We start from the raw sequence: 57,671 nt of genomic DNA, 5'->3' as shown, positions 1-57,671 counted from the left end.
AATATTGCATTAAAGCATCAAAACCTATTGCATATTCACTAGCAAGAATGGTCCCTATCGCAATATTGCCTTGAATCGACCCTGATGTACCGATGCGAATAATGTCAAGGAATTTCAGTTCAGGTTTTAGCGCCTTCGTCGTGAAATCGATATTAGCCAGTGCATCAATTTCGTTAATAACAATATCAATATTATCCGTTCCAATACCTGTAGAGATAACAGAAATACGCTTGCCCCGCAATGTCCCTGTATGCGTAATAAACTCTCGCTTACCTTTTTTCACATCTAGCGTATCAAAGTGCTGAGAAACGATAGATACGCGATCAGGATCGCCAACAAAAATTACTGTGTCTGCTAAATCATCCGGTTTTAGATTTAAATGATAAATACTCCCGTCCCCATTTAATATCAACTCTGAATCAGGTATCATATCGTATACAAATAATTGGTTTTAACATGCTGTAAATTATCCATTTTCTTAATCACAATATCTACCTGTAATTTACGGATTTCAATCTTTAAAACACAATGATTGTCAAAATGCTGACTCACAATCTCCACTTGTTCTTCTTTTAAAATACGCATCACCTCATTCATCTGCAGATATTCGAACGCCACTTCATACACATCATTAATCGTCTTCTCCACGAATTGGGCGTTAGTCAAAGCTTCTAATGCAGCTGTTTTATATGCATGTATAAGCCCCGGCACGCCCAACAACGTACCACCAAAATAGCGCACCACTACCACCAAAATATTTGTGATATCCTTAGACAGCAATACGTTCAATATCGGTCGTCCAGCTGTCCCAGAAGGTTCGCCATCATCATTTATACGGAATACATTCCGGTCGGATGTAAGCCGATAGGCCCAGCAGTAGTGGCGGGCTTTTGGATGCAATGTTTTGAGTCTAGCTATAACGTCTTTCAACTTAGATTCCTCCTTAAATGGATAAGCATACGCAATAAATTTACTCCCCTTATCTCTAAATATGCCTTCCGTCCCAGATTCGATTGTCCGATAGGTATCTTCAAATGAACTCACAAGTATGCAATTAATAAAACAGATATGATCGCTAAAAATAATCCAATTTGATTGATTCGGCTTAACTTTTCTTTAAAAATTAAAACGCCTACTATACCGCCTAATACAATAACACCAATATTCATAGCTGTAAATACGATTGAAGGATTATCCGGCAGCGCACGATGTGCCTTCATGTAAAGATAAATATTCCCAAAATTGAATATGCCTAATAACAGCCCCCAACCTATGGCTTTTTTATCAAGACTTTTCTTTAGAACCCCTATCTGGTAACCCAAAATACCAAAAGCGACCAACATCGAAAGCACGAACACGATAAACATAGACGTGAGGTAAGTCACCAGCGTATGCTGTGCTATTTGCTTAAATAACACATCTATAATTCCCATTCCCACAAATACGATAAAAGGATAAATCCAGGCATTCTTCTGAAAATTTTCCGCGTGCTTATTCCAACTAATTGAAAACGTAATTGCGATTAACCCCACTACTATTCCAATCATTTTACTCCATATTACCTCCTCTCCAAACACGGCAAAAGATGCGATCAGAGGTATAAATAGCGACAGTCGCTGGGCGATATCGGTCTTAACTATACCACTGGTTCGAATGGCTAAAGCGATGAAAATAAACAAGGTCGGCAGTAGTATGGCCAACGGAATATAGATCATTAAAGGCCATTTTTGCACAAAACTATTCGATAAATCTGGTTTAAGGAGGAAGTAGGTCATCAATACAGCAATGGGATAATTCCATAATACCAATTGTTGGGTATCCACTAGTCTGGATCGGGCTAGTTTTATGATTATGGAAACGGTTACGCTAAATAGTACACTGAAAAATACGTATATCATTTAAAAAATTAATAAGCTTCAATAGTACAAAAATTTTGCAATTACGCGATTATTAATTTTTTATTTTATTCATAATTAACCAGAACATGGATTCTGAACATCTTTTTTTCGAATAAAAACTGCAATAAAAAAACTATAAAATACAACAAAAAAAAATAGTAAATTTACATCATTTTAATCAATAAAAACAGCACAAAAAAACCTAAAAAAAACGTCTGAAAAATAAAAAAAATAACATTATACACTCTAAATCAATTATTAAACATTAAACCTATCGAATAAAACTATAAAAATTTAACACTAAAAATCATTCTTTATATTACTCTTTTTTACAACATATAACAACAAAAAAAACCAATAAATACACTTTAAAATTTTAAAAAAATTTGCTTTATAAAAATATTGATATTATCTTTGTGTTATCAAATAAGAAACATGCACCACAGCACAACATATACATTTTATTTCTTTTATTATCCAAGATAAAAACTGGGATCTGTAGACTGTTGTAAAGCGCAAAATATAGAAAGTCCCGAGATAAAGCGGGACTTTTCTCTTTTAAAGAACACATCAAAAAAAATGAGCATTAGAATTGCAATCCAAGGAGTAAAAGCATCTTTTCACGAAGAAGCCGCATTTAAATATTTCGGAAAAGATATCGAAGTGATAGAATGTGAGTCATTCAAAAAAACCTGTGAAATGCTTAAACAGGGAAAAGCAGATTATGTAGTGATGGCTATTGAAAATTCAATTGCTGGAAGTATCCTCCCAAATTATAATTTATTAAGAGATTATAGATTTCATATTATCGGAGAGGTGCACCTCAATATTCAACAGAATCTACTTGCTTTACCAGGAGTAAAACTTAGCGACATTAAAACCATTGAATCTCACCCTATTGCTATCCGCCAATGTGATGAATTCATAAGTGATCATCCAGATTGGGCAGTTCGTGAAGGTATGGACACTGCAGGTTGTGCAAAGCGGATCAAAGAAGAGAAACTAACCACAACTGCAGCAATTGCGAGTGAATTTGCCGCTAAAATATACGGATTGAACATCTTAGAAAAACGCATAGAGACCCACAAGAAAAATGCGACCCGCTTCCTTATCTTATCCAACGAAGTTGTAGAGCAAAAGAATGCAAACAAAGCATCATTGTCTTTCCAAACAGGAAATTCTGTGGGCTCCTTAGCCAGTGTATTACAATGCTTTGCAGAGCAGAATGTAAATTTAAGTAAGATTCAATCGATGCCCGTTGTTGGGCGCCGAAATGAATACGACTTCTATGTTGATGTAGAATGGAAAAAACAAGCTGATTATGATGCCGCCATCCGTAAAGTACTTAAACACACCGTCAATTTTAGTATCATGGGCGAGTACATCAAAAACGAAAAAGTATAAGTAATTCAACATATTGTAAACAAGAAAATTCCAAATAAGATGAAACATTCATTAGACATCCTTCCGCTAAAATCATGGATCGATACCGGCGACAAGCCTTTAATTATTGCAGGACCTTGTAGCGCAGAAACTGAAGAACAATTGGTTTCCACAGCACATCTATTAGCAAATACCGGCAAAGTACATGTATTACGTGCAGGTATTTGGAAACCGCGTACACGTCCTGGAGAATTCGAAGGTATAGGAAGCATCGGTTTAGAATGGTTAAAAAGAGCAAAGGAAGAGACGGGCTTATTAACGGCTACAGAAGTTGCTACTGCAAAACATGTGGAAGAAGCTTTAGCAGCAGGTGTTGACATTTTGTGGGTTGGAGCTCGTTCTACAGCCAACCCGTTCACTGTTCAAGAAATTGCGGATGCGTTACAAGGGGTTGACGTTCCGGTATTGATCAAAAATCCTGTTAATCCAGATTTATCGTTGTGGGTAGGTGCGCTAGAACGTGTAAACCGTGCGGGTATTAAAAAGATCGGCGCGATCCACAGAGGGTTTTCTTCTTATGAAAAAACAGCTTTCCGCAATGAGCCTATGTGGGATTTAGCTATTCAACTAAAAACCATTGCACCGGATTTACCTATCATCAATGACCCAAGCCATATCTGTGGCAACCGCGAACTTATTCCTTATATCACGCAAAAAGCGTTAGATATGGATATGCAAGGACTGATCATTGAGTCACATATCGATCCATCAGTTGCATGGACAGATGCAAAACAACAAGTTACTCCTGCCGCATTAGCAGATTTATTAGATCATGTTGCTGTACGTCATGCTGAATCCAATAATCCAGCTTTTGAAGATAAATTAGCAGAACTACGTCAACAAATTGACAAACTGGATGACCAAATTATCAAACAGATCGGTGATCGCATGAAAATCGCAGAAAAAATTGGTGAATTCAAACGAGACAATAATGTCACTATCCTACAGGTAACTCGGTGGGATGAAATTGTTCAAAAACGTGTTCAATTGGCTAAAGCACTAAGTATAAGTGAAGATTTTGCAGTTAAGTATTTAGAATTACTCCATAACGAATCTATTCGTAAGCAAAATGAAATTATGAACGCTAATTCACCAGCAGAGGCATAATGAATGAGATAAGCATAACGCTATCACATCAAACAAAACAAATAGGCGGCACGGTTCAACTCACTGGCTCTAAATCAGAGAGCAACCGTGCTCTTATTATACGTGCGTTGAGTGACAGCAAAGTAAAAGTTGAAAATCTCTCTGAAGCTGCCGATACCGTTATTTTGGAAAAAGTATTAATGCAAGTTCACGCAGATGGCTCTGAACGAAAAGTTATTGACATCGGGCCAGCAGGTACAGCTATGCGTTTTTTAACCTCATACCTCAATTTACTCGACGGAAATTTCATTCTTACGGGTACAGAGCGTATGCAACAACGCCCTATCGGGATCCTAGTAGATGCGCTAAAAAATATCGGAGCCCAAATACAGTATATCAGCAAATCAGGCTTCCCTCCTCTTCAGATTGAAGGTAAAATATCTCAGAGCAGTGATAAAGTACACATCAAGGGCAATGTAAGTAGCCAATACATCTCCTCGCTTCTTTTGATTGCCTCCGCATTAAAAACGGGATTAACCATTGAAATTGAAGGTGAACTAACTTCTCGGCCTTATGTGACAATGACCTTGAATATGTTAAAAGAAGCTGGAATAACGTACGAATGGGAAGGTAATACAATTCACGTTGCTCCTCAAAAACATCAGGAATCTGTGCTTTATGTCGAACCAGATTGGAGTGCAGCCTCCTATTGGTACGCCATGGTGGCGCTTTCCGAAAAGGGAGAAATTTTTCTACCTGGTCTAAAGAAAAACAGTTTACAGGGTGATATTTCAATTGCAGGAATCATGAAGCATTTCGGCGTCCAAACGACATTCACCACAAAAGGAATACACATTAAGAAAGTAGCAATTGATTCGAATCAGCAGTTATTTGACTTTAAAGAGTGTCCAGATTTGGCGCAGACCGTGGTCGTAGTAGCCGCTGCATTAAAAAGAAATGTCTCTTTCACAGGACTGGAAACCTTAAAAATTAAAGAAACAGACCGCATTGCAGCACTTCAAAACGAAATTTCAAAGTTTGGAGCTAAGCTAACCGCGGAAGACGAAATTTATCACTTGACCACAGCGAATGTCAAAGATCCAGGTGCCGTATCTTTCGCAACCTATGAAGACCATCGTATGGCAATGGCATTTGCTCCCCTTGCGTTAGTGTTTGACGAAATTACTATAGTAGAGCCTAAAGTTGTAGAAAAATCGTATCCCGCCTACTGGGAGCATCTTGCGCGGCAGGGGTTCCATATTACGAACTAACAAAAATCGGTAATAGTTTATCAATAATTATTACCGATTTGATATATTTACGCAATATTTAAATTATGGCAGGAAATTCATTTGGCGATATCTTTAAAATCACAACATTTGGCGAATCACATGGAGCAGCTATTGGTGTTATTTTGGATGGCTGCCCTCCAAATATTGAGATTGACGAAGAATTCATTCAGTCGGAGCTGGATAAAAGAAAACCAGGTCAATCCAAAATAACAACACAACGAAAAGAGAGCGATACCGCCCAAATCCTATCAGGGATTTTCGAAAGAAAATCTACCGGCACCCCCATCGCTATTGTTATTCCAAACGAAGACCAGCGTTCAAAAGATTACTCGCATATCATGGATAAGTTTCGTCCGTCACATGCAGATTACACCTATCAAATGAAATATGGTATCCGCGATTATCGCGGAGGAGGCCGCTCTTCCGCCCGCGAAACCGCCGCGAGGGTAGCTGCTGGAGCGATTGCAAAGCTGTTCTTAAAACAATACGGAATTGAAATCTTTGCTCACGTCTCCGGGGTGGGAACGATAGAAGCACCCAACCTTGATAGTACAGACCTCAACAGCTTATTCGAATTACGCGAAAGTAATATCGTCCGCTGCGCCGATCCCGGTACTGCAATTGAAATGATCGACTTTATTGATGGAGTTCGCAAAGATGGAGACACAGTAGGTGGCCGGATTTCAACCATTATTCGCCATGTGCCTGTGGGGTTGGGAGAACCTGTTTTCGATAAGTTACATGCCGACCTTGCCAAAGCAATGATGGGCATCAACGCTGTACATGGATTTGAATATGGATCAGGATTTGAGGGGTCCCAGCTTAAAGGCTCTGCTCACAATGATATTTTTGGTTTCGAAAACGAGCGAACTATTACACACACCAATTATTCCGGCGGTATACAGGGGGGGATCTCAAATGGCATGGATATTACGTTTAAAGTAGCGTTTAAGCCTGTGGCAACCATCATGCGCGATCAACCTACGTTAAATCTCTCGCAAGAAGAAACGACTATTTCGGGAAAAGGCAGACACGATCCCTGTGTCGTTCCACGTGCCGTCATTATCGTTGAAGCAATGGCAGCCTTAGTTATTGCAGATCATTTACTAAAGCAAAGAACATATAAGAATGTCTGATAATAAAAATTTTATATTAGCATGCGATATCGGAGGTACACATATTACCTCCGCTATTGTAGTGAAGGATACTTGGAAAATCTTATCTAATACAATCAAACGTGTGTCCTTTAATTCGCAAGAAAATGCTAAATCGATTTTTCAATATTGGACAGATAATATACAGAACTGCCTCAACGAATTTAATCAGGAAATAAAGCAAATAGGTATTGCAATGCCTGGTCCTTTCGATTATGAAAATGGGATCGCGTTGATGAAGGGGCAAAACAAGTACGATAATATTTATAAACTGAGTACAACAGCGGGAATTTTAAGCGGTTTGAAAGATCAACATACCGAAATTCGTTATATCAATGATGCGGCCGCCTTTCTTCAAGGAGAAATATTTGCCTCAAAAAGAGATCATGAAGACCGAATTTTAGGGATTACATTGGGAACAGGATTAGGCAGTGCGGTATGGTCTAATAAGGCTAAAGCTTTCGACGCGGGTCTTTGGAATAGCACTTATAAAAGTGCGTTTTTTGAAGAGTATTTAGTCACCCGATGGTTTGTTAATCGATTTTCAGCACTTTCAGGATTTGAAGAAAAAGGATTTAAGGAAATCGCTCGCACTCATAGGAACACCGAAGAATTCGAGCAACTGTTATCCGAATATAGGACACATTTGAGGGACTTTCTTCATTTTTTCAGCAGAAAACATGCCAGTAAAAAGTTTATTATTGGGGGAAATATTGCAAAGGCATGGGATTTAATCGATAAAGATGATTACTTCAGCGATTTTGAAATTAGTCTTGGCCAATATGAAGAAAAAGCAGCAATAATAGGTGCCGCTTCCTTATTTCAATAATACAAGCCCTCGTTTTTAGTATATTTTAGGATATTGTTCTGGATTTACTTCAGTCATGGTCTGGTAGGCTATTTCGACCACATCATCGACGGAAGGCTTAGTAAAATAATCGCCATCCGAACCGTATGGAGGCCTGTGTGCCTTTGCAGTCAACGTACGTGGTTGGCTATCCAGATGAAAGTATCCTTCTTGTGTCTCCAATATCTGTTGTAAAATAAATGCAGATGCTCCACCTGGCACATCTTCATCAACTACTAAAAGACGATTTGTTTTTTGAAGAGATTGCGCACAAATGTGCGTCCGATCAAAGGGCTGTAAGCACTGGACATCCACAATTTCAATAGAAATACCGACTTTTTCTAGTTCTAAAGCAGCTTCTTGCACGATACGCAAAGTCGACCCGTAGGAGACAACTGTAATATCTGATCCGGGGCGAATCACTTCTGCAACTCCCAACGGAACAGTAAACTCTCCAACATTACTCGGCATTTTTTCTTTTAAGCGATATCCGTTCAAACATTCGATTACTAGCGCCGGATCATCAGATTTTAAAAGCGTATTATACATTCCCGCTGCCTGGGTCATATTCCGAGGCACACAGATATGGAGGCCACGCAAACCTCCTAATAAAAGTGACATTGGAGACCCTGAATGCCATATTCCTTCAAGACGATGACCGCGTGTGCGAATAATGAGCGGTGCTTTTTGCTGGCCTTTCGAACGATAACTTAAAGACGCTAAATCATCACTTAAAACCGGCATCGCGTAGATCAAATAATCCAAATATTGTATTTCGGCGATAGGTTTGAGACCACGAAGAGCTAGACCAAGACCTTTGCCGATAATCGCGGATTCGCGAATTCCTGTATCAAAAATGCGCAAGTCCCCAAATTTTTCCTGCAAACCAGCAAATCCTTGGTTTACATCTCCTATTTTCCCCACGTCCTCTCCAAATGCAATCAAACGATCATCCTTTAAAAAATTTGCTTCGAAGCAAGCATTCAGTACTTCACGTCCATCGACTATTTTTGCGTTCTCCTCATATTCCGGCAAAGATCCAGAGATATGGAAAGCCGAATTTTGGTTCTCTATAAATAGGTTATCATTATATCGCTGTCGATTCAGTTCCTGTTGCTTTTCATACCATGTAATCAGCTCATCCTTTTCCGCAGAACTCGTAAAACGCAATTCACGTAATACAAGACGGACAGTAGAATAAATCTCCTTGAGAGAAGCTTCCGTTATGGATTGCAATGTTTTAAGTGGCAACTCTACTATTTCCTGATCCATTTTCGATAATAAAGCGATGGCTCCCTCGAAATCCTCTTGAATGGTTTTACGATAATCTGTCCACGCTTTTCTTTGCTCTTCGCGCACAAAATTTTTCGCTTCTATTTCTATCGCTTCCAACTCTTGAGAAGATGCAATTCCTGACTCAACCAACCAATCCCGCATCTTCGTATTACAATCATGTTCTTGTTCCCACTCCAACCGCTCCTTGGATTTATAGCGCTCGTGCGAACCTGAAGAAGAGTGTCCCAATGGTTGTGTAAGCTCTGTAACATGGACAAAACAAGGTATATGTTTGTCCCGGGCTATTTTCGCAGCAATTTCATATGTCTCACAAAGAGCCGGATAATCCCAACCTCTTACTTTAAAAATTTCAAACCCTTCTCCTTTGTGATCTCTTTGAAAACCTCTCAATGCTTCTGATATATCCGCCTTTGTCGTTTGGATTTCATTAGGAACAGATATCCCATACCCATCATCCCAAACCGAAACGACAACAGGAATCTGTTTGACTCCGGCAGCGTTCATGGTTTCCCAAAATACGCCTTCAGAGGTAGATGCGTTACCTACTGTACAAAAAACCACTTCGTTACCTTGGTTAGAAAAATAACTTAAATACGAAAGATTTGCATTTGTTCTATACAATTTAGAGGCCAACCCTAACCCCATTATACGAGACATCTGCCCACCCGTCGTTGAGATATCAGATACCGAATTTTTTTGTTGCGTCTGATTTAACCAGTTTCCCTGTTCATCAACTAAACTCTTGGAAAAATGAGCGACCATTTGTCGTCCGCCTGAAGAAATATCGGCTTCTAATGTTGGATTGGCGTAGAGCTGGGAAAAAAAATGATAGATTGAACTCATTCCAGATGCAAAAGCAAAAGTCTGGTCTCTATAGTACCCTGAGCGCCAATCACCATTTTTGAAAACCTTTGCCAAAGCGATCTGTGCCAATTCCTTTCCATCGCCAAAGATCCCAAACTTTGCCTTACCAGTAAGTACTTCTTTTCGTCCTAATAAGCTCACATACCTGCTCTGTACTGCTAATTTATAATCTTCTAAAATAATATACCGAAAATCATCAAAGCTTAATTTTGACGATGACAAGTCAGCTGGCACATTCAAATTCGTTTCTGACATTTCTTTTTTGGTTTTCCTACAAAAATACTAAAATTCCTTTTTACAATATAGTTAATAATCTATTAATATCCTTAAATAATACATCTTAATTATGTACTTTTAAGGCCTATACATCGTATTTATGAGTGCTAATATTATATCAACAATAGAAAAAGATGGCTCAGCTGGCTTAGGAGATTTAGAAAAAACCGTAATTCTCAACGCGTTAATGTCCATTCCCTTTTCCGAAAGAGATCAAAAATGGCGTAACGATTTTTTATATAGCATAGCCGAGGCAAATCTCAAATTAGGAAATCCTGAAGTCGTTATAGCAAATGATGGGTTTCCGTATGTCCAATTGGAAACCGTTAATCCGAACGAAAATTTTCACGCATATGTTATAAGTAAACAGTTACCGACCTTGCTTTCGCAAGGTTTCGGAGTTGCAATTAATCCACAACATGATCGGGTAGATTGGATTCTGTCGTATGGCGATATTGTCAACTATGAATTGAACGACTCATTTTATACGGATAAGAGCATTTTTTCGAATAACAAAGAAAATTTAGCGATTGGTAAAGATGAAAAAATCCTAATAGGTCAACCATCCGACAGTATTTTACCAAAATACTTGCGCGCACAGATAAAAGAGTATTTAGTTCACATGGGGGTTAAAACACCTAAAATCATGCTTATCGCACGAAATTATGAAGATGAAAATTTGGTTTCCCAAGATTTGGTATTTAATATTACACCTGCTCAGTTTAAAAGTGATAAAACATATAACGAGATAATGTCTGCCATATCGTGGTTTCTGCCTAAACATTATTCTTTTATGGGCGTAGACGAAATGGCGGTCGATAATGGTTTTCAAGCACTATAGACACACATGAAGATTAAAACAAAAATACTATATATCCTAGGACTGGGAGTTTTGACAAGTTCCTCCACGCTATTTAATCAAAAGCATGATGAGGAATGGAAATCCCTTTTTAATGGCAAAGATCTGGAAGGCTGGACAGCAAAAATTTACCCATACAAAGTAGGCGAAAACTATGCCGGGACGTTTAGGGTAAAGAATGATGTCATTCAAGTGAATTACGATGGATACGAAAAATCCTTTGACGATCGATTTGGACATCTCTATTACAATACCCCATACTCGCACTATCATCTAAAATTAGAATATAGATTTATAGGAGATCTATATCCAGGAGCACCAAGCTACACCCTACGAAATAGTGGTATAATGTTTCATGCCCAAGATCCGAAAACAATGCCCGCCAACCAAGATTGGCCAATATCAGTAGAAATGCAATTCCTCGGTGGGTTGAGTGATGGGAAAACGCGTACTACAGGTAACATGTGCTCCCCTGGCACACATATTTATTACAAAGGTGAACTGTTGGAAACGCACTGTATAAACTCCACTTCGAAAACGTATGACGGCGATCAATGGGTGAAAGCAGAACTTATTGTGTTAGGAGATTCCATTATTCACCATATTATCGAGGGTGATACGGTATTGAGTTATTCAAAACCGCATATAGGAGGCTCGGTAGTTAATAATTTTGACTCGCAAGTGAAGATAGACGGTAAGGCACTAAAAAGAGGGTTTATTGCATTGCAAAGTGAGGGACAACCTATTGAGTTTAGAAAAATTTTGTTAAAAGATCTTTCTAAGAGTACGAAAAACTAAAATTATGTTTTTATTTAACGTAAGAGTTTACGGAATACTGATTAACGAGAGACAACAAGTCCTTATAAGTGATGAGCGCACACAAAATGTTTCCTTTACCAAGTTTCCTGGTGGCGGTCTTGAATTTGGAGAAGGGCTTATAGATGCATTGAAAAGGGAGTATATGGAAGAATGCAATGTTCATATTGAAGTACTCAAACATATTTACACAACTGATTTTTTTGAAAAATCGAGCTTTAATGAAAGTCAAATAATTTCCGTTTATTATCAAGTAAAACCTTTGGAACCGATGGGGATCGTGATCAAGGAAAAAGCATTTGATTTTGACGGAGACAATATCATAGATAAAATTGAATCCTTTAGGTTTATCGATATCGATACCCTAAACTTAGCCGATTTGACTTTTAAAACTGATAAAGTGGCTTGGGAAAACTTTATCAGAATGAACAAATAGAGTTCTTCTGAGTGCGTATGTCCTCAATGGTCATCAAAGTCCTTCATCGCTTTTTTATGACTGTTGATTTTGTATCAGACAAGATAAAGGTTTTTAATTTATTATTTGGTAATTCAAAAAATGCTTCATAGTTTTACGTTGTAGTCTCATAAAGAGCTGATTAAACATTTCTAATTGGGACAACATTTTAAATTGAAAAACACCTAGTTCTATAGGGTTTTTATTAATAGTTAGTGTGATTTTAAGGCGATATTCCCCATATCGCCTTATTTTTTGAATTTACCCAAAAAAGTAAGCTAATATCGCAATAATAACGCCGACTGCAATAATAAGCCATTTAAATTTATCTCCATTATTTCCTTCATCGCTTTTGTACCTATAGTCCCGTTTATACTTATTCATGTCCATGTCTTGTCGCTTTGTAGTGTAAATTATATATTATGCTTTAAGTTATCCTTATTCATGATGGTAAGGCTCCCCTTTCATAATGGAAAATCCTCGATATATTTGCTCTATAAAAAACAACCTCACCATTTGGTGTGAAAAAGTCAATTTAGAAAGCGAAAGATTATAATTAGCTCGTTGCTTTACGAAGTCAGAAAATCCATAAGGGCCGCCAATAAGAAATACCAAATGTTGCACACCGGACACCATTTTTTGCTCCAGAAAGCGAGATAACTCGATTGATCGTAGTTCCTTGCCAAATTCATCCAATAATACAACAAAGTCTTGCGGATTAATGGTTTTAAAAAAAAGCTCAGCTTCCTTTTCCTTCTGCTGTACTTCAGATAAGTTCTTGACATTCTTAATGTCGGGTATGATAACGATTTGAAAAGATATGTAATGTTTTAATCGTTTTAAGTATTTATCTATACCTTCTTGAATATACTTATCATCTGTTTTTCCAACACAGAGTAAGGTGATTTTCATTGCTTTATTTTTTTTAAACAAAAAACTCTCCGCATCTTGGAGAGTTTTAAGCTGTATTGTTAAGAGATACTACTTTTTAGCAACGATAGTCACTTTGAAGTTGATTTCTTTAGAAATCAAATCATCCTCTTTACCAGAATAATTAACACCCCAATCTTCACGGGCAATATTAAAATCTGAGGTGGCTTTTATAACAGCATCTGTAGCTTCTTCCACTTTGGCATCAAAAGTGATGTTTTTAGAAATACCTTTAATCGTTAAGTTGCCTGATATAACTGCATCACTAGCTGTAGTGCCAGGTTTTACTTCTGTTATTACGAATGAAGCATCTGGATGCGCAGCGACGGCGAAAAAATCATCAGCTTTCAAGTGTCCATCTAATTTTTCTTTATATTCCCCATCCAAATCAGTACTATTGATAGAAGTCATATCCAACGCAAAACTTCCGCCGGTGATAGCACCCTTATCTACATTAATTGAACCAGACTTTACATTTACCGTACCTGTATGAGCCCCAGTGACCTTAGTTCCTGTCCAAATCACTTTAGATTCCGTAGTATCCACGTTATACGCTTCACCGACTACTTGATCAACAGTTTCGACCGAATCAGTTGTATCTGCCTTTTTACCTTCTGGATTGCCGGCGCATGATGCTAAAACCATAGCAGCTACTGCCGAGAATAAAACGATTTTTTTCATTTTCAATATTTGGATTATATGTTTAAACTTTTATCTACACAAAATTAAAATTCTTGTCGAACTTATCTCTATCGAATTAATTTATTAACATTTAAAAGACATTTTATTTTAATGCCCCGAAGGTTGTGTATCCACTCTTCTAATATCCGCACCTAGCGCTTTTAGACGTTCTTCGATATCTTGATAACCTCTTTCGATTTGTTCTATATTAAAAATTGTTGATTTCCCTTGTGCCGATAAAGCTGCGATCAATAGAGACACGCCGGCACGAATATCAGGTGACGACATAGAGATGCCCCTAAGTTTCGTCTGCTTGTTCAGACCAATCACCGTTGCTCGATGAGGGTCACAAAGAATAATCTGGGCTCCCATATCAATCAATTTATCCACAAAAAACAACCTACTTTCAAACATTTTTTGATGAACAAGTACATTCCCTTTCGCCTGAATTGCTGTTACCAACACGATACTTAACAGATCAGGGGTAAATCCCGGCCAAGGTGCATCCGAAATAGTTAATATTGATCCATCTATGAATGTATCAATCTCATAGGAGTCTTGAGCTGGAATAAAAATATCATCTCCACGTAGCTCCATTTTGATACCCAATCTAGAAAATACCGAAGGAATCATACCCAACTCGTTATAACAAACGTCTTTAATGGTAATTTCTGAGCCAGTCATCGCTGCTAATCCAATGAATGATCCAATCTCAATCATATCAGGCAGCATTCTATGCTCTGTACCTCCCAGCTTTTCTACTCCCTCTATCGATAACAAATTAGAGCCTATACCTGTTATTTTTGCCCCCATTCTGTTTAACATCTTACAGAGTTGTTGTAAATAAGGTTCGCAAGCAGCATTATAGATCGTGGTCGTACCTTTAGCCAGTACAGCTGCCATTACAATATTGGCCGTCCCGGTTACCGACGCTTCATCCAATAAAAGATAGGCACCTTTCAATGCAGTAGCATCTATGTTGAAAAAATGATTTTCAGCATCGTATACAAACTTCGCACCTAACTTCTCGAACCCTAAAAAATGAGTATCTAAACGGCGGCGGCCTATTTTATCTCCCCCCGGTTTAGGAATAGCTGCTTTTCCAAATCGAGCCAATAAAGGTCCTACGATCATAATCGATCCACGTAATCCCCCTCCTTTTTGTTTAAAATCAGCGGAAGCGAAATAATCAATATCGATGTCTTTTGCTTCAAACTCATACGTGTCCTTATTTAGTCGATTAACTATTACCCCCAAAGACCCCAAAAGCTCAATCAGCTTGTTGACGTCCTTTATGTCGGGAATATTACTTATGGTAATCTTTTCTTCCGTCAGCAATACAGCCGACAATATTTGTAATGCCTCATTTTTGGCTCCTTGAGGAATAATCTCACCCTTTAAAGGTTTACCACCAATAATCTCAAAAGCGTTCATAGTCTTCGTTAGTATTGAAATAATCTTTTTAAAACAAAATCTTCATGACCTTATCACTAATGGACATGAAGATTCTTGATCATCACTGAAGTTAGTTACTTCAGGCGATTGGTATTCCTTATTTTTTATAGGGATTACTCTGATAGGACTTTCTGTTGTTATTATTGTTGTTACTGGCACCACCCATCTTACGTCTGCCGCCATTGTTATTATTACTGCTACTTTGTCTTTTGTTATTCTGATTACTTTTCTGGTTACTCGATGCAGTGACTTGTGTTTTTCCCCGACTACCAGGAGGAGGAGTGCGGAAATCCAATTTAGTAAGAACCGTATCCTGCGGAAGGCTCAAAGCTCCCTTTGAAAGCTCCTTTAAATCCTCAATAATCTGCAAGTCATTTACGGAATCCTTATTCCAAGTGATGTAAGCCATTTTCATGAAGTTCGCTACGCTCAACGTCATGCGTTGCTTTACGTCCTCATTACTCACCCCTTTTGCTTTTTCAATCATTTGTTCAACGATATGACCATAATGTTTGAAACGTATTCTATGCTGCGGATAGGGAATAGGTTGAGGCTTCACATTTATAGCCTCTTTTGTAGGGATAGGATACGGCGAATCCACATCTATTTTAAAATCAGAAATGATATAAAGATGATCCCATAATTTATGTTTAAAATCCGAGACATCTCTTAAATGAGGGTTGAGTACACCCATCATATCAATAACTACCTGCGCTAATCTGTTACGCTCTTCCTTTTCGGGTATAGTACAAATGTGGTCAACCATATTTTGTACATTTCTTCCATATTCCGCCAAAATTAAGTTTGAACGGGTACTGTTATAATCAAAATTCATATAGAACGGTTAAACGCTATAATAACGTTATTTATATTATTTTATTTTAAGTCCTCCTACTGGACTATTCTTAGTTTTGCAAATTTAAGCAACAATTGTTTCTGTCCCAACTCTTTGAATGAAATAGTTGCTTTCATGTCAGGCTTATTTCCCTCGAGGTTGACCACCTCTCCAAATCCAAACCGTTCGTGTTCCACTTCCATACCTACCTGAAGGGTGCTGGTATCCGACGGAGCAAATCCAGCAGTGGGCACGTGAGCTTTGGGCAAGATTGAGGTTGTCTTCATTGCCTTGGGTTTTGGTTTCGAAAAAGTATCTTTTTGCTGCCATGTAACTCGTTCAGATTGAAAGCCATCATCCTCTTTGGCCGGCATCCGGGGTTTAAACTCAAGCTCTAAACAAGCCGGATTCAGCTCGTCCAAGAATCTACTTGGCTCACAATTGTTTAACGTACCCCATCTATAGCGCGAAGTTGCATATGACAAATGTAACTTTTTTTCGGCACGTGTTACAGCTACATAAAACAATCTTCGCTCCTCTTCCAGTTCTGTTCGCGAATTAAGAGAAAGTTGAGATGGAAAAAGGTTCTCTTCCAAGCCCACAATAAAGACACTCGGAAATTCCAACCCTTTAGACGAGTGAATAGTCATCAAAGAAACCGTATCGGCGTTCGGGTTCTTATCATTGTCGTCATTTGTTAGTAACGCAACATCTTGAAGAAACACATCCAACCCTTTTTCTTCAATATCTTCTCTTTCCGAAAACTCTTTGATGCCGTTCAATAATTCTTGAATGTTTTCGTATCGGTTCAATCCCTCTACCGACTTATCCTCGTAAAGATCTTTTAATATTCCGGAATGCTGCGCAATGTGCATGGCCGTATCAAACGCACTGTGGCTGTTTCCCACAGCTTGAAAGCTTTGGATTGTCAGCGCAAAATTTGATACCGCTGTAAAGCTCCTCCCATCAAGAAACATCTGCGCATTTGCCACCACATCCCAGATACGGTATTGATGTTGATCGGCCGCTACAATTATCTTTTCGACAGTTGTATCCCCTATTCCACGTCGTGGGTAATTGATAACCCGTTTTAACGCTTCTTCATCGTTGGGATTATAAGTCAATCGAAAGTAAGCTATTAAATCTTTAATCTCTTTACGTTGATAGAATGAAGTACCTCCATAAATTTTATACGGAATACTTAGCTTCCGTAGCGCCTCTTCCATTGCTCTGGATTGTGCATTGGTACGGTATAGAATTGCAAAATCCTTGTAATTGTAACTCTTGATCGACTTTTCTTGAATAATTGCCTCGGCGACAATTTTTCCTTCCTCGTTGTCGGAGAACGCCCTAGCCACTTTAATCTTATCTCCTTCCTCATTGTCGGAGAATACATTTTTTTCCAGCTGGTTTTTATTATTTGCGATAATACTGTTTGCCGCATTTACAATCATCTTGGTGGATCGATAATTCTGTTCCAGCTTGTAAACCTTCACATCTGGATAATCCTTCTGGAAATTCAAGATATTCTGAATATTTGCGCCACGAAAAGCGTAAATACTTTGTGCATCATCCCCCACTACACAAATATTTTCATTTACTGCGGCTAGCCTTTTCACGATCAGGTATTGTGAAAAATTGGTATCCTGATACTCGTCCACCATTAGGTACTTAAACTGATGCTGATATTTATGCAGTACCTCCGGAAATTTATTTAATAACACATTGGTTTTAAAAAGAAGATCATCAAAATCCATTGCTCCGGCACGATAACAACGTTGCGCGTAGGTCATGTAGATTTCTCCCAGCTGTCCTCTGCCATTTTCACGATCCTCTGCCAAAATAGCCTCATTTTTATTATACTCCTGAGGCGATATCAAATTATTTTTGGCAGACGAAATCCGTCCATATACATGATTCACATTGTACAGCTTATCATCCAGATTCATCTCCTTGAGGATCGCACGCAATAAGCTTTTGGTATCATCGGTATCATAAATAGTAAAATTCTTTGGATAGCCGATAAGTTCTGCCTCCACGCGCAATATCCGCGCGAAAACAGAGTGAAATGTACCCATCCAAATATTCTTAGCTTCCAACCCCACCACTTTCATGATACGCTCACGCATCTCCTTTGCAGCCTTATTGGTAAAGGTCAAAACTAATATATTGAAAGGGTCAACACCTTTATTGATTAAATGTGCTACGCGATAAGTGATAACACGTGTTTTCCCCGAACCTGCTCCCGCCACAATCATTACCGGCCCTTCAGTCTGTTCTACGGCTGCGCGTTGTGAGGGGTTTAATCCTGCTAAATAATCCAAAATATCGTGAATTTTTTATCCGTTAGAAAATATGGTGTAAAGTTACTAAAAATCATTTTATATACGAGCAGACTCTTTTACAATAAACAAAAAAAACGTACCTTCAAACATTATCACGGCCTTCATGAAAAAACTATTAATCTCTTTTATTTTATTAACAGCATACTTTTCTAACGCACAATCACAGAAAAGCAATATTCCAAAAGGCTTTACATACCTCCATGAAGTGATACCAAATATTGTATATGACATCCGCTATTATGGCACTTACAATTTTACCGGCAGCCCCATCGATGGATACGAACGTCCGACCGCCATTCTATCTATCAGAGCCGCCCAAGCACTATTAAATATTCAGAAGGAGCTTAATTCCCGCGATTTGGGTCTAAAAATATTTGACGCCTACCGACCACAGCGTGCAGTCAATCATTTTATTAAATGGGCGAGGGTACTAAATGACACAATCGCAAAGCGTGAATTTTACCCCCTGGTGGAAAAGAAAGATCTTTTCAAAAAAGGATATATCGCAACTCGGTCTGGTCATAGCAGAGGAAGTACAGTCGACCTTACTATTATAGTATTAAAAACAAAAAAAGAAATCGATATGGGAAGTCCTTTTGATTTCTTTGGTGAGAAATCCCACCACAATTCCGTAAACATTACCAATGAACAGAAAAAAAACAGACAGGCCCTTAAATCCGTCATGGAAAAATATGGCTTCAGATCCTATTCGGAAGAATGGTGGCATTATACCTTGAACAACGAACCCTATAAAAACACCTATTTTGATTTTCCTGTGCAGTAGGTACGGAACAAAAGCCAACTGCTTAGAAAACTAATTTATTAAATAATATTTCTAAAATGGTGCATCATCTGGCATATCATTCATTCGGGAAGGCATCGTGATACCACCGCCGCCAAAATTTTCAAACGATGAAGAAGGAAGCATAGGCGAGGGAGCACCAAAAGGACCAGCTCCAGCACTAAAAGAATCCGTTCCCATACCCGCAAAATCATCCTCTAAATCCACAAATTTCACATATTTACCAATGAATCGTAAAGGTACAATACCCGTCTCACCATTCCGGTGTTTTGCAATGATGACTTCCCCTACACCAGCTGTTGATCTTCCCTCTTCATCCTCTGTAAGTCCGTAATATTCCGGACGATATAAGAAAAGTACCATATCCGCATCCTGTTCAATCGATCCCGATTCACGTAAATCCGAAAGCATCGGACGTTTACTATTACCTGGTCTAGACTCGACCGCACGACTTAATTGAGACAATGCTAATACAGGAATATTTAATTCCTTAGCTACAGATTTCAAGGCGCGAGATATACTACCTATTTCTTGTTCCCGGTTTCCTCCACCTTTACCTTCAGCTTTTCCATGCATCAGTTGCAGATAATCGACAATTACCATCTGTATATCATGTTGCGCCTTGAGACGTCGACACTTAGCCCTAAACTCAAATACATTCAATGCAGGTGTATCATCAATAATCAAGGGCGCCTCGGTCAATCTTCCGATTCGAGAATGAAGTTGTTGCCACTCGTGATCCGCCAGATTACCCTTTTTAAGCTTTTCTTGTTCTATTTCCGTTTCACCGGCTATAAGACGATTTACAAGCTGCACAGAAGACATCTCCAGCGAGAATACAGCTACCGGCTTGTTGTGATCGACAGCAGCATTACGTGCCACAGACAATACAAATGCCGTCTTACCCATAGCAGGACGGGCGGCGATAATAACCAAATCCGAAGGTTGCCATCCCGAAGTCATGCGATCCAAGGCAGTCAAGCCCGACGGAACTCCCGTCAATCCGTCTGTTCGATCACGTAGCAATTCCAAATTTGTAATGGCTTCCCGCATGATATCATCCATTTTCCGGGAATCCCTCCGCAGGTTGTTTTGAGCGATATCAAATAAGCTTTTTTCAGCGTGATCAAGTAGGTCAAAGATATCACTCGTTTCATCGTACGATGCATTGATAATTTCCGTAGAAACTTTTATCAACTCACGTTGAATATATTTTTGAGAAATGATTCGCGCATGAAATTCAATATTAGCCGCAGAAACGACACGATCTGTAAGCTGTGTAATATAATATGCCCCTCCTACCATCTCCAACGCTCCCATTTTACGCAACTCCACCGTTACGGTCAATAAGTCTATCGGCGATGTTTTTTGAAATAGGCTAAAAATCGCTTCAAATATCTTTTGATGCGATTCTTTATAAAAGGAATCTGGCTTCAAAATATCGATTACTTCACTCAGTGCATTCTTTTCCAGCATCAATGCACCCAATACGGCCTCCTCTAAATCTACCGCTTGCGGAGGGAGCTTACCTAAACCACTTACTAGGTTGTTTAGGCTAGTACGCTTCTTGTTAAAGTTGGTACGACCAGTGTTAGATGATTGTGCAGAAAATTCTTGATCCATACTAATATTTTTAAGGCTTGCCCGCCATTTTGAGCCCCGATTTTCAGGGATAACAAAAGTAGCAAAAATACACCTACCTTTATTTGCAAGTTCTACACATTATAAAAAAGTTGCATCAACAATTATATAATTTTCGTTTGTAAATTACATTCTATTATCCACACACAATGTTTAAAACGTGTTAACTATTTTTTAGACAATCTAATTATCAAAAAGTTACAGTCATGTGGATAACTTTAACCCATGTTAACAACTACAAAAACCATATTGGCTCAACTATTTAATAAGCTACATCATATTAACTTTTCATAATCAATACATTAAGTTAATATTTACAAAAAACCATATTTTGATTTTCTTTTTAACTACATTTTAATGTAGTATCTTTGTCATTATGTCAAATAATGCTTCTACATTAAAACCCTATAAGTCGAAGGACGGCGGCAAAAAAGAGCAAGTAGCCGATATGTTCAATAACATATCCAAAACGTATGACCTTCTTAACCGCGTGATGACCATGGGCATTGATACCGTATGGCGCAAAAAAGCGATTCGGTCTTTAAAGAACATCCATCCGCAGCTCATACTCGATGTGGCGACTGGTACGGGTGACTTCGCGATCGAATCCATACGTATCCTTAATCCCAAAAAAATAATTGGTGTAGATATTTCCCAAGGCATGTTAAATGTAGCTCAGGAAAAGATCGAGAAAAAAGGGCTGCAAGATCGGTTTGAAGTTCAATTGGGCGATTCTGAAAAACTTCAGTTTGAAGATAATACATTTGATGCAGTCACCATAGCCTTTGGAGTTCGTAATTTTGAAAACCTAGAACAAGGACTTGCTGATATCTTTAGAGTTTTAAAACCAGGAGGTAAAGCTGTGGTGCTAGAACTCTCAAATCCAACGGCTTTTCCTGTCAAACAACTCTATCACTTTTACTTTCATAAGTTAACCCCTGCTATAGGGAAGTTGATTTCCAAAGATGCCAGTGCATACTCGTACCTCCCCGAATCCGTTGCTAAATTCCCTGATGGAGATCGGTTTGCAAAAATAACCAGCAAAGTGGGATTTAAGGAAACGAAAGTCAGGCCACAAACATTTGGATTTTGCACCATTTATGAGGCAATCAAATGAAAAAGCTGTCTACCCTTATCCTGTTTATAGTTGCGATAACTTTTAGTTACGGTCAGCGCAGATTCTCACTACCGTTCAGTTCAGTTTACGATGAAGATGCCCCTATTCTATTAGGATTACAATACAATTATGTGAATCAAAATTACGTTTTGGGATTAAAGGAGGGATGGCAGGGACTAACTATAGATTATCCAGGTGACAATATTAATGACGTTGGAGAATTACAGGGTATAAGTTCCAAAACAGGATCAGGATTTTCTGTGAGTATCCCGGTAGACTTTCGTACAAGCGAAAATCTATATTTCACGTTTAGCCCTTCTTTTTTATTTGTTAATCACGCAGGAATTGAATATACCAGCATGGATGAAACCAAAGAACCTTTGCTTCGGAAGACGAGGCACATCCAGACTTCAACTTCGGGATCAAACTTCAACGCTTTTGAATTTCCCGTTAACATCAAATTCAGATCTGACGAAAAGGTTCTCAAAAATAAATTTAATCGGTATAGAGGCTATGTAACAGGGGGCGCACGCTATTCGAGATGGATCGGTATTAACGGAGAATACGAAGCATTACTTAAAGAATCTTCAGATATTGCACAATCCATCATATTGAAACCAGGATATCTATCTTGGGAAATAGGTATTGGTGCCGACATTTTCTTTCCCTATTTTAAGATGTCGCCCGAGATAAAATTTAATCAAAGTTTTAAATCTGCATTAGATCATCAGCATCCACTGGCGGCAGAAAACAAGTTTATGGCACCATTAGAAAAAGGATTGATACGTAATATTTATTTGAGTGTCATATTCCAATAAGCGTTAGTTATTATGAGAACAGTTTTAATTACAGGGGCAAGTTCAGGAATTGGAACTGCTTGCGCAGAAACATTAGCAGCAGAAAATTACCGATTAATATTATGTGCACGAAGAGAAGAGCGACTTAAGGCATTAAAACTAAACATCTTAAGCAAACACCCTACTTGTGAAATACATGTTATGGTATTGGATGTACGCCGCTACGAAGAAACACTATCTGCTATAGAAACCCTTCCCGAAGCATGGAAAAACATAGACGTACTTATCAATAATGCAGGCTTAAGTCAGGGATTAGAACCTATTCAGGATGGTGATATTGGTGATTGGGATCGAATGATCGACACCAATGTAAAAGGTTTGTTGTATGTCACCAAATCGGTGATACCTCTTTTAAAGAAGAGTGAGTTGGCACATATTATCAATATCGGATCGATTGCAGGGAAAGAAGTATACCCAAATGGCAATGTATACTGTGCCACTAAACATGCCGTTGACTCCCTCAATAAAGCGATGCGGATCGATCTCCTTCCTTTAGGCATAAAAGTTACGGCAGTTAACCCCGGAATGGTAGAAACAGAATTTTCGGAAGTACGTTTTAAGGGCGATGTCGATAAAGCAAAAAGTGTCTACGCAGGCCTCACTACATTGAATGGTTACGATATTGCCGAGATTATTAGCTTTGTTTTATCACGACCAGCCCATGTCAACATCAATGACCTGTTAGTGATGCCTACGGCACAAGCAAACGGAACACTAGTCAAACGAAACAACTAACTTAAGAACAAAAGGATTAAACAGCAAAATAAACGACTTTTGAACCGACTTTAGCGCGGTTCACCTTTAGATAATTAATACTTATTACATCATGTCATTAGAACAAAAAATCAATCAAGATATCAAGGCGGCTATGATCGCTAAAGACACTGCCAGGTTACGTGGATTGCGTGCTGTGAAAGCTGCAATTTTATTAGCTAAAACGGAGAAAGGTAGTAGCGAAGAAGTTTCGGAGGAAACAGAGATCAAAGTGTTACAAAAACTAGTTAAGCAACGAAAAGAATCGGCTGAGATCTATAAAGCTCAGGGGCGCGAAGATTTGTTGCAAATAGAAGTAGAGGAACAAGAGGTTATCGAACAATATCTTCCAAAACAATTGGATAGAAGTGAAATCGAAAATATCATAAAAGAAATTATTTCATCTACCGATGCATCTGGAATCAAAGACATGGGCAAGGTTATGGGTGCTGCAAATCAAAAACTAGCAGGCCAGGCTGATGGTAAAACAATCTCCGAGGTGGTGAAATCTTTACTAACATAATGAACATCATCTGGAAGATAAAAACATTTGAAAATTTGTCGCCTTATGAATTATATCAAATTCTGAAACTGCGCATCAATGTTTTCATGCTTGAACAGGAATGTTTATATCCTGAGTGCGATGACAAAGATTTAAAAGCCGAGCATCTTTTTGGTTTGCATGAGAATCACATTATCGCCTATGCAAGACTACTTCCTCCAGGCATTTCGTATAAAGAGTCTTCCATCGGAAGAGTAGTAACGGCTTCTGATTATAGAAAATTTGGAATTGGGCGTCAATTAATGGAAAGGGGTATTGAACAAATCCTATCCGAATTCCCCAACAATGGCCTACGGATAAGTGCGCAGGCACATCTCCAAAGCTTTTATCAGAATTTAGGCTTCCAAAAAGAAACCGAGCCTTATTTAGAAGATAATATCCCCCATATTGAAATGGCCTTACATGTAAACAAGTAGCGGGCTAAGACTGTCCCTCTACTTGTTTATTACGACTTCCATAGACCTTATCTCTTTCATAGGTTACGATATGTCGTTCCTTCTTTGCTGGATAGATATCCTCTAGGATGATCAATATACCCGTCTCTTCTACTTCTCCAAATTCATCATTCAAGGCCGTGCCAAAGGTCATCATCGACGGTGATAGGTTCATGTAGGTATTAATCAGGGGTGGAATATTCTCCCCAAGTTCCCTCACTTTAGTATTTAAGATCTTGTACCCTTCTTTATATGACAGGCCATCGAAGAGTCCTACAAATTTCGAAATATCTGTTTTATATCCCAGGTTGAGATTCACGTACGGTTTTACTAATCCGTCCTTATCGGGGAAATACGATTCCATAAAGTGGATCAACAAATCTCTCGCCTGTGCATTAAAATGCGGATACATGGTAACCTTTCCAAATAAGTACTTTACATCCGGTGTGATTTCCACTAACGCGCCCAATCCATCCCAAAGGTTATCTAGTGAAAAAAGGCCCTTTCTATTATCAATTGCGGGTTGGTATTTAGGCTGCACCCAGGATCTACCAAGTTCTATTGTAAACGGGAGATATTCACTTTTGAACTTTTCTGAGAAGTCGAAATAATGAGCGGTCGACAAATGTATCGCTCCCTGTTCATCTATGGCATTATCACATCTGATCACCCGATAGCCAGCTATGATTTCCTCATCATCTGGGTTCCATGCTATTAATTGATCGTAATTATGTGTTGACGTATCGTTTTCATCAATATCCAACGGTAGTCCAGTTCCTCCGCCTGCACCTCTAAACGTAATCTCTCGTAAACGTCCTATCTCGCGCATGATATTAGGCGCAGAGTGGTAATTCACGAGATAAACTTCATTATTACCATTATTGGTATATCTTAAAAAAGCTTCTTTCGTGAGTTCCGTTTTGATCAGCTCTCTATCTACTGGAGGTATAATTTCTTGCATACACTATTTATTGTCCTTCGCCATTTCATAAACCAACTGCTTCACTTCTGCAGCCCATTGCCTCTCATTTTTAGCCGTATCAAAATCTGTATACGGTATTTTTTTACCAATTTTTATGGTCACCCGTTGCCCTCTTTGCGAAAACATTTCATCTGGTAAATATAACATCTCCATATTAAATTTTACCCCTAATTTCTGTCTCCATCGAGAAAAATTATAAAAGAAGTTAGAATTTTTCCCTTCAATAAAGACAGGAACTATATTCTTTTTATATTTTTTAGCCTTTGAAATAAAGCTTTTCTTCCATTCTAAATCAACAATTTCACCTTCAATCTTACGGGAGACCAAACCTGCCGGAAATACAAGCAAAGCTTGATTCGCAGCATATGCATCATCTATTGCCGATATGGCATTTTTGTTTTGTCCTCCCACTTTATTTACCCCAATAAAAAGAGGTTCTAAATTGCGTATATTGAGCAAGATATCATTTACCAAAAATTTTACGTCCCTCCGATAGCGTCCTATGGCCTGCATAAACGCAATACCATCTAATCCACCAAGCGGATGATTGGAAGCAAAAATAACACTTTCATCGATAGGAATGTTATCTTCACCTTCCAAAACAACTTCAACACCCAATTCATTTATCAATGCGTCCACAAAATCTAGCCCATACAAATCCTTGTAGGTGGTCATGATATAATTTATTTCATCCTCATGAATCGTACGTTTTAAATAACTAATTAATGGTTTTGGTATCCATTTGGCCAGTTTCGGACTTTTTTTATGTATTACTTCTCTTACTTGTATAAACTTATCTTGCTCAGTCGCCATGTGTTATGGTTGAATTCAAAATTCTCACGTGTCCCGTACCGTAAAAGTACATAAAATAATATTAAGTAGATAAGAAAAACAATGAACTAATTAGGAATAATCAGTATGTTTGGTAGGGATAACGATCTCGAGAATACATATATTTAGAATAACGATTAAACGTTTTTCTTTTTTTATTGTTTAACATATAAAAGACTATAATGTTTATTGGCCAATCCATATCATCTGATTTCCATGAAGTTCTACCAAAAGACACTGTCGATTTTGTATTGAACAACATGAATGAATTCCAAGTCAAATATTTGCCTGTCGTAAGTAATGGTCGATACCACGGACTTATATCAGAGGATTTACTCTTAGAACAAATAGATGGTAGTCTTCCAATAGAAGTACTATCTACTAAATTCAAACCGATCTACTTATTCGATTATCAGCATATCTACGACGCATTACAACTTATCGCATCTTACGACTACTGTATCATTCCTATTTTGAACAAAAATCATGAATATATCGGGATACTAACAAAACAAAACCTACTGGTTGCGCTGAATGAAACCCTAGGCTACCAAGAGGGCGCGATAATAGTCTTGGAACTGGGTATGCGAGACAATGCCCTTTCTCACGTCGCGCGCCTCATAGAAGCCGAAAATACAGTTATCCTGAGTACAGCGGTACGCCCTATTGCTGAATCTTCGAAACTGGAACTCACCATCAAAGTCAGCAAAACAAATATAGCGTCAATTGTCTCTTCCCTATGGCGTAACGACTATGTAGTAAAGGCGACTTTTAGAGATGGAGGAGATCAGTCTGATATACAAGATCGATACGACCTTTTGATGAATTATTTAGATATATAATTATTCTTTTGCATTTTTGTGCAGAACATAAAACGTCGTAATGAATAGTATTGCTATAGCTATATACGGAAGAGCTTTTAATACGTCTGTAAATACATTCGTAGAAGAACTTTTTACTTTCCTCACCGAAAAAGAGATCGATATCTACGTTTACGATGAGTTCTACACCTTTCTCAAAGCACACGTTTCCTGCCCCAGTGACCTAAAAACGTTTACTTCCTATACGGACCTGCCTACACACATCACTTTCATGCTGAGCTTGGGGGGAGATGGGACGATGCTGTCCGCAGTTTCGATCATCAAAGACACCGGAATACCGATTGTCGGCGTTAACTTTGGTCGATTGGGATTTCTGGCTAATATTCAGAAAACCGAGATCAAAGAAGCTCTGCACAAGATATTGAATGGCGAGTATACTATACAATCCCGCACTTTATTAACCGTTGAAACAGAAGGACGGGATTTATTCGGAGGGGAAAATTTTGCGCTTAACGATATTACAGTGTTTCGCTTTGATACCTCTTCGATGATAACGGTCAATACATCCATCAACGGCGAACTTCTTAATTCCTATTGGGCAGATGGATTAATTATTGCTACCCCTACGGGATCTACAGCCTATTCGTTGAGTTGTGGAGGGCCAATTATTATGCCTGGAAGCGGTAATTTTGTGATTACCCCTATTTCTCCCCACAATCTAAATGTAAGACCCATTGTCGTTTCATCCGACATGGAATTGCATCTCCAAATCGAAAGTAGAACAGAAAATTTCATCTTAAGCTGCGATTCGCGAAGTGAAACATTACCTATCTCTACACATTTAACCATTAAAAAAGCACCCTTTGGCATAAACTTAATCCGGCTAGAAAAAGACGCTTATTTCAGTACGTTACGCGAAAAACTTCTTTGGGGTATCGATGTACGTAATTATTAGACACGCTTGGGTAATTCATATTATTTAACAAAATTTAAAGGTAGAGTATTCTATTAAAAACTTTATCTTTACATCCAAAATCAATAAAATTGGTCTATTTCCGATATATCATTATACTATTTATACTCTGTGCACAAGTAAGATCCTACGCACAGCGATACGAATTTGGTATCACAGGATTTGGAACCGGTTATATGGGGGATATTAATCCTAACAATCCCTTTTATTATCAGAATATTGGTGGCGGTGTTGCCGTAAAGTACAATCTCAACCCCACTTGGGGAATTAAGGCTGGACTTAATTACATTGCACTTCATGGCAGTGACCTGGATTCCAAATTCACTGCACAGCAAAATCGTGCGTTACAATTTAACAACCACCTCAAAGAATTTACAATAACTACAGAATTTAATTTTTTCCGATTCATTGCAGGTAAAGCGGTTAATCGTTACACACCCTATTTGCTAGCCGGCATATCTGCTGCGCTGCATGACCCTTATGTCAATTTAGATGGCACAACTATTAAGCTAAGAGAATTGCAGTTAGAGCATGATGTAGAAAGTAATCCCGACAAATATTCAAAAATTGCCATTTCCGTACCTTTTGGATTTGGATTTAAATATAATATTAAAGGCCCTTGGAGTATTGGTGCTGAAGTAATATACCGCACTACCTTCAATGATAACATTGATAACGTGAGTAAAAATTATGCCACCTCTCCCCCAAGATCCTACTCTGTATCCCCTGAAACCTGGGATTTTTTAGCCGACCCGAGTGGTCAAATTGACACAAATGCTGGCAAAGCGAGAGGAAATGGCAAAAATTACGACGGCTATATGACAGCCGGATTTACATTGACGTACACCTTAATCAGTACGAAATGTTATTGGTGGCAATAGACTTATAGATTGTAAAGAAGAACATCATAACAATGAAGGATAAACTAGACAAAACTAATATACCGCGACATATTGCTATTATAATGGACGGCAATGGACGTTGGGCCAAAGGTCTAGGGAAGTTACGCGTATTTGGTCATCAAAACGGGGTAAGCGCTGTAAGAGAAACCTTAGAAGGTGCTATCGAAATAGGTGTTCAGTACCTAACGTTATATGCGTTTTCCTCAGAGAATTGGAATCGCCCCAAACTGGAGGTGAAGGCACTGATGGAATTGCTGGTAAACTCGTTGAGTAAAGAATTGAAGACTTTCCAGAAAAATGGGGTTCGACTGAATACGATTGGAAACATTACGGATTTACCCTTTAATTGTCAGGAAAAGTTAAATGAAACCATCGAGGCCACCAAATCCAATACCACCTGTACCCTTACTCTAGCATTGAGTTATGGCTCCCGCAAGGAAATAGTAGATGCGGTTAAAGCAATTGCCACCAAAGTGAAAGCCGGTGATTTAAGTGTAGAAGATATCAGTGACAATATATTTGAGCAACACCTGTATACAGCAGATCTGCCCGATCCCGACCTGATGATTAGAACTAGTGGAGAATATAGAATTAGCAACTACCTGCTATGGCAAATGGCTTACACTGAACTTTGGTTTACGCCCAAAATGTGGCCCGAATTTACAAGGAATGATCTATTTGACGCAATAGGTGATTTTCAGCTACGGGAACGACGATTTGGAAAAACAAGCGAACAGTTGTAATAAAATCTGTATGAAAACATCAAGAAGCAGTTTATTATAATGAAAATATTACCTTTGTAGCGAAAAGGCTAAATATTAACTAAATAGACGTATTTTTCTTTTAACAAAAATTAACAAGAGTTTGATGTACTTTAGCATCCATAATAACACGTAATGAAGCACATATATATACTGATAACAGCATTTTTTTTATTTAGCTGGACATCGACATTTTCACAAATCGGTAACAATCCCATTAATCTTTCAGATCCCAATGAAATAAATTATCTGCAACCTAAAGATTACGTAATAGGTGGCATTACCGTATCAGGAGCCCAATATTTGGATTCCGAAGTATTAATTACGATCTCTAAGCTTGTCGTGGGCCAATATATTGAGGTTCCGGGAGAAGCTACCGCAAATGTTATTAAAAACTTAATGGCTCAAAACCTATTTGACGATGTACAACTATGGGCGTCCCGAATTGAAGGGGAAAATATCTTTTTTGACATACGGGTGCAAGAGAGACCACGTCTTACGCGCATAGACATTGCGGGGCTCAGCAAGTCGCAAACAGAGGAAGTCCGCAAGAGACTAAATGAGGGAGCTGGCAAAATTGTCAATGAAAACCTTTTGCAATCTACCCGATTAACCATACAACGTTTTCTACGTGAGAAATCCTTCTTGTATCCCGACATCAAAATTAAAACCCTAAAGGATACTGCACAATCCAATAACGAAATTGTCGTTGTTGATGTAGAAAAAAATAAAAAAATCAAAGTCCGCAAAGTTAATTTCTCTGGAAATGATGTTTTCTCGAATAACCAGATGTCAAAATTCTTAAAAGGTGTAAAACCGCGTAAATGGTATAGAATTTTTGGCCCAGGTAAATTTAAAGAAGACAAGTACACCGAAGCAAAAGAAACATTGGTTTCCAAGTTGCAAGATAGAGGCTATCGTGATGCACAGATATTGTCAGATAGTATTTATCGTTATGATGAAAATGAAGTCGTTATCGATATAGAAGTCTATGAAGGTCCTAAATATTACGTTGGTAATATTGGTTGGACAGGAAATACACGCTATAAAGATTCGGTACTGAATATTATCCTAGGCATTGAAAAAGGAGATGTGTACAGCGAAGAGAAAATGATCACCAAATTAATGGGGCCAACCCGTAATAGTGATGACATCAGTGCACTCTACCAGAATGACGGATATTTAACTTTTAGTATCAATCCCGTTATCAAGCGCATCAACCAAGATACCGTCGATCTGGAAATCCAGGTCAGTGAGGGCAAGCAATACACTATCAACAATGTTATTGTAAAGGGTAATGATGTTACAAATGATCGCGTGGTATTACGTTCCATCTATACCAAGCCAGGTCAGAAATATTCGCGAGAGCTCATCATGAGAAGTATACGTGAGATTTCCCAGCTGGGTATGTTCGATGAGCAAAAGATCACACCTGATATTCCTTCCTCATCGATGAATCACGAAGAAGGCACGACGGATGTCGTATTTAATGTCACCGAAAAGCCTTCCGATCAAGTGGAATTGTCCGGTGGTTATGGTGCGGGTCAAATTATCGGTACGTTGGGTTTAACCTTCAATAACTTTTCGACAAGCAACTTATTCAAAAAAGATGCTTGGAAGCCCCTTCCTCGCGGAGATGGTCAAAAACTTAGTATTCGGGGCCAGACATCCGGTAAACGTTATCAGTCTTATAATTTCTCCTTCACAGAACCGTGGTTAGGCGGGAAAAAACCCATTTATTTTGGATTAAGTGCCTATACTTCTAATTCATCTTATGGTGGCTTTAATATGTATACTGGGGAACAGATGGTAAACGACTCCGAATTAAATCGTATTTGGATGACCGGAGTTACAGCTTCATTAGGTAAGCGTTTACAATGGCCAGATAATTATTTTCAGATCAATAGTTCCTTATCGTTTCAACGGTATAAACTACAGAATTATGGAAACTATTTCCTATTCTCTGATGGTACAGCATATAATATTAACTTCACCCAAGAGATTAGTCGTAATTCCGTAGATGCGCCTATCTATCCAACTTCCGGGTCACATATCAAGTTCTCTGTACAGTTAACTCCTCCATACTCGCTATTTAATGACATTAATTACGCGACTGCAGTTGATAACGTAAAGTATAAGTGGACTGAATACCACAAATGGAAATTTGATTCCCAATGGTATACCAAAGTAGTAGGTAAATTAGTTGTAAAAACGCAAGCACAATTTGGTTATTTAGGAAGCTATTCGGATGAGACACCTACTTCTACATTTGAACGATTCAAGTTAGGTGGTGATGGTATGCAGGGATTTGACTTTCTACAAGGTTCTGAAATTTTGGCCATGCGCGGCTATGCAAATGGTACCATCATTCCAGAATCTACAGGGAATGGATTTCAACAGATTGCGATCAATTCAGGTAGTCCGATATATGCTAAATATCAACTCGAATTACGCCATCCTGTAATGCTGAATGAACAAGCCACCGTATTTGTTTTAGCATTTGCAGAAGCGGGTAATACCTGGAATAAATTCTCGGAGGTAAATCCATTTAAAGTAAGGCGCGCTGCAGGTGTTGGCGCACGTATATTTTTACCTATATTTGGTATGCTTGGTATTGATTATGGTCATGCCTTCGATCCTATCCCAGGTATGAGCTCAAGCAATTGGAAACAAAATTTCACATTTAGTATCATGCAAAATATGGGAGGTTTTTAATTAAACTTTTTATTCCTATAATTGTCTTACAAAAAAGAAAGAACGAAAATGAAAAAGATATTAGTTGTATTAGCCTTTTTAACCCTTGGCGCTACTGCCTCTTTCGCGCAGCGCTTAGCCTATGTAGATTCAGAATATATTTTGAAACATATCCCCGAGTATGCATCTGCTCAGAAGCATCTAGATGATCTTTCTGTACAATGGCAAGAAGAAGTCGATAAACAATACGGCGAGATAGAACGATTATATAAAGCCTACCAGAATGATCAGGTGTTACTAAATGACGATATGCGCAAACGCCGTGAGGATGAGATTGTGAACAAAGAAAAAGCCGTAAAGGATTTTCAGAGAGAAAAATTTGGATATGAAGGCGAGTTATATGAGCAACGGGTCCGCTTAGTAAAACCGATACAAGATCGCGTCGCCAAGGCTATTCAAGATATTGCTAATGCACAAGGTTTGGATATCATTTTAGATAAAGGATCGGAGGTTACGTTCCTTTTCGCAAACCCAAAACTAGACAAAAGCAATGATATTATTACAAAATTAGGTTTTAAACCTGACGCCCAACTTGCAGAATAAGTTATAATTAGTATAATTGCAGAATATATATAATTAACAAAATAGAGTAACATAAAAAGAAAAGACGATTCGTGTCGAATAGACTAAAATGGAAAGAATGAAAAATTTATTAAAAGGAGTAGCATTAGTAGCGGGATTATTCATTTCAACTCAGGTTGTAAATGCACAACAAAAAATTGGACATATAAATTCAGGAGAAATCCTCCAATCTACAGCCGATTTTAAAACAGCAGCGGATCAGCTAAAAGCTTTGACTGAAACTAAGGAAAAAGAATTTCAAGGGATGGTAACTGTATATACGGAAAAACAAACTGCATACAACGACAAACTAAGAAACAGAAGCGAAGCCAACAAAACAACCGTAGATACAGAATTACAAACTTTAGGTGAAGAAATGCGACAAATAGAAGGTCGTATCCAAGAAATTCAGAAAGTATCGCAAGAAGAATTAGGTAAAAAAGAGCAAGAGCTTTTCGCTCCGATTCAACAAAAAGTAATGACCGCGATCAATGCGGTTGCACAGGAGAAGGGCTATGCATATGTATTGGATCTTGCAGCAGGAAGTGTAATTTATTTTCAAGGTGGCGAAGATATTTCTGCTGATGTAAAGGCAAAATTGGGTGTAAAATAAAACAGCTTGTTTTTTCGAATAGCTAGCAAAGGAGACTAAATTTTAGTCTCCTTTGCTGCTTTAAAAGGGTTTTATTTTCTTAAAGTTATGGCACGATTGGAGGCGTAGGAGTGCCCATTGGAGTTGTTCCTGAATCAATGAGCCCAGTGGTATCCGCCATCGGATCCCTATTTAATGTGTCCATTTGCGAGTTATCATCATAACGTGTGTCCGGAATATCATTTCCATCGCTGTCCGCTCGATTTCCACATGCTACTGCACTAGAAATTGCAATAACACTTAAAAATAATTTAATCGACTTTTTCATAGTATATTATTTTATGGTTGTAATGTAAAAAGATCTATAACAGTAACTTTATCGAAAAGATATCGTTTACAAGAATGGTGTTTTTAAGTATTTAACGAAAAGAATACCAGTATTTATCCCCACCAATTATCATTATGGCACAAATGGCAATTATTTTTAAGTACTTTATTTTGCATTTTGTAGTAGTTTGTCACTTAACAAAATGATAAACTGTTTGTTTTTGAATAGAAGAACAAGGAGAAGCTTCATTAACAAAAATATATAAAAGATGGAAACTAAAAACGATATTCCAGAACAATTTGCAGGTAAGAAGCTGGACTGCTTTGATATCGTCGAATTTTCAGACACCCTAGAAGCTGCAAACTTTTACACATTCGCCAAAAGCCGCCTATTGGACATCAATAACTGGCATGAAGTTGCCAATACCCCTTCTGCTTCGTTTTGCTTAGTAAACAGCCGTAACCAGAAGCTGAATAGGGCCGTCCAGGTTAAAGATTATGTACGTATCGACATTCCAGGGCCAGGACTTCCCAGTAGTAATGGATATGACTGGGTTTGCGTTGAAAGCATAAAAGAAGAAGAAACGGAAATTTCCCGTCGGACTATATTGACGCTTCGTCCATGTCCGGATCCCACTAATGAAAATCCGGATACGGCACACTTTTTCAAAAATCTCGCAACCTCTACTCTCGTAGTCGAAAAAAAACTTAGTCACGTTTCAGCACATTACGCTGGTCGTAACGAAATAGTCAACACCCAGAACACCAAGTTTACCGACAATCTACGAAACTTCCTCGTTGGGTTGGGAGCAAAATTTGGCGCTTCCTTTCCTCAATGGAAAGCGCTAACCGCTGGTATTATAAAAACGAGTAATGCCGAGAAATAAACTGACAATATGTAAAAACAAAAAGCCAGTTCAAATTAATGAGCCGGCTTTTTATGGGATTATCCAATAGCTATTATTTACTTAGATGCGCCTTCCGTATTTGCTTCTTCCATCGCAATCAGCGTTAGCAATTCATCCGTTTCCTTTTCCTCTGCCAATGTCGCACCAAGTAATTCTTGAGCTTCCGCATGTCCCATCAATTTAGCATAAGTTGCTAAACATCCGTAACTCGCAATTTCATAATGTTCAACCTTCTGGGCTGCAGAAATTAATGCGGCATTTAAAACTTCTGGACTATCTTGAAAATCTTCTATGATTTCATCTGCTTCTTCTAGTAAGCCTTCCATCGCCTTACATTTCTTTCCTCTTGCAGCCATTCCTAAGCCAGAAAATACGGTTTTTAAACGTTCGATCTGGCCTTCTGTTTGCTGGTAATGCGTTTCAAAAGCTTCCTTAAGTTTCGCGTTACCTGCCGCATTTGCCATTTTCTTAAGTCCTTTTAAGAGCTGTCTTTCGGCACCCAATATGTCTTTCAATTCTTCCGTAAATAATTCGTGAAGATGTGCATTTGGCATATTGCCTTGTTGTTTACTATTTGTTGCCATAACTTTATATTATTTAGTTTCCTAACCGTATAACGTCTCTCTATGTAAATGGTTTAGCTATTTTATATTATCTGTATGAATTGCCATATAACAGGTAAAAATCTGCTAATCTTACGTATAAACACCGTAGAATCCAATTATGCGAAAGACGTTCGTGTACGATGGATTTATCGCGATCATATGTCGGGCAACTTTTTAGAAGTAATGATCAATGCGTATGAAAACAAGTACTAAAATCAGCTAACATTAACAGCACAAACTGTTTACCAATATACAAGACACCATTATGAAATATGAAAACAATTAAAGAAAACAGCTGGAATAGAGACTAGGACACGCACTTAAAAAACAAAAGGTGATAACGTATGTTGTAACAATATGAAGATCGCAATGCTCTCTCCTATCGCCTGGCGTACTCCACCTCTACACTATGGCCCATGGGAACAAGTTACCTCATTACTCACCGAAGAATTAGTAAAAATGGGCGTTGAAGTTACCTTGTTTGCAACTGCGGATTCGGTTACTTCAGGACATTTACACGCCGTAAGCACGACCGGATATGAGGAAGATAGATCTATGAATGCTAAAGTGTGGGAATGCCTACATATTTCCGAATGCTTTGAAAATGCAGAAACCTTCGATCTCATTCACAATCAGTTCGACTTTTTACCACTGTCCTACTCCAAACTGGTAAAAACCCCAGTTGTAAGTACTATACATGGCTTTTCGTCCCCTAGTATACTTCCGGTCTACCAAAAGTATGATAAATATAGTCATTACGTTTCGATCAGTAACGCCGATCGATCTCCCGAGCTTGATTATATTGCAACAGTTTACCATGGTATTGATCTCGATCAGTTTACCTTCAACGCCCATCCGCAGGATTATTTGTTATTTTATGGACGAATCCATCATGATAAGGGTGCCAAAGAAGCTATTGAAATAGCCCGAGCACTTGACAAACCTTTAATTATGGCGGGAATTATTCAGGATGATCACTATTTTAAGCAGCATATTGAACCCCATCTAAAAAAAGGGAAGGTTGAATACGTTGGTTCGGTAGGGGCAGCAAAACGCAATGAATTATTAGCTAACGCTAGTGTTTTATTACATCCTATTAATTTTAGCGAACCATTTGGATTATCCGTAGTGGAAGCTATGGCCTGTGGCACGCCCGTTGTCGCATTTAACAAAGGGAGTATGCCAGAGCTTATTGATGACAGTCGCAATGGCTTTCTTGTCGAGAATGTTGACGCCGCCATCGAAAAGGTTAAGCGTATCAATTTCATTAATCGTGCTGCCTGTAGACAAAAAGTAAAAGCATATTTTTCAAAAGAACGGATGTGCCGAGATTATATCGAAGTATATAAGCAAATTCTCAACAGATAAATCGGTCGCAACGAAGCTCAATATCAATAAAATTGAATCCGTCTGGATATAGTATCGGCAACCGGCTTTCATCAAGTTGGAGAGAGCTCTGAAATAACCGATATAAGTTATTTATCTATTATCCAATCCGCCTTGTATTCATTGCTTGAGTCCATCTATCTCGCTTGCAACGCTCGCATTTGAATTTGTCCCCGACAAAATCCTTGACCAAACCACAATACATACAGGCAAAAGGACCTTGACTTACAGCAGTGTCTACATGCTTGTAATTGGTCGGAAAAAGTGGAAGACCATAGCGGACATCTTCTTCCCCATAAAACAGGAGACTAAGAGTTCCATCCACTTCCAATACCCCCAGGCGCACCTGTCCTAGATGTTCGACAGATTGATTACGCAACTCCGCAAAAAATTCCATTTTAGAATAACTGTTGTCGTTTTCGTGTTTCACATCAAACAGCCCATCCTTGACGACTATCATCGCTTTTCCCTCTAGCAGTTCGCCCACGGCTTTAAAACGGGAAGCTAGTAAAGTAACTAACTTATAAATCGTAATTACGCAGCTAAACACAATCACCGCATACAAGACAGGGATATCGGCTTGGAACATCGGATCACCGGCTGCCGAGCCTAAGCCAATAATAATTGCTACCTCAAATAATGTTAATTGCCTTACGCCTCTTCTGCCTGATAATCGCAAAACTATAAGGATAAGAATGAACATTACGATACTACGTAATACAATTTCACCAACGAAATCCCATTCGGTACCAATCAAAAAGATTTTTTCAAACGCGCTCATATGTAATATGAATTTACTATTAAGGATAAAACAAAAAGCCTGACTTAAAGTTTATATCCATTATATATACAACATGTAAAATATATTGTTTAACTTTCGCTGTGAAGCGACCCATGAGGACATAAAGCGCTTCACCTAATGGTTTTCATGACACATTCTTTATTTTCTTTACTCGCAGAAAGTTCTTCGATGCTCTTTTTTGCATATGATCCGGCCGCTGCCCAATTTACGTATATTAATCCCGCCTTTAGAACATTTTTCTCACTTGCATCAGATATGCCAAAATTGGAAACATTCATGGCTATGGTACATCCAGACGATCGGAACTATATCATAGAACGTTTTGAAGACATCGCTACCGACTCGGTCGATGGTATAGAATGCCGTTTTACACAAAACAGTACAAACGGGGCCTTACGTATTAATGCATACCTAATTACGGAACAAGATAAGAGGCTAATTGTGGGTCATGCAGAAGATATTTCAGTTTATAAACAATATATCAACACGATCTTAAAACACAACGCAAAAAAGAACGCGATCCTCAACATTGTAACACACGATTTGGCAGGGCCTCTTGGCACAATCTCTAATCTATCGGAAATTCTCAAAAAAGAAACAATAGCTAACGAAACCACGAAAGCACTTGTTCATTTAGATATGATTAAGAAAATCAGCAAAAGCTGTACTAAGTTGATCCGGGACTTTTTGAATCAGGAATTCTTAGCATCTGCGGATGTACCAATTGTGAAACGTCGGGTGGATCTGGCCGGTAGCATCCGGGAATTTACGAAGCAATATTTAGTGATCCAAGAAGAATTATCGATAGATTTTTGCTATCGTACAGATGAAGATATCATGTACATGGATGTTGACGAGGATAAGTTTATACAAGTTCTCAATAACCTGCTATCCAACTCAATGAAATTCACTGCGGCTGGCGGTCGTATTAGTATTTCCCTCGAAGAAAGAGAGCATGATGTGTTAATTTCTGTTTCGGATACAGGTATCGGCATCCCGGAAAAATACCATGGAGTGCTTTTTGAAAAATTTACACCCGCTCGTAGAAACGGACTGCGTGGAGAGGAAACAATCGGCCTTGGCATGTCGATTATTAAATCGATCGTCGAATGGCATAATGGTAGAATTTGGTTTAAAAGTATAGAAAACAAAGGTACTACGTTTTACATTGAATTACCAAAGAAATAGGCTCTCAAGAGAGCCGCTCTTAAACCGAAGTTGCTTTAAAGGAAGCCAAAGAGTGGAGGCCGATCGAGCAAATAATGATGTGATTAGAATTAAGACGGAGCCTTCTTAATTCTAGTTACGCTATGGTGCAAAATTAAACCAGCTCTTTCTTGGGCACCGCTATGTCAAAAATAGCGGAAACAAGCGTTTCCGGTGAACAGGACTTTTTCACAACACCCTTTACAAAGTTTTTAATGTCGTCTGTCAAATTTGAAGCCTCCTCATCTATCATCAAAAGAATGCCGCTATGCGGATACATTTGGCGTAGAAAAGAAAAGTATTTCTTTCTGTTTTTATAAACCTGCTTATCATCTATTAAGAGTACATCCGGTTCAATATCACGCTTTGCCCATACGCCCATTTCCTGTAAAGATGGTCCTTCAGATAAAACCTCAATACGGTTATCAGTTTCTTCCGAAAGAAGCATCCTGTAGGCAAATCGTAGTCTTCTATTTGTGCTAATAATCGCTACCGACACCTTGTTTCTCCGTGCCAAAGCAATACTCCTGTCAAACAATTCCATGTCAAAATGATTTATATGTGCACTAAGAACTTCCCTAAAAAGAAAATGGTTTCTATTTATCCCCATTTTCCGTACTTGTTGACGGAAAAAGGTAGAATCCCGATGGACATCGTGATTTATACGGCTATTAATGTATTCATTAAATTAATCGATATCACTATGTCAGCTAATTTATCGTTTTGATTTGGAATGCTTTCTGTTGCTCCTTTTGACTTACCGTCTTACGCAAGCCTTGACTAGAAAAGCGGTGTTTGCGTTTGATGTATATAAGCTCGATACCTTCCTTCATGCAATATGCTTTTCCGGGGAAATCGTACAAAGCCTGCTCTTCGCCCACGAAGTGCACGTCGACAGTCAGCGACTGTAGTATATCAACGATATCATCGTCGGATTCGTAAGGAATGATCTCATCCACATACTGGCAGCCTTCTAATTTAATAAAGCGCTCAACAACAGTCTGTGCAGGCTGCGACTCGTCCTGCGCGGTCTCATCCGCGTCCGCTTTAAGGCCAACAATTAGGTAATCGCATTGTCGCCTAGCCTGCTCCAATGTCACGATATGCCCTACATGGAGCAAATCGAATACTCCAAAAATAATTCCTGTCTTCATATTAATTCTTTGTTTTTAAAAAGGTAACGAACTGAGCAGTAGCTATGCTTTTGCCCGCTGCAATTTATAATCCATGTTATCGCCTATACGAATGATAGCGCTAGGTTTTTCCTCTTGTTTAGCAGCGATAATTCGGCGTAGTGAAGAACTTGAAAAACGATTTTCCCGTCGATTAAAATACAGCTCGATACCCTTTTCCTCACAGTATTCCCTCCCAGTAAAATTCTTATGCATGTATTCATCGCCTAAAATGCGGACATGTATCTTAAACGAGCGCATGATATCTTCTAAGTCCTGCTCTGTCGCGTACGGAATAATTTTATTTACATGTTTACAGGCGCGTAACTGCATGTACCGCTCAAACACCGTTTGTGTGGGCTTGTTTTTCTCGGCCCTGTCCAATGTAGGATCAGTTTGCAATCCGCAGATTAAATAATCACACTGTTCCTTCGCATCCTCTAGCATTTTAATGTGTCCTGCATGCAGTAAATCAAATGCAGAGAAGGTAATTCCTATCTTCATAATAGCTCCTTTTTAAATGTTTTCATCATAGGTTCCCGAATCATCCAGTTCTTTTCTATCTGGACGGCCCCGAGAGTTGAAAGTTAAACGCACCCCATCTTGCTTTAGTTTTCATTTAACGAAAATCAAGTATTTTGATATACATGGCTTGCGTCTTTTCGACATCATCTCGTATTTCTACGCAGAAAGATGTATTTTCTTTCTATAAACAGAAAAATCCGGACATAGAGCACATAAAAACATCTAATTTTCTGCTAATAATCACATTTCGCCACGGTTCTAGGCTGATAGAAGTACCACGCGTAAACATATTTCGATGAGCGCTGTTGAATGGTAGTAAGAAAATAAATTTTTAATTTATGAAAATGCCCCGTACTACCTATCGCATTCAATTTCATAGTGGTTTTAATTTTCAGGATTTCGAACAGTGTATCGATTACCTGCAGCAACTGGGCATCGATACCATTTATGCGTCACCTATATTTAAAGCCGTACCAGGCAGTACGCATGGATACGACGGGACAGATACACAGCTTATCAACCCCGATTTGGGTACAATAGACCAACTGCGCGCACTGAAACAAACACTCAAGCAATATAATATCAAGTGGTTACAGGACGTTGTTCCAAACCATATGGCTTATCATCCTGATAACAGCTGGATGATGGACGTATTGCTTTTTGGAGCCACCTCCTGCTATGCTACCTATTTTGACACACTATACAGCAACCCGGCTTTCAAAAAAGACAAACTGATGGTGCCTGTTCTTGGAGCCTCTCTAGATGATACGGTCCGTGCACACGAATTGTCTGTAGTATTGCAAGATGGTAGACTTTACCTATCTTATTTCGAAAATATGTTTCCCCTCCGTCCATCATCCTACCTGTTTGTCCTAAGCGACCTTTCATCTTCCCTTAATACAGACCTCGACGAGCTTAGCAGCCACATAGCCATCTTAGAGGCAAATGGAGATAAAGATGGATGGAAGATTTTGCAACATGAGCTGGCTTCAAAGTTGGGATCCAAGAATAACCGCGCCCAGCTGCTACGCCGTCTTGCGAAGTTAAACGCATCCGAAGAGGCGATAACAGAGCTCCTTACTCAGCAGCACTACCGTCTTTGCCACTGGCAGGAAACCGACGTCCAGATAAATTTCAGACGGTTCTTCACCGTCAATGGGTTGATATGCCTAAACGTTCAGGATAGAAAGGTATTCCGCGCAACCCATCAGCTCGTCAAAGAACTGTTGCAAGAGGGAATCATTGACGGCCTCCGGATCGACCATATTGACGGATTGCACAATCCGACAACATATCTCAACGATTTACGGAGATTATGCGGGCCGGATACATATATTGTAGCCGAAAAAATACTAGAATACCATGAAAAGCTACCGAAAGACTGGCCTATTCAGGGTACCACAGGTTATGATTTTTTAGCACTCTCTAATAATGTCTGTACAAACCGAAAAAGCAAAAAACTACTCACAGACTATTACAAAAGACTGACCGAAAACAAGGATTCGATTAAAAAGCAGCAGCTGCAAAAGAAAACAGCTATTTTGGTTAATCACATGCAGGGAGAAATAGATAATCTTTGTATCCTATTCTCTGAGTTATCGCTTGCTAAAGTAGGCAATAACATCAAACAGAATCGTATGCGCGAGGTCATTCAGGCTTTTCTTGCCTACTTTCCCGTATATCGGCTGTACGACTACAGCTTTCCGTTGGCGAAGAAAAGCTATCAAATCATTTTATCGGTTCTCCAGAGGATATCAGAAGATCGACACGAACTACGCGGTGAGATCAAAATTTTAAAGAAAATCTTTCAAAAGGCTCAAAACGGAGCAGATCAAAACTATGGGAAGAAAGTGATGTCTTTTTTGCTTCGTTGCATGCAATTCACAGGTCCAGTAATGGCCAAGGGCGTCGAAGACACCTTAATGTATACCTATAATCGATTTATCGGTCACAACGAAGTGGGCGATCATCCGGCTTATTACGGTATTCGCAAATCAGCTTTTCATCGCGCGATGCGAAAAAGACAACGGCAGTGGCCCCTGGCCTTGAATGCCAGTGCAACCCATGATACCAAGCGGGGGGAAGACGTACGGAGTCGGTTGCAGGTACTGACAGCCTGGCCACAAGGCTGGATAGAGCAAGTCGATATATGGCAAGCTATCGTAAAAGAACATTACAAAGAAACATTACCGCATCCCAACGATATCTATTTCATCTATCAGGCTCTGCTGGGCTCCTATCCCATGTCCAGTACATCCGCTGACGGATTTGAGGAACGGTTTCACGCATACCTATCCAAATACCTTAGGGAAGGAAAAGATCGGTCGGACTGGGCATCACCAAACGACGATTATGAAGCACGTGTACGGCATTTCGCCAGCTTTCTGTTGGATCAGAATGGCACATTCCATCCTGCATTTTATCCGTTTTTTGAACGTGTATCCGATTTCGGGATATTGAATTCGCTGACGCAGCAGGTATTAAAATTCACCTGTCCGGGCATACCCGATGTGTACCAAGGAACCGAATTATGGGACCTGAGTTTCGTCGACCCCGATAATCGGCGCGCAGTAGATTATGCTACCCAACAAAGCTACTTGACCGAAATCAATAGCCTAAATGCAGAGACCGTTGTTCAATCACTCTGGGAAGAACGCTATAACGGCAAGATCAAGCTTTGGCTTCTCAAAAAGCTGATCGATTTGCGGCACGACTCCCCTGGTCTCTTTAACCATGGCGAATATATTCCGCTCGAGGTAACAGGAGCTTACCGCCGACATGTACTTGCTTTTGCACGTAAATATGAACAAGAGTGGATTGTCGTCGCTGTTCCGCTGCACCTTGCTGGCATTCCTGCAATGCGCGAAGCGCTACCTTCCGGTTTGGATTGGGGCGACACCTGCATCATCCTACCAAGCACTGGAACAATAAAATGGGAACACCTTCTTACGACGGACACCGGAGAAAGCACGGAAATCAAATTAAATAACATTTTTAACAAACTGCCAATTGCTATTCTAAAAGGAGAAGAAGCGACTAAGTTTCGCGGCGCTGGCATTTTGATGCATATCAGCTCTCTGCCATCAGAATTTGGCATTGGGGATTTTGGCAAAAACGCCTTTCAGTTCGCAAATTTTCTACGGGCAAGTGGACAGCGGTGGTGGCAGGTTTTACCCCTAGGGCCTCTTTCAAAAGAGCAATACTATTCGCCGTATAGCACATTTAGCGCCCTGGCAGGAAACCCACTGTTTATTGATTTAGAAGCATTGGCACAAGACGGTCTGCTCCGAAAAAAAGAACTAAAAAAAGGAACCTTCAAATCGTCCGAACGGGTTAATTACGCGCTTGTCGAATCCGTCAAAACAAAATTGCTCAATAAAGCCTTTGATCGCGTTAATCTGGAAAGTATTCCGGATTTTCAACGATTCTGTCAAGAGGAACAGCACTGGCTGCATAATTACGCATTATTTGCCGCTTTACGCAAAAAACACTTGGATACACCTTGGTATAACTGGCCGTCTTCATTTAAAGCCCGGGAAAGGGAGGCGCTCCAAGCGTTTGAAACTGCTCATGAGCGGGAGATCCAAAAACAGAAGTGGTTACAATACATTTTTTTCAAGCAGTGGCATGCGCTACGACAGCATTGCCATGGTTTAGGCATACAGTTGTTAGGTGACGTGCCCATGTACGTGAGTCATGACTCGGCTGATGTTTGGGCTCACCCACAGCTGTTTTCGCTAGAAGCAAATGGCAACCTAAAGGCGGTCGCGGGCGTACCTCCCGACTATTTCAATGCCGACGGACAACTGTGGGGAATGCCTGTGTTTGATTGGCAAGCACTAAAACGAGAAGGTTATCAGTGGTGGATTGACCGGCTTGCCCATAACTGTAAACTTTATGACAAGGTGAGGTTAGACCACTTCCGCGCTTTCGCAGCATATTGGGAGGTACCAGCCACGGAGACAACCGCAAAACATGGCAGTTGGAAAGAAGCTCCCGGGATCGATTTCTTTAACGTGCTACAGTCTGCTCTAGGTGAGATGCCATTTATCGCTGAAGATCTGGGCGATATTGATAATCCCGTATATCAGCTCCGGGATGCGCATGATCTTCCCGGCATGAAGGTATTACAGTTCGCGTTTGGGGAGGATATGGCACGTTCACCACATATTCCGCACAATCATGGCAAAAATTTCATTGTTTATACGGGCACACACGACAACAATACCCTGCAAGGTTGGTTTCAGGATGAACTAGATGAGGCCTCCAAAGATAGATTTTCGCAATATATCGCATCTAAAATGCAGAAAACGAATATAAATGACATGCTGATTCGAATGGCTTATGCTTCCGTAGCCGATATCGCCATCGTGCCCATGCAGGATATCCTTTCACTTGATGGATCGCATCGCATGAACAGTCCAGCCAGTACCACGGGCAACTGGAGCTGGCGGATGCTCCCCGATGCATACGATAAGCATCTACAAAAAAAGCTGAAGCAGTTCGTCGAGTTATATGACCGGTAGAAAATCACGCAGCTACAAAATTTATTTGATTATAAAACTTCGAAGCTATTTACGTTGTTGTCCTTTTGACAATTTATCACCATTGAATTACTAAATACACTATGGATACAAAAATATTTGCGGGATCACCTTATCCCCTAGGTGCTACGTATGATGGAAAAGGTGTGAATTTCTCCATCTACGCAGAGAACGCGGAAGGGGTCGACCTTTGCCTCTTCAACAAATCCGAGGAAGACGCAAAACCCTTAAAAATACGGATTAAAGAACGAACACATCAGGTCTGGCACGTGTATGTTCCGAATATTGGACCTGGGCAGCTATATGGTTATCGGGTTTATGGACCGTACGATCCTGAAAACGGACACCGCTTCAATCCCCACAAGCTGTTGATTGATCCCTATGCCAAAGCGATAGCAGGCACTTTACAATGGGATGATTCCCTTTTTGGCTATGAAGTAGGCCATCCAGAAAAAGATCTCAGCTTTAGTAGCCAAGACAGTGCATCTTATTTACCGAAGTGCGTTGTTGTCGACCAATCCTTCGATTGGGAAGGGGATAAACCGCTCCGTACACCACTCCATAAAAGTGTCATCTACGAAATGCAAGTCAAAGGGTTTACGCAGCTTCATCCAGATATACCCAGAGAAATGCGGGGAAGTTATTCTGCCCTAGCTCATCCTACTACCATCTCCTATTTACAGGCATTGGGAGTGACGGCTATTGAGCTCATGCCCATTCATCATTTTATCACCGACTGGCATCTTCAGGAAAAAGGACTTACCAATTATTGGGGCTATAATACCATCGGCTTTTTTGCTCCAGACGTCCGCTACGCATCGAAGGGGATACAAGGGCAACAAGTCAACGAGTTTAAAGAAATGGTTAAGACCCTTCACCAAGCCGGCATTGAGGTTATTTTGGATGTGGTCTACAACCATACCGGTGAAGGCAACGAGATGGGACCTACCCTATCCTTTCGTGGCATCGACAATGCTGCGTATTACCGGCTTACCGAAGATTGCCGATATTACATGGACTATACTGGCACCGGCAATACGCTCAACGCCCGACTGCCCAATGTACTTCGTTTAATCATGGACAGCCTACGCTACTGGATTTTGGAAATGCATGTAGACGGATTTCGGTTCGACCTTGCCTCTGCCCTTGCGCGCGAACTGCATGAGGTAGATAAACTAAGTTCCTTTTTCGACGTCATCCATCAGGATCCCGTAATTTCACAGGTGAAACTGATTGCCGAACCCTGGGATATTGGCGAAGGAGGCTATCAGGTTGGAAAATTTCCTCCTGGATGGGCTGAATGGAACGGGAAGTACAGGGATTGTATACGCGACTATTGGATTGGAGCCGATAGCATGCTCGGCGAATTTGCAGATCGGCTCACCGGCTCGTCCGACCTCTACCAAGATGACTATCGTAAACCCACTGCCAGCATTAATTTCGTAACGGCTCACGACGGTTTCACGCTGCATGATCTTGTTTCGTACAATGAGAAACACAATGAGGCCAACGGAGAAGACAATAATGATGGAGACAGCCACAACCGTTCGTGGAATTGCGGCGCAGAGGGCCCTACCGACGATGAAGAAATCAATAGGCTACGTGCCCGCCAAAAAAGGAATCTGCTCACGACACTTTTTCTTTCACAGGGTGTACCTATGCTGGTCGCTGGCGATGAATTTGGACGCACGCAGCAGGGCAACAATAATGCGTATTGCCAAGATAATGAAATATCTTGGCTCGATTGGGCCGGAAAAGACGAAAGCCTGCTTAATTTCACACAACAGTTGATCGCCCTTCGGAGAGATCACCCCATCTTTTGTCGTCGTAAATGGTTTCAGGGCATACCTATCAAAGGCATCGGATTAGAAGATATCGCCTGGTTTTTGCCCGACGGTGTAGAGATGGACGATTCACATTGGGACCATGACTTTGCGCGCTCACTGGCTGTTTTCTTAAATGGTCACGGGATACGGTCGTTAGATGATGACGGTTCCAAAATCGTAGACCAAAGCTTCTATATTATGTTCAATGCGTATTGGGAACCGATCAACTATACCCTTCCCGCTAAAAAGTACAGTGCGCGCTGGGTAAAGATACTAGATACAACTTTAGAGACTATAGGCGCACACGAGGAAGTGGACGCGGAAGCCAGCATGACCTTACAGGGGCGTTCTATCGTGGTACTGATGTCTGCGTCCTGAACATAAAAAGCTACCCCGTTTTTCCATAATTTCGATATAGGATATGAATAAAATAGCAGGTATAAGACAATTGGGCGTTACATTAACCGCCCATAATACACAAATCACGGTATGGGCACCACAGGCAAAAAGCGTAGTACTACATACCTATGCGCCAGACAGTAAAGTCCCATTAACGGCGCAGGCTTATGGCTATTGGTATGCCGAAAGTAACCGTCTCCAAGCGGGGCAACAGTACAGGATTGCTATTGATGAGAACGAATACCCTGACCCGGTGTCGCGGTCACAGCCCGAGGGCGTACATGGACCCTCGGCGATGGTCGACCTGCAATTTGACTGGACAGATGAGGACTATCAACCCCCGTCGCTACGCGATCTTATTATTTACGAGCTCCATGTTGGCACGTTCACCCCTAACGGAGACTTTGAAGGTGTCATTGAGCGCCTTCCTTATCTAAAGGCACTAGGCATCAATGCCATTGAGATTATGCCCGTAGCACAGTTTCCCGGCGAGCGAAACTGGGGTTATGATGGGGTATTTAGTTTTGCCGTGCAACATAGCTATGGCGGTGCAAAATATCTACAGAAATTAGTAGATGCCTGCCATCGAGAAGACATAGCAGTTATTCTAGACGTAGTGTACAATCACTTTGGCCCCGAAGGTAATTACCTTCCAGCATATGGCCCGTATTTTACCGACAAATACCAGACCCCGTGGGGACAAGCCGTTAACTATGATGATGCATGGAATAACGGTGTCCGAGATTTTGTGTTGGCAAACGTATATATGTGGTTGAGCGATTTCCATATCGATGGCCTCCGGCTGGATGCGGTACATGCAATAAAAGATTTCAGTCCACGGCACATCCTTCAAGAAATACGGGAGGTTACAAACAAGGTGATCCAACAAAGCGGAAAGTCTCACTTCCTTATTGCAGAATGCGACCTCAATGACCGGCGCTATTTAGAACCCTTAGAAAAAAATGGTCTTGGAATGGATGCCCAATGGCTCGATGAATTTCACCATTCGCTCCGTGTTGCTGCCGGAGAGAAGAGAAACGGCTATTACAGCGAGTTTGAAGGAGTAAAACATCTAACGAAAGCCTATCAAGAAGCCTACGTGTTCGATGGTGGTTTTTCTCCGCATCGCCAAAAATTTTTCGGAACAAGTGCGGCAGACCTGCCAGACCATCAATTTATCGTCTTCTCGCAAAATCATGATCAGATTGGTAACCGGATGCTGGGCGAACGCAGCAGTATGCTGTACAGTCCCGAAATACAACGACTGATGGCCACGGCCGTGATGATCTCATCGTATACGCCTATGTTGTTCATGGGTGAGGAGTGGGCGTCGAAAAAGCCCTTCCTGTACTTTGTCGACCATAGTGATCCCAATCTAATACAGGCGGTACGCGAAGGGAGACGTCGTGAATTTGCTGATTTCCATGACGAAGGTGAGGTACCCGATCCGCAAGCGCAGGACACGTTCGATCAGTCGATATTGGATTGGAATGAAAAAGAAGGCGGGCCACATCGGGATATGTTGGCTTATTACCGCGCGCTTATTTCCTTACGTAAAAATCATCCGCTCTTGCAGCAGCGCGATCGAAAACAGTTTCAAATAGTCTGCTACCCCCATCAGCACACGATCTTTATCACGATATTACACGAAACTTCGCGGCTTCTGTGTATACTAAATTTTTCTTCATCGGATCAAACATTTTCGCTAGACGATGAAACCACATGGCAGAAGATATGGGACAGCAATGACGAAAAATGGGGCGGGTGTTCGTCTACAAACAACAACTTTCTTCAGGTAATTAACGTTGGAAAAAGATCTGGAACAATCTTTGAAAGAGCAGGTTAACTATTTAAAGACCAGAAAATATATTTTTTTTGATTTTAATTTGATTTACCACCCTTATACTGGTATTTTTGGCACAATAATAGTAGAACATAGTACGAATATAAATAATTCATTTACAATATATACCCAATACAATGCAAGAAGGAACAGTAAAATTCTTTAACGTTACCAAAGGTTTCGGTTTTATTACACCATCAAATGGTGGTCAAGATGTTTTCGTACATTCAACTGGTTTAATTCATGATGTACGCGAAAACGACACCGTGACTTACGATGTAGAGAATGGTAAAAAAGGACTAAGCGCGGTTAATGTACGCGTAGTATAATTAACGAAGGAAGAGTATCCTCTTTCTTAACGAGTAGCAGACGTAGTAAAATATGTCTGCTATTTTTTTTTCTGAAAGTGTCTATTTCTCAAAGGCCATCAAGAACTTTAATGCCTGTTGGTGATTCAATGGATCATGAAAGTTTTTGTTATTTTAATCATTTTGTCGTAGCCAGATAAGTTTCTTCTTAAAAATGAACTATAAAAAAACGTATCTTTGCTTGATATGGCTTATACAAAAGAAAGAAAAAAGCTTGAAAAGCTTTCCGAAAAAATTACGGGTCTCCAGAACTATGACGATAAAAGTCTGAGTATTATTACAGATGTATACGAACAGTATTCACATACCGTAAGGATTTTAAAAAACAAAGATGTAGAAACTTTCAATGAACTATATTTAAACGAATTGCAACAAGTTAAAGAATGCAAGAAAGTACTTAAAGTGGGTGAAGAAGAAGACCGTCAAGTAAATTTTATCAAGTATAAAGAGAACCTATTGGATGCGTTAGAAAAAACGATTCAAGCGGCAAACGATACCTTATAATTAAACTACGTGTTATGCCACAACATCACAAAAAATTACGAAACGTCGGATCAAGAAGATAATCCCCTCATCAAAAGATACTTTTTTGGTATAGTTTTCCTAAATTTACACTATGAGCAACAATGATATTATGAAAAAGCTCCGCGTGGCTTTAAAATTTACAGACGACAATATTGTGGAGGTATTAGCCCTAGTGGATTTTAGAGTAACGAAAACCGAACTGACTGCGATATTCCGCAAAGAGAATCATCCAAATTTTAAACCGTGTGGCGACCAGTTGCTCCGAAACTTCCTTAACGGACTGATCATCTACAAGCGCGGCCCCCTACCCCCTCCTAATTCGAAAGCTTAAAAGAAGAAGGAAAAATATATAAATCTATTTAGAAAATTATAGGTTTAGATTGGGAGAACTAAACATAAAAGCCCATAAACAAAAAAAATGTAGTAAATCGGCACGAATGCCATCTACTACATTTTTAATCATATATTCTGTAGAAAAATATGAGTTTTCCTACGTAATTATGCTACGCGTACATTAACGGCATTAATGCCTTTTTTGCCATTCTCTACATCGAATGTTACACTATCGTTTTCACGTACATCGTGGATTAAACCCGAGTTGTGTACGAAAACATCCTGACCACCATCTACTGGCGTAATAAAACCGAAACCTTTGGTAACGTTAAAGAATTTTACTGTTCCTTCTTGCATTGTTTATTGTATTTATTTATAAATTATTCATTTTATTGGGCAAACGCCATTATCGACTGATTTTAACAGCAGAACAATAATAAATCTGATTGTTCACAAGAAATGATGTTTGTAATTTTTTGAACCTCGAAATATTCTAGGTATAAAATGATACTTAACCGTTACGTTGATAACAAAAATTAGTAACTGAAAAAGCAAAAACTGAGAGAGAAGAATGAACTTAACGATTTCAGAGAAGCGTCGGCAGAACCTGATTATAAAACAAAGATAATATAATTTTTTTAATATACAGGATTTATATTTTTTTATTAAATGAGATATGAACGTAGCCAAACAGATATTAAATCATACAGTTAAACATTCGCTACTTTCTGGACAGTATTCCAATTCCTTGTCGTCATATTTTTTCCAAATAGTTTTTCTAATTCATCCATGCCTTTTGGGGAGTTTGTTGTCGAAAGATCTAACACACTCAAGATCGTTTTATTTTGTATAGAAATGATTTTATAAGTTTTGTCCTCCGAAAAATAGGGCAAGGTCAACTCAACTTCAGGTGTGTTTTTTAAAAAAGAAACATAGAGACGAATATCTTTATGTACATCTATTGTTGCAAAAGGGTTTTCGCTAACTAAGTCAGAGATTTCCTTTTGACCTCTTAAAATCACGGGAATTATAAATCCGAAGGACTGTGAAAGAAAGGTTTCGATCTTGTGTTCCAAATCTTGAATATTCGTCTGTTCTGTTTCAAATACAAAATTTCCTGTGTTCAATAATGTTCTTACGTTTTCACACTCCAATTGGTTCAATTTGTCCCGTAGGTCTGCCATAGGCACCTTGTGATGTCCACCAACATTAATACCCCTAAGAAATCCTGTTAATGTGATCATACCATCTTTACTTTCTAACAAACTTAAGTTTTTTAGGTGTGATTTTTCTCATTCCTTCCTGTATAGATCCAATGCCTTTTGCAAAATGTGCTCAATCGTTTTGAGGGGTAAATCTTTATTAGGGTTGATGCTAAAAATCTTCATTCGTGTTCGTTTCCCTTTTTTAAGTCCGGGATGATCAAGGTACGCGCCTTCTACCATCAGAATATAGGGTTCATCTGTCTTTTTATCCGTCCACAAATAGCAAAACACTTTTTTCTGGTAGCAGAAGCAGGGCATTCCCCACTTCTGCGTTTCCGTAATATCTATGTCCTGATGAAGAATGATATCCCGTAAGGCAAGCAAGCAACTCTTGTTTGGTTCTTCTTTATTCAAATAATAGTTATGAAGTTGCTCCATCATTTCCTCTATTTTACTGCAATTAAAAAATCTATTTCTGCATCTGTCGGATTTTGTGATTTCTCACCGAATACTTCAAAGTCTGTCGTGAACAACCTATCTAAATCCATTTCCCAAATTTCCAACCACTTGTTTATGATCAAGTCTTTCATTAAATCCCCTTTAGCGGAAAGTTTCATATAGTTTCCACCGTCAATTGATTTGCCAATCAATCCAGCTGGGACAACGCTTAAGGTTTCTACTTTACATCCCAATATTGTCGTATAGGGCTTAGTATGGTCACTCTCATATTCCGTGTATATGCAATATACGGTGGAGTCAATTTTGTTAGGAATTGTTTCCAGAACTTTGTCGTTCATAAATCTATTCCACAAATCTCCAATATCTTTAGCCGCTTGGTTGTTTTCGTTTGTGGTTCTTACCGAAATGCCTATTACTTTAAAAGGCTCAATAGTTACATTGTTCATTTTTAAATATTTTGTTGTTGAGCCACAAAACTAACTTCGTGTTGTGACAACCCTATGGCAAGGGTTGTGATAAATATTTTTCCTTACAGATTTCAAAATATTCCTGCAAGGTTATTTTATGAGGCTGAAACTTTTCGTTGAGTAAGGTAAGGTGTTGGATTCTGTCAAAACGAAAAGCCCTAAAATCGTCTCTTAAATGGCAAAATGCGATAAGTAACCAATTTTCTTGTGTGCTGTAAATAGCAAAAGGTTCGATCGTTCTTTCCGTTGTCTGGTTTGTTTCAGGTGAATGATATTTTATCTTGACAAGGTTAAAGTTTGTCAGGGCTATTTGTAACGTAGACAGAAAATTGCTTGTTTGTTCACTAGCCGGATTTTGTCGGAATACAGTACGGTCGGAAAGCAAATCGACTTTATCTTTGGTATTGTGTCTAAGTACGGATTTGATTTTGTTGATTGCTTCTGAATATTCTCTTACGAATGAGCTGTCTTTGTTTTTTAGAATCAGCTGTTCGGCGGTAATCAATGCGTTAGCTTCACTTTCGGTAAACATTATTGGCGGGACTCTGTATCCTTCCATCAATGTATATCCTTTTCCTTCATCAGTTAAAATGGGAACACCGGCCTGTTCTAATGCTTTTATATCTCTGTAAATTGTCCGTTTACTTACGGAGAACTTATTCGCTAATTCGGAAGCTGTCAAAAGTCGTTTCGTTTGCAATTGGGTTAGAATTGCTGTTAATCGTGAGACTCGTTTAATATCAATATTGTCCATTGTTTGTCCATCTTTTCAAATCTGCAACTTCCTTGATACTACTACGCTTAGCCATATACTATCAACATAATAGCAAATGAAATACAACCCATCTTTCGGACGACAAGATACACATAAAAAATAGTGATTGAAGGAGCATCTATTTTATCGTCAGCCAAGCAATCAAATTAAAGAACAAAAAATTTACTACCCGAATTATGGAATTTTCAATTTATCTGCATCCCTTCCTAAATATTGAGTACTTTGTATGGAATTTGTATCTGTCATTATGCAACGAATCGTTATATCTCTTTTACTGCTCGTACCTCTTTTAGCCACCGGTCAGGATTTTAAATCCCAATGGGAGGAAGTAGATCGCTTGATAAGCATTAAAAACTACCAGCAGACTTCCCCACTTATCGCATCCATAAAAGCGAAAGCGCGAGCAGAAAGCAATAGTCCAGAATGGATAAAAGCTGTGCTAGCCGAACATCATTCCTTAACAACCAATATGCGTAATGATTCAGCTTTTTATCATATACAGGAGCATTTACTTTCTCATATCGACAAGGCCTCGCTGTTGGAAAAAAAAGTACTACAAAACGTGTATGCCTCTTTTCTTTTTCAGCAGTCTTACCTCAGCCGTGTTGAATCTGCTCACGGCTTTCTAACTTGGGACCTGGACAAAAGAAAAGTACATATTGATTCTCTTTTCAGGGCATCATTGGACAATAAAACACTCCTTGTCCAGGAATCCATCGATAAGTGGAAAGCCATGGTAGCTGACCTCAAAAACCGGACCTTGGCGCCTACCATTTATCATCTGCTGACCTACAATTACCTGGATTTTCTAGATGCATCCTATCCCCAAGAAAAGAATAAAGGCACACATTTTATTCAGTCGTTACAAAAAACAAACTCCGAAAGAAATTATAATGATGCGGATGCTTACCTTACCTTTCGTCCGTATGCCCGGTATCGTACCTGGGAGATTCTGACATATCAAAAGGAAATCGAAAAGCTGATCAAGGAACAACAGGCTGATTACAACTCTCATATCCTGCTCCTCCTCGCCGACGCTCAAAAACGACAGAGAGGTAAAAACAAGGAAGCCGTCGACTATTTAAACGAAGCCATTAATGCGTATCCAAAATCTCCTTGGCTAAAAGATGCAAAGAATCTATACAATGAACTGACTCAAAAAACCTTATCTCTTGAATTGCCAAACTTTGCCCCGAGCGGACAATACATACCTATCAAAATCAACGCATTGAACGCTGACAAGGTCTTCATAAGGGTGTATAATACCAGCAATAAACCCGAAAATTTTAAGGAATACCATACGCTGTACGACAGCCTAACGCAACAGGTGAACCTAAAGGCCACGCTGGTTTACGAAGAGGAAATAGGGTTAAAAACTTTTGCTGATTATCAAACCCACAACACTAACTTCAAAATCAATCCCTTGCCTTATGGAAGCTACATCATATTAATAGCCAACAATCCCGAATTCAAAGACAACGGGCAAGATCAGGATGTATCACAAGGAGGTCTTGTGGTAAGCGACCTATTGGTTTCGCCCACCATTGAAGACAAGGGCATTCAGGCTACCGACTACCGCTATACCACACTGATGGTAAACCGAAAAAATGGCTTACCCTATAGCAACAAACAGCTGGATTTGTACTATCTTGAAGAGGATGTATTGACGAAAGTAGGTTCGCTACGGACCAATAAGAACGGTGAATTTGATTACCTGGCTGACTACGACGAAAACAGGTACGATCTGGAAGACCTATACCTGTTCATTCCGGAAGAAAACCATTTGATCACATTGAATCATCTTAATGATATCCCGAAGCATCTACGCGAGGAGCGCAAGGAAGAAAGACTTCAAAACGATGCTTTACTATTTACTGACCGCGCAATTTACCGACCGGGGCAAGAAGTCTTTTTTAAAGCAATTGTCTATACAAAAGACGTATTGAAAGGTATGGTGGTACCGAGTGAATCGATAAAAATAGTATTGAAAGATGCCAATCGCCAGTCCATTGATACACTGAATCTGACGACTACTGCTTTCGGGTCGGTACATGGCAGCTTTCGTATCCCAAAAAAGACATTGAACGGCTCATTTCATCTAGAAATACATAAAGACAACAAGCGGTTGTCAGCAAAAACATTTTCGGTCGAAGAGTATAAAAGGCCCACGTTCAAGGTGAGCTTGACAGAAAATGTGCAAACCTACACTAAACAAGATACGGCTATTTTTACAGGTACTGCTGAAAGTCTATCTGGAGCGAGCTTATCTCATATTACCGTTAATTATAAGGTGTCATTCTACGATAACCAGACCTATCGTCAAATCACTTATTTAGATTCTGTAACGACGACCGACGCCCATGGCAAGTTTACCTTCCGTATTCCTTTTATGGATACGGTATTTAGGAACCAGTCCGACTTAACATTACAATTCCAAGCAGAGGCCATCAATGAAACGGGCGAAATTCAAACTGGAACTGGATCTTATCGTTATTCAGACAAACCGCTACATGTTGCCGTTGTTACATCGGGAATAGCGGTGGAAGGAGAATGGAATAATTTGGTGATCAAGACGAGTAATCCGAACGGGCATCCTATGTCGGCCTCGGGGACAATACATATCTATAAATATGAGAACCCAAATATTATTCAGAGTGACCGAAAGACCTTTGATTTCCATACCGAATACCATATTTTGGATACCGCAACCTATCAGAAGTATTTCCCGTGGTACTTCGACAAATTGGATTTGATAATAGATAGACCGAAAACATTAATAGGCACCTATACGTTTGACAGTGACGATACCGATACCATTCGGCTTGAAAACAGCTATGAAAATGGTTCATATCTTATAGAGGCCTACACGCTCCAAGGCGTAGATACCACGAAAACCAGTCAGAACATACAGGTTCTCTCTAAAGGCGAAAATAAAATATCGGACAAGGACTTTCTCACCGTGCGCACCGACAAATCGGGCTATGAGCTCGAAGAACAAGTCCTTCTCAATCTGCAAACAGATTTTGAACAGGCTACTGGAGTATTTCTTTGGAGAGTACAGGGTAATACTAAAAGTCGCGTTGAGTTTATTCCTTTTAAAAAGGGACGTGCTTCCTATACGCATAGGATAACCGAACAGGACCTCCAATACAACACGTGGTTTGAAATCATGATGGTACAGGAAAATAAAATTGTGACACGAAGGGTCAATATCCCTATCGTGAGAAGCGACAAATCCCTCGATATCCAGGTTCGTACATTCCGCGATAAGATTACTCCAGGGCAGAAAGAGACCTGGAGTTTTACAATCAAGAACAAAGATGCAGCCTCCAAAGCTGAAATATTGGCCTCCATGTATGATACAGCTTTGGATCACTTTGCCCGAAACAACTTTCCTATCGCTTTTGCAACGGAAAACTATCGCCGCTGGTACAGCATCCACACAGGATGGAATTTGGGGCTATTTAATAACCCAACAACGAGCAATACACTTTTCTATAAACCTACAGGTGGATATAGCATCTTTGAAAACCCTCCCGTATTTATTAATTATGGATTGTTTTCAGGAAGCGTTGGTATTTTGCAGTACGGCAATTTCCCAAGTTTCGCAACCGTAGATGAAGTGGTTACTGTGGGATATGGCAACGCATCTCCCCAGACAGAAGGTAGGGCTGCGGATTTTTTTATTCGAGGAACAGCAACAAAAAACTCCGCACAGCCCTTATATGTTGTAGATGGAATAGTAAGGGAAAATTTTGATCTTGAAAAAATGGATCCGCAAAATATCGATGACCTCGCTATCCTAAAAGATGCTCAAGCGACCGCACTTTATGGATCCAAGGCTGCCAATGGTGTAGTAATCATCACGACTAAGGAAGCAAATAAATTGGAACAGCTCGACCAAGTCCGGGCTCGTACAAATCTTCAAGAAATGGCCTTCTTCTATCCTACCCTACTGACAGACAAGGATGGTTATGTCACTTTCGAATTTGATGGACCAGAGGCTTTGACGCGTTGGAAAGTGATGTTGTTTGCCCATACCGAAGATCTCAAAGCCGGTACGGCAACCTTCTTCAGCCAAACGCAAAAACAATTAATGGTGCGACCGAATTTACCTCGCTT

General features: G+C 39.5%; 55 protein-coding genes (2 of these 55 running past the window's edge). 32 read left to right on the top strand and 23 right to left on the bottom strand.

The window, feature by feature from the left end:
• The 3 genes in view from FAZ19_RS18150 to FAZ19_RS18140 are tightly spaced (each overlapping or abutting the next) and all read right to left on the bottom strand, a layout consistent with a single transcriptional unit that may run on beyond the window.
• Positions 1 to 430, bottom strand: partial view of a nucleoside phosphorylase gene (locus FAZ19_RS18150; RefSeq protein ID WP_136822174.1) — the 5' portion only. It extends 425 nt beyond the left edge of the window; 430 of the gene's 855 nt are visible here — the first part of the coding sequence; the start codon lies at positions 428 to 430; its stop codon lies beyond the left edge, outside the window.
• Positions 427 to 1,044: an IMPACT family protein gene (locus tag FAZ19_RS18145; protein ID WP_136822173.1), complete on the bottom strand. Its 618-nt coding sequence runs from the start codon at positions 1,042 to 1,044 to the stop codon at positions 427 to 429. Before FAZ19_RS18145 ends, FAZ19_RS18150 begins: the two co-directional genes overlap by 4 nt.
• On the bottom strand, positions 1,041 to 1,898 hold the full coding sequence (locus FAZ19_RS18140) for a DMT family transporter (RefSeq protein WP_136822172.1): 858 nt from the start codon (positions 1,896 to 1,898) through the stop codon (positions 1,041 to 1,043). The genes FAZ19_RS18145 and FAZ19_RS18140 overlap by 4 nt, the downstream gene beginning before the upstream one ends.
• Positions 1,899 to 2,477: 579 nt before the next feature.
• Between FAZ19_RS18140 and FAZ19_RS18135 the strand changes: the two genes are divergently transcribed.
• The 5 genes from FAZ19_RS18135 to FAZ19_RS18115 all read left to right on the top strand — a co-directional run bounded on the left by FAZ19_RS18135 (position 2,478) and on the right by FAZ19_RS18115 (position 7,702).
• Positions 2,478 to 3,302, top strand: coding sequence for a prephenate dehydratase (locus tag FAZ19_RS18135; protein ID WP_136822171.1), 825 nt, complete (start codon positions 2,478 to 2,480; stop codon positions 3,300 to 3,302).
• Positions 3,303 to 3,341: 39 nt separating this feature from the next.
• Complete coding sequence (locus tag FAZ19_RS18130; protein ID WP_136822170.1) at positions 3,342 to 4,448, top strand: chorismate mutase; 1,107 nt, start codon at positions 3,342 to 3,344, stop codon at positions 4,446 to 4,448.
• Entirely contained in the window at positions 4,448 to 5,698 is a 1,251-nt protein-coding gene (gene aroA, locus FAZ19_RS18125) for a 3-phosphoshikimate 1-carboxyvinyltransferase (protein WP_136822169.1), read from the top strand. Before FAZ19_RS18130 ends, aroA begins: the two co-directional genes overlap by 1 nt.
• Positions 5,699 to 5,763: 65 nt before the next feature.
• A complete protein-coding gene (gene aroC / locus FAZ19_RS18120; RefSeq protein WP_136822168.1) occupies positions 5,764 to 6,855 on the top strand; it encodes a chorismate synthase in 1,092 nt (363 codons plus the stop codon).
• The gene (locus FAZ19_RS18115; RefSeq protein ID WP_136822167.1) at positions 6,848 to 7,702 is read left to right on the top strand and encodes an ROK family protein; all 855 of its coding nucleotides are present in this window, start codon (positions 6,848 to 6,850) and stop codon (positions 7,700 to 7,702) included. The genes aroC and FAZ19_RS18115 overlap by 8 nt, the downstream gene beginning before the upstream one ends.
• A gap of 15 nt (positions 7,703 to 7,717) precedes the next feature.
• Here the strand turns inward: FAZ19_RS18115 and FAZ19_RS18110 are convergent, their stop codons facing one another.
• Positions 7,718 to 10,135 carry an alpha-ketoacid dehydrogenase subunit alpha/beta gene (locus FAZ19_RS18110; protein WP_136822166.1) on the bottom strand — a complete coding sequence of 806 codons (2,418 nt, stop codon included), beginning with the start codon at positions 10,133 to 10,135 and terminating at the stop codon, positions 7,718 to 7,720.
• 121 nt (positions 10,136 to 10,256) lie between these two features.
• On the opposite strand from FAZ19_RS18110, the gene FAZ19_RS18105 reads away from it, so the two are divergent.
• The 3 genes from FAZ19_RS18105 to FAZ19_RS18095 are packed head-to-tail and all read left to right on the top strand — an operon-like array spanning position 10,257 to position 12,267.
• Positions 10,257 to 10,997 (top strand): hypothetical protein, encoded by a 741-nt coding sequence (locus tag FAZ19_RS18105; RefSeq protein ID WP_136822165.1) that lies wholly within the window; start codon positions 10,257 to 10,259, stop codon positions 10,995 to 10,997.
• Positions 10,998 to 11,003: 6 nt separating this feature from the next.
• Positions 11,004 to 11,813 carry a 3-keto-disaccharide hydrolase gene (locus tag FAZ19_RS18100; protein WP_136822164.1) on the top strand — a complete coding sequence of 270 codons (810 nt, stop codon included), beginning with the start codon at positions 11,004 to 11,006 and terminating at the stop codon, positions 11,811 to 11,813.
• Between the two features lie 4 nt (positions 11,814 to 11,817).
• A complete protein-coding gene (locus FAZ19_RS18095; protein ID WP_136822163.1) occupies positions 11,818 to 12,267 on the top strand; it encodes an NUDIX domain-containing protein in 450 nt (149 codons plus the stop codon).
• 456 nt (positions 12,268 to 12,723) lie between these two features.
• Here the strand turns inward: FAZ19_RS18095 and rlmH are convergent, their stop codons facing one another.
• The 5 genes from rlmH to FAZ19_RS18070 form a co-directional block, all read right to left on the bottom strand.
• Positions 12,724 to 13,197: a 23S rRNA (pseudouridine(1915)-N(3))-methyltransferase RlmH gene (gene rlmH, locus FAZ19_RS18090; RefSeq protein ID WP_136822162.1), complete on the bottom strand. Its 474-nt coding sequence runs from the start codon at positions 13,195 to 13,197 to the stop codon at positions 12,724 to 12,726.
• Positions 13,198 to 13,266: 69 nt separating this feature from the next.
• On the bottom strand, positions 13,267 to 13,896 hold the full coding sequence (locus FAZ19_RS18085) for a YceI family protein (protein ID WP_136822161.1): 630 nt from the start codon (positions 13,894 to 13,896) through the stop codon (positions 13,267 to 13,269).
• A gap of 108 nt (positions 13,897 to 14,004) precedes the next feature.
• A complete protein-coding gene (murA, locus tag FAZ19_RS18080; RefSeq protein WP_136822160.1) occupies positions 14,005 to 15,330 on the bottom strand; it encodes a UDP-N-acetylglucosamine 1-carboxyvinyltransferase in 1,326 nt (441 codons plus the stop codon).
• A gap of 118 nt (positions 15,331 to 15,448) precedes the next feature.
• Positions 15,449 to 16,186, bottom strand: coding sequence for a DUF4290 domain-containing protein (locus FAZ19_RS18075; RefSeq protein ID WP_136822159.1), 738 nt, complete (start codon positions 16,184 to 16,186; stop codon positions 15,449 to 15,451).
• A gap of 56 nt (positions 16,187 to 16,242) precedes the next feature.
• Positions 16,243 to 18,510 (bottom strand): ATP-dependent helicase, encoded by a 2,268-nt coding sequence (locus FAZ19_RS18070; protein ID WP_136822158.1) that lies wholly within the window; start codon positions 18,508 to 18,510, stop codon positions 16,243 to 16,245.
• 124 nt (positions 18,511 to 18,634) lie between these two features.
• On the opposite strand from FAZ19_RS18070, the gene FAZ19_RS18065 reads away from it, so the two are divergent.
• On the top strand, positions 18,635 to 19,315 hold the full coding sequence (locus FAZ19_RS18065) for a M15 family metallopeptidase (protein WP_136822157.1): 681 nt from the start codon (positions 18,635 to 18,637) through the stop codon (positions 19,313 to 19,315).
• Positions 19,316 to 19,366: 51 nt separating this feature from the next.
• Here FAZ19_RS18065 and dnaB read toward each other — a convergent pair whose 3' ends face one another.
• The gene (gene dnaB, locus FAZ19_RS18060; RefSeq protein WP_136822156.1) at positions 19,367 to 20,956 is read right to left on the bottom strand and encodes a replicative DNA helicase; all 1,590 of its coding nucleotides are present in this window, start codon (positions 20,954 to 20,956) and stop codon (positions 19,367 to 19,369) included.
• A 394-nt stretch (positions 20,957 to 21,350) separates the two neighbouring features.
• Between dnaB and ubiE the strand changes: the two genes are divergently transcribed.
• From ubiE to FAZ19_RS18035, 5 genes are all read left to right on the top strand, one after another.
• Positions 21,351 to 22,091: a bifunctional demethylmenaquinone methyltransferase/2-methoxy-6-polyprenyl-1,4-benzoquinol methylase UbiE gene (ubiE, locus tag FAZ19_RS18055; RefSeq protein ID WP_136822155.1), complete on the top strand. Its 741-nt coding sequence runs from the start codon at positions 21,351 to 21,353 to the stop codon at positions 22,089 to 22,091.
• On the top strand, positions 22,088 to 22,909 hold the full coding sequence (locus FAZ19_RS18050; RefSeq protein ID WP_136822154.1) for a PorT: 822 nt from the start codon (positions 22,088 to 22,090) through the stop codon (positions 22,907 to 22,909). Before ubiE ends, FAZ19_RS18050 begins: the two co-directional genes overlap by 4 nt.
• Positions 22,910 to 22,918: 9 nt before the next feature.
• Positions 22,919 to 23,683, top strand: coding sequence for an SDR family NAD(P)-dependent oxidoreductase (locus tag FAZ19_RS18045; RefSeq protein WP_373287744.1), 765 nt, complete (start codon positions 22,919 to 22,921; stop codon positions 23,681 to 23,683).
• A gap of 91 nt (positions 23,684 to 23,774) precedes the next feature.
• Positions 23,775 to 24,224, top strand: coding sequence for a GatB/YqeY domain-containing protein (locus FAZ19_RS18040; RefSeq protein WP_136822152.1), 450 nt, complete (start codon positions 23,775 to 23,777; stop codon positions 24,222 to 24,224).
• Positions 24,224 to 24,679: a GNAT family N-acetyltransferase gene (locus FAZ19_RS18035; protein ID WP_211245532.1), complete on the top strand. Its 456-nt coding sequence runs from the start codon at positions 24,224 to 24,226 to the stop codon at positions 24,677 to 24,679. The genes FAZ19_RS18040 and FAZ19_RS18035 overlap by 1 nt, the downstream gene beginning before the upstream one ends.
• Before the next feature lie 4 nt (positions 24,680 to 24,683).
• Here the strand turns inward: FAZ19_RS18035 and FAZ19_RS18030 are convergent, their stop codons facing one another.
• Both FAZ19_RS18030 and FAZ19_RS18025 read right to left on the bottom strand, forming a co-directional pair.
• Positions 24,684 to 25,658, bottom strand: a complete 975-nt coding sequence (locus tag FAZ19_RS18030; protein WP_136822151.1) for a GNAT family N-acetyltransferase — start codon at positions 25,656 to 25,658, stop codon at positions 24,684 to 24,686.
• A 3-nt stretch (positions 25,659 to 25,661) separates the two neighbouring features.
• On the bottom strand, positions 25,662 to 26,492 hold the full coding sequence (locus FAZ19_RS18025) for a 1-acyl-sn-glycerol-3-phosphate acyltransferase (protein WP_136822150.1): 831 nt from the start codon (positions 26,490 to 26,492) through the stop codon (positions 25,662 to 25,664).
• A gap of 200 nt (positions 26,493 to 26,692) precedes the next feature.
• Here FAZ19_RS18025 and FAZ19_RS18020 point away from each other — a divergent pair, with 200 nt between their 5' ends.
• The 7 genes from FAZ19_RS18020 to FAZ19_RS17990 all read left to right on the top strand — a co-directional run bounded on the left by FAZ19_RS18020 (position 26,693) and on the right by FAZ19_RS17990 (position 33,895).
• Positions 26,693 to 27,352, top strand: coding sequence for a CBS domain-containing protein (locus tag FAZ19_RS18020; protein ID WP_136822149.1), 660 nt, complete (start codon positions 26,693 to 26,695; stop codon positions 27,350 to 27,352).
• A gap of 40 nt (positions 27,353 to 27,392) precedes the next feature.
• The gene (locus tag FAZ19_RS18015) at positions 27,393 to 28,286 is read left to right on the top strand and encodes an NAD kinase (RefSeq protein WP_308424014.1); all 894 of its coding nucleotides are present in this window, start codon (positions 27,393 to 27,395) and stop codon (positions 28,284 to 28,286) included.
• An 89-nt stretch (positions 28,287 to 28,375) separates the two neighbouring features.
• Positions 28,376 to 29,185, top strand: a complete 810-nt coding sequence (porG, locus tag FAZ19_RS18010; protein ID WP_169305699.1) for a type IX secretion system protein PorG — start codon at positions 28,376 to 28,378, stop codon at positions 29,183 to 29,185.
• 26 nt (positions 29,186 to 29,211) lie between these two features.
• Positions 29,212 to 29,949, top strand: coding sequence for an isoprenyl transferase (locus FAZ19_RS18005; RefSeq protein ID WP_136822147.1), 738 nt, complete (start codon positions 29,212 to 29,214; stop codon positions 29,947 to 29,949).
• A 153-nt stretch (positions 29,950 to 30,102) separates the two neighbouring features.
• A complete protein-coding gene (gene bamA, locus FAZ19_RS18000) occupies positions 30,103 to 32,682 on the top strand; it encodes an outer membrane protein assembly factor BamA (protein WP_136822146.1) in 2,580 nt (859 codons plus the stop codon).
• Between the two features lie 48 nt (positions 32,683 to 32,730).
• Positions 32,731 to 33,264, top strand: coding sequence for an OmpH family outer membrane protein (locus tag FAZ19_RS17995; protein ID WP_136822145.1), 534 nt, complete (start codon positions 32,731 to 32,733; stop codon positions 33,262 to 33,264).
• Positions 33,265 to 33,361: 97 nt separating this feature from the next.
• On the top strand, positions 33,362 to 33,895 hold the full coding sequence (locus FAZ19_RS17990; protein ID WP_136822144.1) for an OmpH family outer membrane protein: 534 nt from the start codon (positions 33,362 to 33,364) through the stop codon (positions 33,893 to 33,895).
• A gap of 85 nt (positions 33,896 to 33,980) precedes the next feature.
• Here FAZ19_RS17990 and FAZ19_RS17985 read toward each other — a convergent pair whose 3' ends face one another.
• Entirely contained in the window at positions 33,981 to 34,202 is a 222-nt protein-coding gene (locus FAZ19_RS17985; protein WP_136822143.1) for a hypothetical protein, read from the bottom strand.
• 268 nt (positions 34,203 to 34,470) lie between these two features.
• On the opposite strand from FAZ19_RS17985, the gene FAZ19_RS17980 reads away from it, so the two are divergent.
• Positions 34,471 to 35,088, top strand: a complete 618-nt coding sequence (locus FAZ19_RS17980; protein ID WP_136822142.1) for a hypothetical protein — start codon at positions 34,471 to 34,473, stop codon at positions 35,086 to 35,088.
• A 77-nt stretch (positions 35,089 to 35,165) separates the two neighbouring features.
• On the opposite strand, the gene FAZ19_RS17975 is transcribed toward FAZ19_RS17980, so the two are convergent.
• The gene (locus FAZ19_RS17975; RefSeq protein WP_211245531.1) at positions 35,166 to 35,693 is read right to left on the bottom strand and encodes a YciE/YciF ferroxidase family protein; all 528 of its coding nucleotides are present in this window, start codon (positions 35,691 to 35,693) and stop codon (positions 35,166 to 35,168) included.
• Between the two features lie 75 nt (positions 35,694 to 35,768).
• Here FAZ19_RS17975 and FAZ19_RS23955 point away from each other — a divergent pair, with 75 nt between their 5' ends.
• Both FAZ19_RS23955 and FAZ19_RS17970 read left to right on the top strand, forming a co-directional pair.
• Positions 35,769 to 35,927, top strand: coding sequence for a hypothetical protein (locus FAZ19_RS23955; protein WP_169305698.1), 159 nt, complete (start codon positions 35,769 to 35,771; stop codon positions 35,925 to 35,927).
• 144 nt (positions 35,928 to 36,071) lie between these two features.
• The gene (locus FAZ19_RS17970; protein ID WP_136822141.1) at positions 36,072 to 37,082 is read left to right on the top strand and encodes a glycosyltransferase family 4 protein; all 1,011 of its coding nucleotides are present in this window, start codon (positions 36,072 to 36,074) and stop codon (positions 37,080 to 37,082) included.
• Between the two features lie 118 nt (positions 37,083 to 37,200).
• Here the strand turns inward: FAZ19_RS17970 and FAZ19_RS17965 are convergent, their stop codons facing one another.
• Positions 37,201 to 37,881, bottom strand: a complete 681-nt coding sequence (locus tag FAZ19_RS17965; protein ID WP_136822140.1) for a DUF421 domain-containing protein — start codon at positions 37,879 to 37,881, stop codon at positions 37,201 to 37,203.
• A 147-nt stretch (positions 37,882 to 38,028) separates the two neighbouring features.
• Here FAZ19_RS17965 and FAZ19_RS17960 point away from each other — a divergent pair, with 147 nt between their 5' ends.
• Positions 38,029 to 39,090: a PAS domain-containing sensor histidine kinase gene (locus FAZ19_RS17960; RefSeq protein WP_169305697.1), complete on the top strand. Its 1,062-nt coding sequence runs from the start codon at positions 38,029 to 38,031 to the stop codon at positions 39,088 to 39,090.
• Positions 39,091 to 39,223: 133 nt separating this feature from the next.
• Here FAZ19_RS17960 and FAZ19_RS17955 read toward each other — a convergent pair whose 3' ends face one another.
• The 3 genes from FAZ19_RS17955 to FAZ19_RS17945 all read right to left on the bottom strand — a co-directional run bounded on the left by FAZ19_RS17955 (position 39,224) and on the right by FAZ19_RS17945 (position 40,784).
• The gene (locus FAZ19_RS17955; RefSeq protein ID WP_136822138.1) at positions 39,224 to 39,652 is read right to left on the bottom strand and encodes a hypothetical protein; all 429 of its coding nucleotides are present in this window, start codon (positions 39,650 to 39,652) and stop codon (positions 39,224 to 39,226) included.
• Positions 39,653 to 39,818: 166 nt separating this feature from the next.
• The gene (locus FAZ19_RS17950; RefSeq protein WP_136822137.1) at positions 39,819 to 40,262 is read right to left on the bottom strand and encodes an adenylyltransferase/cytidyltransferase family protein; all 444 of its coding nucleotides are present in this window, start codon (positions 40,260 to 40,262) and stop codon (positions 39,819 to 39,821) included.
• A 42-nt stretch (positions 40,263 to 40,304) separates the two neighbouring features.
• On the bottom strand, positions 40,305 to 40,784 hold the full coding sequence (locus FAZ19_RS17945; protein WP_136822136.1) for an adenylyltransferase/cytidyltransferase family protein: 480 nt from the start codon (positions 40,782 to 40,784) through the stop codon (positions 40,305 to 40,307).
• Positions 40,785 to 41,143: 359 nt separating this feature from the next.
• Between FAZ19_RS17945 and treY the strand changes: the two genes are divergently transcribed.
• The 6 genes from treY (at position 41,144) to FAZ19_RS17915 (ending at position 50,641) form a co-directional block, all read left to right on the top strand.
• Complete coding sequence (gene treY / locus FAZ19_RS17940; protein ID WP_136822135.1) at positions 41,144 to 45,331, top strand: malto-oligosyltrehalose synthase; 4,188 nt, start codon at positions 41,144 to 41,146, stop codon at positions 45,329 to 45,331.
• Positions 45,332 to 45,432: 101 nt separating this feature from the next.
• Positions 45,433 to 47,553, top strand: a complete 2,121-nt coding sequence (gene glgX / locus FAZ19_RS17935) for a glycogen debranching protein GlgX (protein WP_136822134.1) — start codon at positions 45,433 to 45,435, stop codon at positions 47,551 to 47,553.
• A gap of 43 nt (positions 47,554 to 47,596) precedes the next feature.
• The gene (treZ, locus tag FAZ19_RS17930; RefSeq protein WP_136822133.1) at positions 47,597 to 49,420 is read left to right on the top strand and encodes a malto-oligosyltrehalose trehalohydrolase; all 1,824 of its coding nucleotides are present in this window, start codon (positions 47,597 to 47,599) and stop codon (positions 49,418 to 49,420) included.
• A gap of 134 nt (positions 49,421 to 49,554) precedes the next feature.
• Entirely contained in the window at positions 49,555 to 49,746 is a 192-nt protein-coding gene (locus FAZ19_RS17925; RefSeq protein ID WP_136822132.1) for a cold-shock protein, read from the top strand.
• Between the two features lie 225 nt (positions 49,747 to 49,971).
• Positions 49,972 to 50,289 carry a hypothetical protein gene (locus FAZ19_RS17920; RefSeq protein WP_136822131.1) on the top strand — a complete coding sequence of 106 codons (318 nt, stop codon included), beginning with the start codon at positions 49,972 to 49,974 and terminating at the stop codon, positions 50,287 to 50,289.
• A 112-nt stretch (positions 50,290 to 50,401) separates the two neighbouring features.
• Positions 50,402 to 50,641: a DUF1456 family protein gene (locus tag FAZ19_RS17915; protein WP_136822130.1), complete on the top strand. Its 240-nt coding sequence runs from the start codon at positions 50,402 to 50,404 to the stop codon at positions 50,639 to 50,641.
• 167 nt (positions 50,642 to 50,808) lie between these two features.
• On the opposite strand, the gene FAZ19_RS17910 is transcribed toward FAZ19_RS17915, so the two are convergent.
• The 5 genes from FAZ19_RS17910 to FAZ19_RS17890 all read right to left on the bottom strand — a co-directional run bounded on the left by FAZ19_RS17910 (position 50,809) and on the right by FAZ19_RS17890 (position 53,528).
• The gene (locus FAZ19_RS17910) at positions 50,809 to 51,000 is read right to left on the bottom strand and encodes a cold-shock protein (RefSeq protein ID WP_136822129.1); all 192 of its coding nucleotides are present in this window, start codon (positions 50,998 to 51,000) and stop codon (positions 50,809 to 50,811) included.
• Between the two features lie 353 nt (positions 51,001 to 51,353).
• The gene (locus FAZ19_RS17905; RefSeq protein ID WP_136822128.1) at positions 51,354 to 51,908 is read right to left on the bottom strand and encodes a DUF1697 domain-containing protein; all 555 of its coding nucleotides are present in this window, start codon (positions 51,906 to 51,908) and stop codon (positions 51,354 to 51,356) included.
• A 27-nt stretch (positions 51,909 to 51,935) separates the two neighbouring features.
• Entirely contained in the window at positions 51,936 to 52,289 is a 354-nt protein-coding gene (locus FAZ19_RS17900; RefSeq protein WP_229707635.1) for a DUF1801 domain-containing protein, read from the bottom strand.
• Positions 52,290 to 52,294: 5 nt separating this feature from the next.
• The gene (locus tag FAZ19_RS17895) at positions 52,295 to 52,753 is read right to left on the bottom strand and encodes a GyrI-like domain-containing protein (protein ID WP_136822127.1); all 459 of its coding nucleotides are present in this window, start codon (positions 52,751 to 52,753) and stop codon (positions 52,295 to 52,297) included.
• Between the two features lie 52 nt (positions 52,754 to 52,805).
• Entirely contained in the window at positions 52,806 to 53,528 is a 723-nt protein-coding gene (locus tag FAZ19_RS17890; RefSeq protein WP_136822126.1) for a helix-turn-helix transcriptional regulator, read from the bottom strand.
• A 247-nt stretch (positions 53,529 to 53,775) separates the two neighbouring features.
• Here FAZ19_RS17890 and FAZ19_RS17885 point away from each other — a divergent pair, with 247 nt between their 5' ends.
• Positions 53,776 to 57,671: the 5' portion of an alpha-2-macroglobulin family protein gene (locus tag FAZ19_RS17885; protein ID WP_136822125.1), read on the top strand. The gene runs 1,996 nt beyond the window's last position; only the first 3,896 of its 5,892 coding nucleotides appear in the window; its start codon is at positions 53,776 to 53,778; the stop codon falls past the right edge of the window.

Source organism: Sphingobacterium alkalisoli (assembly GCF_005049105.1).
Classification (GTDB): Bacteria; Bacteroidota; Bacteroidia; order Sphingobacteriales; family Sphingobacteriaceae; genus Sphingobacterium; species Sphingobacterium alkalisoli.
The sequence above is the reverse complement of the archived record's forward strand: the minus strand, read 5'-3'. Positions and strand labels throughout refer to the sequence as shown.

Bases quoted from the DNA above. Each gene is read 5' to 3' on its own strand.
- FAZ19_RS17915 (WP_136822130.1), top strand. From the start codon at position 50,402: ATGAGCAACAATGATATTATGAAAAAGCTCCGCGTGGCTTTAAAATTT.
- FAZ19_RS17945 (WP_136822136.1), bottom strand. From the start codon at position 40,784: ATGAAGATAGGAATTACCTTCTCTGCATTTGATTTACTGCATGCAGGA.
- FAZ19_RS18135 (WP_136822171.1), top strand. From the start codon at position 2,478: ATGAGCATTAGAATTGCAATCCAAGGAGTAAAAGCATCTTTTCACGAA.
- FAZ19_RS18110 (WP_136822166.1), bottom strand. From the start codon at position 10,135: ATGTCAGAAACGAATTTGAATGTGCCAGCTGACTTGTCATCGTCAAAA.
- FAZ19_RS18115 (WP_136822167.1), top strand. From the start codon at position 6,848: ATGTCTGATAATAAAAATTTTATATTAGCATGCGATATCGGAGGTACA.
- murA (WP_136822160.1), bottom strand. From the start codon at position 15,330: ATGAACGCTTTTGAGATTATTGGTGGTAAACCTTTAAAGGGTGAGATT.
- FAZ19_RS18050 (WP_136822154.1), top strand. From the start codon at position 22,088: ATGAAAAAGCTGTCTACCCTTATCCTGTTTATAGTTGCGATAACTTTT.
- FAZ19_RS18040 (WP_136822152.1), top strand. From the start codon at position 23,775: ATGTCATTAGAACAAAAAATCAATCAAGATATCAAGGCGGCTATGATC.
- FAZ19_RS17990 (WP_136822144.1), top strand. From the start codon at position 33,362: ATGAAAAATTTATTAAAAGGAGTAGCATTAGTAGCGGGATTATTCATT.
- FAZ19_RS18075 (WP_136822159.1), bottom strand. From the start codon at position 16,186: ATGAATTTTGATTATAACAGTACCCGTTCAAACTTAATTTTGGCGGAA.
- aroC (WP_136822168.1), top strand. From the start codon at position 5,764: ATGGCAGGAAATTCATTTGGCGATATCTTTAAAATCACAACATTTGGC.
- FAZ19_RS17900 (WP_229707635.1), bottom strand. From the start codon at position 52,289: ATGATGGAGCAACTTCATAACTATTATTTGAATAAAGAAGAACCAAAC.
- FAZ19_RS18030 (WP_136822151.1), bottom strand. From the start codon at position 25,658: ATGCAAGAAATTATACCTCCAGTAGATAGAGAGCTGATCAAAACGGAA.
- FAZ19_RS17910 (WP_136822129.1), bottom strand. From the start codon at position 51,000: ATGCAAGAAGGAACAGTAAAATTCTTTAACGTTACCAAAGGTTTCGGT.
- treZ (WP_136822133.1), top strand. From the start codon at position 47,597: ATGAATAAAATAGCAGGTATAAGACAATTGGGCGTTACATTAACCGCC.
- glgX (WP_136822134.1), top strand. From the start codon at position 45,433: ATGGATACAAAAATATTTGCGGGATCACCTTATCCCCTAGGTGCTACG.
- FAZ19_RS17965 (WP_136822140.1), bottom strand. From the start codon at position 37,881: ATGAGCGCGTTTGAAAAAATCTTTTTGATTGGTACCGAATGGGATTTC.
- FAZ19_RS17895 (WP_136822127.1), bottom strand. From the start codon at position 52,753: ATGAACAATGTAACTATTGAGCCTTTTAAAGTAATAGGCATTTCGGTA.
- FAZ19_RS17925 (WP_136822132.1), top strand. From the start codon at position 49,555: ATGCAAGAAGGAACAGTAAAATTCTTTAACGTTACCAAAGGTTTCGGT.
- aroA (WP_136822169.1), top strand. From the start codon at position 4,448: ATGAATGAGATAAGCATAACGCTATCACATCAAACAAAACAAATAGGC.
- FAZ19_RS18020 (WP_136822149.1), top strand. From the start codon at position 26,693: ATGTTTATTGGCCAATCCATATCATCTGATTTCCATGAAGTTCTACCA.
- FAZ19_RS18085 (WP_136822161.1), bottom strand. From the start codon at position 13,896: ATGAAAAAAATCGTTTTATTCTCGGCAGTAGCTGCTATGGTTTTAGCA.
- FAZ19_RS17890 (WP_136822126.1), bottom strand. From the start codon at position 53,528: ATGGACAATATTGATATTAAACGAGTCTCACGATTAACAGCAATTCTA.
- treY (WP_136822135.1), top strand. From the start codon at position 41,144: ATGAAAATGCCCCGTACTACCTATCGCATTCAATTTCATAGTGGTTTT.
- FAZ19_RS17980 (WP_136822142.1), top strand. From the start codon at position 34,471: ATGGAAACTAAAAACGATATTCCAGAACAATTTGCAGGTAAGAAGCTG.
- FAZ19_RS18130 (WP_136822170.1), top strand. From the start codon at position 3,342: ATGAAACATTCATTAGACATCCTTCCGCTAAAATCATGGATCGATACC.
- FAZ19_RS17985 (WP_136822143.1), bottom strand. From the start codon at position 34,202: ATGAAAAAGTCGATTAAATTATTTTTAAGTGTTATTGCAATTTCTAGT.
- FAZ19_RS18025 (WP_136822150.1), bottom strand. From the start codon at position 26,492: ATGGCGACTGAGCAAGATAAGTTTATACAAGTAAGAGAAGTAATACAT.
- FAZ19_RS18140 (WP_136822172.1), bottom strand. From the start codon at position 1,898: ATGATATACGTATTTTTCAGTGTACTATTTAGCGTAACCGTTTCCATA.
- FAZ19_RS23955 (WP_169305698.1), top strand. From the start codon at position 35,769: ATGAATTGCCATATAACAGGTAAAAATCTGCTAATCTTACGTATAAAC.
- FAZ19_RS17995 (WP_136822145.1), top strand. From the start codon at position 32,731: ATGAAAAAGATATTAGTTGTATTAGCCTTTTTAACCCTTGGCGCTACT.
- FAZ19_RS18065 (WP_136822157.1), top strand. From the start codon at position 18,635: ATGAAAAAACTATTAATCTCTTTTATTTTATTAACAGCATACTTTTCT.
- FAZ19_RS17960 (WP_169305697.1), top strand. From the start codon at position 38,029: ATGACACATTCTTTATTTTCTTTACTCGCAGAAAGTTCTTCGATGCTC.
- FAZ19_RS17950 (WP_136822137.1), bottom strand. From the start codon at position 40,262: ATGAAGACAGGAATTATTTTTGGAGTATTCGATTTGCTCCATGTAGGG.
- FAZ19_RS18105 (WP_136822165.1), top strand. From the start codon at position 10,257: ATGAGTGCTAATATTATATCAACAATAGAAAAAGATGGCTCAGCTGGC.
- bamA (WP_136822146.1), top strand. From the start codon at position 30,103: ATGAAGCACATATATATACTGATAACAGCATTTTTTTTATTTAGCTGG.
- FAZ19_RS18095 (WP_136822163.1), top strand. From the start codon at position 11,818: ATGTTTTTATTTAACGTAAGAGTTTACGGAATACTGATTAACGAGAGA.
- FAZ19_RS17975 (WP_211245531.1), bottom strand. From the start codon at position 35,693: ATGGCAACAAATAGTAAACAACAAGGCAATATGCCAAATGCACATCTT.
- FAZ19_RS18035 (WP_211245532.1), top strand. From the start codon at position 24,224: ATGAACATCATCTGGAAGATAAAAACATTTGAAAATTTGTCGCCTTAT.
- dnaB (WP_136822156.1), bottom strand. From the start codon at position 20,956: ATGGATCAAGAATTTTCTGCACAATCATCTAACACTGGTCGTACCAAC.
- FAZ19_RS18015 (WP_308424014.1), top strand. From the start codon at position 27,393: ATGAATAGTATTGCTATAGCTATATACGGAAGAGCTTTTAATACGTCT.
- FAZ19_RS17955 (WP_136822138.1), bottom strand. From the start codon at position 39,652: ATGGAATTGTTTGACAGGAGTATTGCTTTGGCACGGAGAAACAAGGTG.
- ubiE (WP_136822155.1), top strand. From the start codon at position 21,351: ATGTCAAATAATGCTTCTACATTAAAACCCTATAAGTCGAAGGACGGC.
- FAZ19_RS17970 (WP_136822141.1), top strand. From the start codon at position 36,072: ATGAAGATCGCAATGCTCTCTCCTATCGCCTGGCGTACTCCACCTCTA.
- FAZ19_RS18100 (WP_136822164.1), top strand. From the start codon at position 11,004: ATGAAGATTAAAACAAAAATACTATATATCCTAGGACTGGGAGTTTTG.
- FAZ19_RS17920 (WP_136822131.1), top strand. From the start codon at position 49,972: ATGGCTTATACAAAAGAAAGAAAAAAGCTTGAAAAGCTTTCCGAAAAA.
- rlmH (WP_136822162.1), bottom strand. From the start codon at position 13,197: ATGAAAATCACCTTACTCTGTGTTGGAAAAACAGATGATAAGTATATT.